Annotated in this window: 53 protein-coding genes, 1 tRNA gene, 1 rRNA gene and 1 pseudogene (1 of these 56 running past the window's edge); 22 read left to right on the top strand and 34 right to left on the bottom strand. The window is 63.7% G+C overall.

What is annotated here, in order from left to right; all coding sequences use genetic code 11:
- The first annotated feature begins 214 nt into the window (after positions 1–214).
- Positions 215–329: ribosomal RNA gene (gene rrf / locus LB516_RS23255) — 5S ribosomal RNA — on the top strand.
- A 243-nt stretch (positions 330–572) separates the two neighbouring features.
- Positions 573–649 (top strand) — tRNA-Met (locus LB516_RS23250).
- Positions 650–782: 133 nt separating this feature from the next.
- Here the strand turns inward: LB516_RS23250 and LB516_RS23245 are convergent.
- Positions 783–1,700 carry a LysR family transcriptional regulator gene (locus LB516_RS23245; protein ID WP_224720442.1) on the bottom strand — a complete coding sequence of 306 codons (918 nt, stop codon included), beginning with the start codon at positions 1,698–1,700 and terminating at the stop codon, positions 783–785.
- 140 nt (positions 1,701–1,840) lie between these two features.
- On the opposite strand from LB516_RS23245, the gene LB516_RS23240 reads away from it, so the two are divergent.
- Together LB516_RS23240 and LB516_RS23235 are read left to right on the top strand one after the other, a co-directional pair.
- The gene (locus LB516_RS23240; protein ID WP_224720441.1) at positions 1,841–2,479 is read left to right on the top strand and encodes a DsbA family protein; all 639 of its coding nucleotides are present in this window, start codon (positions 1,841–1,843) and stop codon (positions 2,477–2,479) included.
- A gap of 36 nt (positions 2,480–2,515) precedes the next feature.
- A complete protein-coding gene (locus tag LB516_RS23235; RefSeq protein WP_224720440.1) occupies positions 2,516–3,127 on the top strand; it encodes an NAD(P)-dependent oxidoreductase in 612 nt (203 codons plus the stop codon).
- Here the strand turns inward: LB516_RS23235 and LB516_RS23230 are convergent.
- Positions 3,111–4,583: an ROK family protein gene (locus tag LB516_RS23230; RefSeq protein WP_224720439.1), complete on the bottom strand. Its 1,473-nt coding sequence runs from the start codon at positions 4,581–4,583 to the stop codon at positions 3,111–3,113. The genes LB516_RS23235 and LB516_RS23230 overlap by 17 nt on opposite strands.
- A 35-nt stretch (positions 4,584–4,618) precedes the next feature.
- Entirely contained in the window at positions 4,619–5,527 is a 909-nt protein-coding gene (locus LB516_RS23225) for a tagatose-bisphosphate aldolase (RefSeq protein ID WP_224586723.1), read from the bottom strand.
- A gap of 276 nt (positions 5,528–5,803) precedes the next feature.
- On the opposite strand from LB516_RS23225, the gene LB516_RS23220 reads away from it, so the two are divergent.
- The 4 genes from LB516_RS23220 to LB516_RS23205 all read left to right on the top strand — a co-directional run bounded on the left by LB516_RS23220 (position 5,804) and on the right by LB516_RS23205 (position 10,028).
- Complete coding sequence (locus LB516_RS23220; protein WP_140661652.1) at positions 5,804–6,709, top strand: sugar-binding transcriptional regulator; 906 nt, start codon at positions 5,804–5,806, stop codon at positions 6,707–6,709.
- A 433-nt stretch (positions 6,710–7,142) separates the two neighbouring features.
- Positions 7,143–8,120 carry an ABC transporter substrate-binding protein gene (locus tag LB516_RS23215; RefSeq protein WP_224720438.1) on the top strand — a complete coding sequence of 326 codons (978 nt, stop codon included), beginning with the start codon at positions 7,143–7,145 and terminating at the stop codon, positions 8,118–8,120.
- 98 nt (positions 8,121–8,218) lie between these two features.
- Entirely contained in the window at positions 8,219–9,280 is a 1,062-nt protein-coding gene (locus LB516_RS23210) for an ABC transporter permease subunit (RefSeq protein WP_140713133.1), read from the top strand.
- Positions 9,273–10,028, top strand: a complete 756-nt coding sequence (locus tag LB516_RS23205; RefSeq protein ID WP_224595976.1) for an ATP-binding cassette domain-containing protein — start codon at positions 9,273–9,275, stop codon at positions 10,026–10,028. Before LB516_RS23210 ends, LB516_RS23205 begins: the two co-directional genes overlap by 8 nt.
- Before the next feature lie 36 nt (positions 10,029–10,064).
- Here the strand turns inward: LB516_RS23205 and LB516_RS23200 are convergent, their stop codons facing one another.
- The 5 genes from LB516_RS23200 to LB516_RS23180 all read right to left on the bottom strand — a co-directional run bounded on the left by LB516_RS23200 (position 10,065) and on the right by LB516_RS23180 (position 15,285).
- Complete coding sequence (locus LB516_RS23200) at positions 10,065–10,841, bottom strand: ATP-binding cassette domain-containing protein (protein WP_224720437.1); 777 nt, start codon at positions 10,839–10,841, stop codon at positions 10,065–10,067.
- Positions 10,838–11,719, bottom strand: a complete 882-nt coding sequence (locus LB516_RS23195; protein WP_181173956.1) for an ABC transporter ATP-binding protein — start codon at positions 11,717–11,719, stop codon at positions 10,838–10,840. Before LB516_RS23195 ends, LB516_RS23200 begins: the two co-directional genes overlap by 4 nt.
- Positions 11,716–12,546, bottom strand: coding sequence for an ABC transporter permease (locus LB516_RS23190; RefSeq protein WP_015315623.1), 831 nt, complete (start codon positions 12,544–12,546; stop codon positions 11,716–11,718). The genes LB516_RS23195 and LB516_RS23190 overlap by 4 nt, the downstream gene beginning before the upstream one ends.
- Positions 12,543–13,529 carry an ABC transporter permease gene (locus tag LB516_RS23185; protein ID WP_224529023.1) on the bottom strand — a complete coding sequence of 329 codons (987 nt, stop codon included), beginning with the start codon at positions 13,527–13,529 and terminating at the stop codon, positions 12,543–12,545. Before LB516_RS23185 ends, LB516_RS23190 begins: the two co-directional genes overlap by 4 nt.
- A gap of 145 nt (positions 13,530–13,674) precedes the next feature.
- Positions 13,675–15,285, bottom strand: coding sequence for an ABC transporter substrate-binding protein (locus tag LB516_RS23180; RefSeq protein ID WP_224644127.1), 1,611 nt, complete (start codon positions 15,283–15,285; stop codon positions 13,675–13,677).
- Positions 15,286–15,647: 362 nt separating this feature from the next.
- Here LB516_RS23180 and LB516_RS23175 point away from each other — a divergent pair, with 362 nt between their 5' ends.
- The gene (locus tag LB516_RS23175) at positions 15,648–16,838 is read left to right on the top strand and encodes a M24 family metallopeptidase (protein WP_224720436.1); all 1,191 of its coding nucleotides are present in this window, start codon (positions 15,648–15,650) and stop codon (positions 16,836–16,838) included.
- 67 nt (positions 16,839–16,905) lie between these two features.
- Here the strand turns inward: LB516_RS23175 and LB516_RS23170 are convergent, their stop codons facing one another.
- From LB516_RS23170 to LB516_RS23160, 3 genes are read right to left on the bottom strand one after another with little or no spacing between them, the layout of a single operon-like run.
- Entirely contained in the window at positions 16,906–17,322 is a 417-nt protein-coding gene (locus tag LB516_RS23170) for a cupin domain-containing protein (RefSeq protein ID WP_140661659.1), read from the bottom strand.
- A 5-nt stretch (positions 17,323–17,327) separates the two neighbouring features.
- Positions 17,328–18,185, bottom strand: coding sequence for a phosphoenolpyruvate hydrolase family protein (locus tag LB516_RS23165; protein WP_015315628.1), 858 nt, complete (start codon positions 18,183–18,185; stop codon positions 17,328–17,330).
- Between the two features lie 9 nt (positions 18,186–18,194).
- On the bottom strand, positions 18,195–19,391 hold the full coding sequence (locus LB516_RS23160; protein WP_140713148.1) for a Tm-1-like ATP-binding domain-containing protein: 1,197 nt from the start codon (positions 19,389–19,391) through the stop codon (positions 18,195–18,197).
- Between the two features lie 139 nt (positions 19,392–19,530).
- On the opposite strand from LB516_RS23160, the gene LB516_RS23155 reads away from it, so the two are divergent.
- From LB516_RS23155 to LB516_RS23115, 8 genes and pseudogenes are all read left to right on the top strand, one after another.
- Positions 19,531–20,211, top strand: a complete 681-nt coding sequence (locus LB516_RS23155) for a TetR/AcrR family transcriptional regulator (protein WP_140875042.1) — start codon at positions 19,531–19,533, stop codon at positions 20,209–20,211.
- A 360-nt stretch (positions 20,212–20,571) separates the two neighbouring features.
- The gene (locus LB516_RS23150) at positions 20,572–21,888 is read left to right on the top strand and encodes an ABC transporter substrate-binding protein (protein ID WP_015315631.1); all 1,317 of its coding nucleotides are present in this window, start codon (positions 20,572–20,574) and stop codon (positions 21,886–21,888) included.
- Positions 21,889–21,957: 69 nt separating this feature from the next.
- The gene (locus LB516_RS23145) at positions 21,958–22,863 is read left to right on the top strand and encodes a carbohydrate ABC transporter permease (protein WP_015315632.1); all 906 of its coding nucleotides are present in this window, start codon (positions 21,958–21,960) and stop codon (positions 22,861–22,863) included.
- Between the two features lies 1 nt (position 22,864).
- A complete protein-coding gene (locus tag LB516_RS23140; protein WP_140618971.1) occupies positions 22,865–23,824 on the top strand; it encodes a carbohydrate ABC transporter permease in 960 nt (319 codons plus the stop codon).
- Complete coding sequence (locus LB516_RS23135; protein WP_224720435.1) at positions 23,821–24,051, top strand: hypothetical protein; 231 nt, start codon at positions 23,821–23,823, stop codon at positions 24,049–24,051. The genes LB516_RS23140 and LB516_RS23135 overlap by 4 nt, the downstream gene beginning before the upstream one ends.
- Complete coding sequence (locus LB516_RS23130) at positions 24,048–25,151, top strand: ABC transporter ATP-binding protein (protein WP_140618969.1); 1,104 nt, start codon at positions 24,048–24,050, stop codon at positions 25,149–25,151. Before LB516_RS23135 ends, LB516_RS23130 begins: the two co-directional genes overlap by 4 nt.
- Complete coding sequence (locus LB516_RS23125) at positions 25,151–26,254, top strand: ABC transporter ATP-binding protein (protein WP_224720434.1); 1,104 nt, start codon at positions 25,151–25,153, stop codon at positions 26,252–26,254. The genes LB516_RS23130 and LB516_RS23125 overlap by 1 nt, the downstream gene beginning before the upstream one ends.
- Before the next feature lie 223 nt (positions 26,255–26,477).
- Positions 26,478–26,705: pseudogene (locus LB516_RS23115) on the top strand (MFS transporter); the annotation flags it as partial.
- 38 nt (positions 26,706–26,743) lie between these two features.
- Here the strand turns inward: LB516_RS23115 and LB516_RS23110 are convergent.
- Positions 26,744–27,091, bottom strand: a complete 348-nt coding sequence (locus LB516_RS23110; protein ID WP_224595995.1) for a GFA family protein — start codon at positions 27,089–27,091, stop codon at positions 26,744–26,746.
- A gap of 115 nt (positions 27,092–27,206) precedes the next feature.
- Here LB516_RS23110 and LB516_RS23105 point away from each other — a divergent pair, with 115 nt between their 5' ends.
- Positions 27,207–28,511, top strand: coding sequence for an amidase (locus tag LB516_RS23105; protein WP_224720433.1), 1,305 nt, complete (start codon positions 27,207–27,209; stop codon positions 28,509–28,511).
- Positions 28,512–28,526: 15 nt separating this feature from the next.
- On the opposite strand, the gene LB516_RS23100 is transcribed toward LB516_RS23105, so the two are convergent.
- The 5 genes from LB516_RS23100 to LB516_RS23080 are packed head-to-tail and all read right to left on the bottom strand — an operon-like array spanning position 28,527 to position 32,791.
- On the bottom strand, positions 28,527–28,916 hold the full coding sequence (locus LB516_RS23100) for a hypothetical protein (protein ID WP_224720432.1): 390 nt from the start codon (positions 28,914–28,916) through the stop codon (positions 28,527–28,529).
- Between the two features lie 40 nt (positions 28,917–28,956).
- On the bottom strand, positions 28,957–29,949 hold the full coding sequence (locus LB516_RS23095; protein ID WP_224720431.1) for a hydroxyacid dehydrogenase: 993 nt from the start codon (positions 29,947–29,949) through the stop codon (positions 28,957–28,959).
- A 2-nt stretch (positions 29,950–29,951) separates the two neighbouring features.
- Complete coding sequence (locus LB516_RS23090; protein WP_015315641.1) at positions 29,952–30,671, bottom strand: FadR/GntR family transcriptional regulator; 720 nt, start codon at positions 30,669–30,671, stop codon at positions 29,952–29,954.
- 2 nt (positions 30,672–30,673) lie between these two features.
- Positions 30,674–31,843 carry a mandelate racemase/muconate lactonizing enzyme family protein gene (locus LB516_RS23085; RefSeq protein ID WP_224720430.1) on the bottom strand — a complete coding sequence of 390 codons (1,170 nt, stop codon included), beginning with the start codon at positions 31,841–31,843 and terminating at the stop codon, positions 30,674–30,676.
- A 60-nt stretch (positions 31,844–31,903) separates the two neighbouring features.
- Positions 31,904–32,791 carry a sugar phosphate isomerase/epimerase family protein gene (locus tag LB516_RS23080; RefSeq protein ID WP_015315643.1) on the bottom strand — a complete coding sequence of 296 codons (888 nt, stop codon included), beginning with the start codon at positions 32,789–32,791 and terminating at the stop codon, positions 31,904–31,906.
- Positions 32,792–33,189: 398 nt separating this feature from the next.
- Between LB516_RS23080 and LB516_RS23075 the strand changes: the two genes are divergently transcribed.
- The 3 genes from LB516_RS23075 (at position 33,190) to LB516_RS23065 (ending at position 36,551) form a co-directional block, all read left to right on the top strand.
- Entirely contained in the window at positions 33,190–34,245 is a 1,056-nt protein-coding gene (locus LB516_RS23075; RefSeq protein WP_140721060.1) for a sugar phosphate isomerase/epimerase family protein, read from the top strand.
- 53 nt (positions 34,246–34,298) lie between these two features.
- The gene (locus LB516_RS23070; RefSeq protein ID WP_224720429.1) at positions 34,299–35,486 is read left to right on the top strand and encodes a Gfo/Idh/MocA family protein; all 1,188 of its coding nucleotides are present in this window, start codon (positions 34,299–34,301) and stop codon (positions 35,484–35,486) included.
- 213 nt (positions 35,487–35,699) lie between these two features.
- Positions 35,700–36,551, top strand: a complete 852-nt coding sequence (locus LB516_RS23065) for a sugar phosphate isomerase/epimerase family protein (protein ID WP_224720428.1) — start codon at positions 35,700–35,702, stop codon at positions 36,549–36,551.
- 295 nt (positions 36,552–36,846) lie between these two features.
- Here LB516_RS23065 and phnE (LB516_RS23060) read toward each other — a convergent pair whose 3' ends face one another.
- The 12 genes from phnE (LB516_RS23060) to phnG form a co-directional block, all read right to left on the bottom strand.
- Complete coding sequence (phnE, locus tag LB516_RS23060) at positions 36,847–38,214, bottom strand: phosphonate ABC transporter, permease protein PhnE (protein ID WP_224642523.1); 1,368 nt, start codon at positions 38,212–38,214, stop codon at positions 36,847–36,849.
- Positions 38,215–38,217: 3 nt separating this feature from the next.
- Complete coding sequence (phnE, locus tag LB516_RS23055; protein ID WP_224720427.1) at positions 38,218–39,174, bottom strand: phosphonate ABC transporter, permease protein PhnE; 957 nt, start codon at positions 39,172–39,174, stop codon at positions 38,218–38,220.
- Between the two features lie 59 nt (positions 39,175–39,233).
- Positions 39,234–40,142 carry a phosphonate ABC transporter substrate-binding protein gene (gene phnD, locus LB516_RS23050; protein WP_015315649.1) on the bottom strand — a complete coding sequence of 303 codons (909 nt, stop codon included), beginning with the start codon at positions 40,140–40,142 and terminating at the stop codon, positions 39,234–39,236.
- Between the two features lie 111 nt (positions 40,143–40,253).
- Positions 40,254–41,111: a phosphonate ABC transporter ATP-binding protein gene (phnC, locus tag LB516_RS23045; RefSeq protein ID WP_015315650.1), complete on the bottom strand. Its 858-nt coding sequence runs from the start codon at positions 41,109–41,111 to the stop codon at positions 40,254–40,256.
- Positions 41,112–41,241: 130 nt separating this feature from the next.
- Entirely contained in the window at positions 41,242–41,952 is a 711-nt protein-coding gene (locus LB516_RS23040) for a DUF1868 domain-containing protein (RefSeq protein ID WP_224720426.1), read from the bottom strand.
- A gap of 86 nt (positions 41,953–42,038) precedes the next feature.
- Complete coding sequence (locus LB516_RS23035; protein ID WP_224720425.1) at positions 42,039–42,677, bottom strand: DapH/DapD/GlmU-related protein; 639 nt, start codon at positions 42,675–42,677, stop codon at positions 42,039–42,041.
- Positions 42,674–43,381: a phosphonate C-P lyase system protein PhnL gene (phnL, locus tag LB516_RS23030; protein WP_015315653.1), complete on the bottom strand. Its 708-nt coding sequence runs from the start codon at positions 43,379–43,381 to the stop codon at positions 42,674–42,676. The genes LB516_RS23035 and phnL overlap by 4 nt, the downstream gene beginning before the upstream one ends.
- 319 nt (positions 43,382–43,700) lie before the next feature.
- A complete protein-coding gene (gene phnK, locus LB516_RS23025) occupies positions 43,701–44,477 on the bottom strand; it encodes a phosphonate C-P lyase system protein PhnK (protein WP_015315654.1) in 777 nt (258 codons plus the stop codon).
- Positions 44,474–45,385, bottom strand: coding sequence for an alpha-D-ribose 1-methylphosphonate 5-phosphate C-P-lyase PhnJ (locus LB516_RS23020; RefSeq protein ID WP_015315655.1), 912 nt, complete (start codon positions 45,383–45,385; stop codon positions 44,474–44,476). Before LB516_RS23020 ends, phnK begins: the two co-directional genes overlap by 4 nt.
- Entirely contained in the window at positions 45,382–46,494 is a 1,113-nt protein-coding gene (locus LB516_RS23015) for a carbon-phosphorus lyase complex subunit PhnI (RefSeq protein ID WP_140713169.1), read from the bottom strand. The genes LB516_RS23020 and LB516_RS23015 overlap by 4 nt, the downstream gene beginning before the upstream one ends.
- Position 46,495: 1 nt before the next feature.
- A complete protein-coding gene (gene phnH, locus LB516_RS23010; protein ID WP_224720424.1) occupies positions 46,496–47,107 on the bottom strand; it encodes a phosphonate C-P lyase system protein PhnH in 612 nt (203 codons plus the stop codon).
- On the bottom strand, positions 47,107–47,568 hold the full coding sequence (gene phnG / locus LB516_RS23005) for a phosphonate C-P lyase system protein PhnG (RefSeq protein WP_140787834.1): 462 nt from the start codon (positions 47,566–47,568) through the stop codon (positions 47,107–47,109). Before phnG ends, phnH begins: the two co-directional genes overlap by 1 nt.
- A gap of 110 nt (positions 47,569–47,678) precedes the next feature.
- Here phnG and phnF point away from each other — a divergent pair, with 110 nt between their 5' ends.
- Complete coding sequence (gene phnF / locus LB516_RS23000; protein ID WP_224720423.1) at positions 47,679–48,428, top strand: phosphonate metabolism transcriptional regulator PhnF; 750 nt, start codon at positions 47,679–47,681, stop codon at positions 48,426–48,428.
- Between the two features lie 2 nt (positions 48,429–48,430).
- Here phnF and LB516_RS22995 read toward each other — a convergent pair whose 3' ends face one another.
- The 5 genes from LB516_RS22995 to LB516_RS22975 all read right to left on the bottom strand — a co-directional run.
- Positions 48,431–49,447: a zinc-binding alcohol dehydrogenase family protein gene (locus tag LB516_RS22995; RefSeq protein WP_224642516.1), complete on the bottom strand. Its 1,017-nt coding sequence runs from the start codon at positions 49,445–49,447 to the stop codon at positions 48,431–48,433.
- A 64-nt stretch (positions 49,448–49,511) separates the two neighbouring features.
- Entirely contained in the window at positions 49,512–50,477 is a 966-nt protein-coding gene (locus LB516_RS22990) for an ABC transporter permease (RefSeq protein ID WP_015315661.1), read from the bottom strand.
- On the bottom strand, positions 50,474–52,027 hold the full coding sequence (locus LB516_RS22985; protein WP_140618932.1) for a sugar ABC transporter ATP-binding protein: 1,554 nt from the start codon (positions 52,025–52,027) through the stop codon (positions 50,474–50,476). The genes LB516_RS22990 and LB516_RS22985 overlap by 4 nt, the downstream gene beginning before the upstream one ends.
- Positions 52,028–52,177: 150 nt before the next feature.
- A complete protein-coding gene (locus tag LB516_RS22980; protein ID WP_015315663.1) occupies positions 52,178–53,170 on the bottom strand; it encodes an ABC transporter substrate-binding protein in 993 nt (330 codons plus the stop codon).
- Positions 53,171–53,500: 330 nt separating this feature from the next.
- Positions 53,501–53,849 carry the 3' end of an aldo/keto reductase gene (locus LB516_RS22975; RefSeq protein WP_224720422.1) on the bottom strand. It continues 650 nt past the right edge of the window, so only the last 349 of its 999 coding nucleotides appear in the window; its start codon lies off the right edge, out of view; its stop codon occupies positions 53,501–53,503.

Raw genomic sequence — 53,849 nt, 5'->3', positions numbered from 1 at the left:
GCGGCCCTTACGGGCCTATGCTCCGCGAGGGCGCCGGACGACCGGCGACGCGCAGTCGCGCTTGCGGGCTTTGCCCGAAGCAACCTGCAAAGCATCGCCTTGGCGCGGAAAGACGGGCAACGGCACGGTCGGATGGCGAGCAGGTATCCCCTACTCACCATTCCCTACTGCCTAATCCCTAACCCAGCTTCTCGAATAACGTGCGTTTTGCCGACCTGGTGGTTATGGCGGAGCGGCTGCACCCGATCCCATTCCGAACTCGGCCGTGAAACGCTCCAGCGCTGATGGTACTTCGTCTCAAGACGCGGGAGAGTAGGTCGCTGCCAGGTCTGCAAAACGCACGTTCAAACTCTCATCCAATCGGATGACCGTGAAATCTTCTCTGCACTTCGTTCGATGCATGTCGTTGCCCCAAACCGCTAACACTTTTGGGCAACATGCATAAAGGCCCGCCAAGGGATCCCGGGCCGCTCTAAGCGGCCCTTTCATTTGGTGGAGACAGAATACCGCAATCGCCAAATAAAACGGCGATCGCAAATACCGCAATCGCCACAAGGCGATCATGGTGGTGACGCGGGGTGGAGCAGCCCGGTAGCTCGTCAGGCTCATAACCTGAAGGTCACAGGTTCAAATCCTGTCCCCGCAACCAAACAAAACGGCCCGCCTGGCTCTATGCCGGCGGGCCGTTCGCGTTCCGATCTCATAATGCTGCGGATGTCTTGTTTTGGGTGCGGTAGAACCGCTTTATGTAAGCCATTACCGACCTTCTGCCGCGGTTACATTCACGCCACGGCACTGCCGCGCGATCGCTTTCTCTCGGCGGCGGCGAGCAGGTCCACGAACGCGCGCACCTTGGCGGGCCTGAACCTTGCCGGCGGAAAGACGGCGTGGATGCCGCCGGTGGGCAAGGCCCAGTCGGCAAAGACCGGCACCAGCCGCCCCTCGGCGATGTCGTCGCTGACGCTGTAGTCGGGAAACACACCCAGCCCTATGCCGGCAAGCACGCAGGCATGGGCAGCTGGGCTCTTGTCGCATGTGATGACCGGGTTGAGTTCGGTCAGCACCTTGTCGCCATCCCTGGAAAACAGCCATTGGCCGACGCAGCGAAGCTGGGCGTTTCCGACCCAGGCCAGCGACCGCGCCTGCCGCGGGCTCACGCCCTGCGGCAGGTTTGCGGCGAACGCAGGACTTGCCACCACGATCTGCCGTATCGTGCCCAGGCGCCGCGCCTGGTTGGAGGAATCAGCAAGCCAGCCGACGCGGATGCCGAGGTCGATCTGCTCGTCGACCAGATTGCTTACCGCGTCGTCGAAGATCACCTCGACGCGCATATGCGGATAAGTTCTCAGATAGGCGGCGATGACCCGTGCAACCACCTTCGTGCCGTAGTCGAGCGGCGCCGTCAGTCTCAACATTCCAGCCGGTTCGACGGCCGCGCGCGAAATCTCGCCATAGGCGGCCTCCGCTTCCCGCAGGATTATCATCGCACGATCATAGAAGAGGCGTCCCTCTTCGGTCGGCGCGACACGCCGCGTTGTTCGTCGCATGAGTGTCGCGCCCAACTCCTCCTCGAGCTTGCCGATCTGATGGCTGACCACGGCTTTGGCGACGCCAAGCCGGTCGGCCGCCGATGTGAAGGAGCCGGTCTCCATCACGGTGGTGAAGTAGACGAGTCGATTGAGGTTCAGCAGGTCAGCCACGGCGATCGCTTTGTATGAATTGGTCAGACAATCTATATTATTGGATGGCGTTTATCGCAAGATCGTTGTCTGCCACATAGGAGCAACAGATTTTGGCAATCCAGACCGCTGCACGCCGCGCCAAGGGATATCAGGCAATCATGAGCAATTCGGATGTGTTTTATCTTTTCGATCCGCTCTGCGGCTGGTGCTACGGCGCCGCCCCGATGCTGGACAAATTGGCTGCCAGCGGCGTGCGCGTCGAATTGCTGCCGACTGGTCAGTTTTCGGGAGCGGGCGCGAGGCCGATGGATGAAGGTTTTGCCGCTCACGCCTGGGCGAACGACCGGCGTATCGAGCGTCTGACCGGACAAGCGTTCACGCAGCCCTATCAGCACAATGTCCTCGGCATCCGTGGCACCTTGCTGGACTCGCATGCCGCGACCCTCGCCATCAGCGCCGCCGGCCTGGAAGACCCGAGCCGCCGGTTGACCGCGCTCAAGGCAATCCAACGTGCGCGCTATGTCGACGGTCGCGATATCGTAACTGTGGAAGGCGTGGCTGCCGTGCTCGCCGGCGCTGGCATGATGGATGCCGCCGCGATCCTGAAGAGCCCGACCGAAACCTTGCTGACGGCGCACCTCGACCTGGTCAATCGTGGCCGCGCGCTGTTCCAGCGCTTGCATGCCAACGGCGTGCCTTCGCTGGCGGTCATCCGCAACGAAGCGCCTCGGCTCATCGGTTCGAACGCGCTGTTCGGCAGCTTTGACAATCTTGTCGCCCATATAGCGGCGGCGTGACCCCCAACTGACCTCCAACAAGGACTGGAAAAGAACATGGCAAACGTCGCTCTCATCGGTGCATCCGGCGCTGTCGGCTCGCGCATACTCAAGGAACTCTCCGATCGTGGCCACACGGTCACCGGTATCGCCCGCAGCCCTGAAAAAATTGCCGCGCTGCCCGGCGTGACCGCCAAGAAGGGCGATGTCTTCGATAAGGAAGGCCTTGCCGAGTTGATCCGCGACCATGATGCGGTGATCAGCGCGGTGCATTTCATGGATAGCGACCCCGACACGCTGATCGCCGCGGTGCGTGCCTCGGGCGTGAAGCGCTATCTCGTCGTGGGCGGCGCGGGCAGTCTCGAAGTCGCGCCCCGCAAGCGTCTGGTCGATACCGCTGAATTTCCTGCGATCTACAAGGCCGAGGCACAGAAGGGCGCCGACTTCCTGGACAAGTTGAAGACAGTCAGCGACCTCGACTGGACGTTCCTGTCGCCGTCCGCGATGTTCGTCCCAGGTGAGCGCACCGGCAAGTTCCGCGTCGGCAAGGACACGCTTCTCGCCTCGGATAAGGGTAGCAGCATCTCGTTCGAGGACTATGCCATCGCCATGGTCGACGAAATCGAGAAGCCGACGCATGTCAGGCAGCGCTTCACCGTCGGTTATTGATTGAAAGGACCGACGCGTCGCCGGCCAGGGTCGCGCGGAGCCATGCGGCGATGGCCTCGAAGTCGATCGGCTGCGTCGTGTCGACGTCGAACAGCGGCCCGCGCCGCAGCGGTTCGGCGCGCCTGGCCAACTCGATCAATTCGGGGATATAGGCAGCGCCGGGATGACCCGGGAGGCGCTGACCGAGCCGGGCGCCGTAGCGTTCGGCCAGAACTTCGCCCGGCGCGTGGCACCAGATCTCGACCGTGTGTTCGACGCCGGCGTTGCGCAGATGATCCTCGAGCACTTGCCGCGGCTGGAAGCCGAACCAGGCATCGACGATGAAGGTGCTGCCGGCCGGGGCGTCGCCGACGAGCGACCAGATTGCCTGGTAGCTGGCGCGGCCCAGCGTGCGGTTGAATTCGCGGTCGCCGCCGCCGAGCACTTCGAGGAACGGGTTCTTGACCGTATCGAGCGCGAGCAGCGGCCATCCCAAGCGATCTGCGATGCCGCGTGACACCGTGCTCTTGCCGCTGGCCGGGATGCCGTTGACGAGCACGGCGCGTCTGGCGCGGCCGTGCTGAACGGAAAGCGATGTCGATGTCGGTGCCGAAAGCGCCTGGAGACCGGCGCCGATCACTCCGGCGTCGTCGCCGAGCTGCGCCGGCGCCACCGGGCATTGGTACCACGGCGCCAGCGCCGGCGCGTGGCCAAGCGCTCTGTGTGCCGCCCGGCCAAGACCGCCGCCAAGCAGGACGAGGTCGGGGTCGAACACGGCAACGGTGGTATCGATGGCCGCGCGCAGTGGCCTCGCCCAGGCTTCCAATATGCCTCGCGCCTGGATGTCGCCGGCGGCATCGCGGGCAAAGAGTTGGTCGACCGAAACCTCGGGACCAAGGTCAGCCCGCGCTATGTGACGGCCGAGCGCCGTACCCGAACTGGTGGTTTCGACACAGCCGCGCCGCCCGCAAGCGCAGAGTTCGCCGTTGACATCGACGGTGATGTGCCCCAGTTGCCCCGCTGTTGCCCGGCCGCGCATGATCCGTCGGTTCTGGACGACGGCGCCGCCAATGCCGGTGCCGATGGTGAACATGGCGATGTTGTCGTGGCCTTGGCCGGCGCCAAGCGCCATCTCGGCGGCCAGTGCCATGTTGCAGTCATTGTCGACGATGACAGGCTTGCCGGTCATGCTTTCCAGCCGCTGCGCGAGTGCGACCGAAGCGAGGTTGACATAGCCTCCCGACAGGACCGCGCCGCGCCGTGCGTCGACGCGGCCAGGGACGCCGACGCCGATGGCCGCCACATCAGGCGCATCGAGAAGGCGCACCATGTCGGCGATGCGGCCAAGCACCAGCTCCGGGTCAGGCGCGCTCTTTTCAGAAAGGCGTTCGAGGAATTCACCGGTGCACGAGATGCGGGCGGCACGCAAATTGGTGCCGCCGATATCGATCCCTATGGCCATCGACTTTTGTGGCATGACGTCCTGCACGTGACGGCGCTCAAACGTGGATATCAGGCGGCAGCCTTCCGCCGATAGTGCCCGATCACCGCCTGAATCTCTCGCAGCCGCGGCACCGCGATGGTCTTAAGCCTGTCGCGCTGAATGTCACGGTCGAGCGAGATGCAGTCCTTCCACAGTGAACGGCCGGCGATCACACCGGAGGCGCCGTTTTGCATGGCGATCTCGACCTGGCCGAGAAAGGTGGCGTGGTTGACGCCAGCCGAAAGCACGGCCCACGGCACTTCGCCGGCCATTTTTGTAATGTTGGCGCAGGCTTCCGGTGTTCCGGGGTAGGGAAGCTTCAGCACCTTCGCGCCGCATTCCAGCGAAATCCTCGTACCCTCCTCGACCAGCCAGGGCGTCTTGGCCGCATAGTCCTCGGGGCTTTCACCTTCAAGCTGATAGGTCAGGAATTCGACGACGAGCAGCAGGTCCTCTTTGCCGAAGTCGGTGATGCATTGGCGCAGGATGGCGATGTTGTGTTCGTTGGCTTCAGGCTTGTCGGCCCTGAGATACACCATGATCTTGCCGCCCGTGCCGCCGAGTTCGCGCACGCGCCTCGCGTCAATGCCGGGGACCAGCCGCGACAGGCGATAGCCCTCCGGCGAAACGTCGAAACCGGACGCGTCGAGGCCGATGAGCAGCGCGGTGTCACGGTTCAGTACGCCGTCGTCGACAACTCTCGGCACCGCGCAGAGCGGGTCGAGCAGCACGCAGGACGCCGCACTTGCGAGGTAGCGCGTGATGTCGGCCTTGGTGTCGCCGAGCATGTCGTTGGTGATTCTGGCCTGGTCCTCGGGGTCCGACGCCAACAAGGTGCGCATGCCGCCGCGCTGATCGCAAGCGATGGCCACCATGGCTCCGTCCTTGCCGCATATCTGCTGGTAGCCGCGCAGTTCCGCGGTGGTCATCCTGGTCATGGTTTTCTTCTGTCCGATGTTGGCGCGCCGAGGCGCTGATCCCGTGGTAACAAATGGTCAGTTTGCCCGCCTGCCGGCAGGAAGAGTTTGCCGCCTGATACATCGCCGGCTGCTGGGATAAGCAGCCCAACCGGCGTTTGGCCTGGTATGCCTCAAGTTGCGAGTTCACCGGATTTGCGCGATAACTCGCATCGGCGTATACGTGTGTAACACGTTTCTGAAAGGAATTGCAAGCTGTCTGGTCCCTCCGCCCAGGACGCGACCGCATCGCGCACCATGCTGCACACGGTTGCCAAGTTGCACTATGTGGAGGAGATGTCGCAGGTCGATATAGCGCGGCAGCTCGGTGTCTCCACCGCGACGATTTCGCGCCTGCTGCAGCGGGCGCGGGCCGAAGGGATCGTGCGCATCGAGGTGATCGACCTGGCGACGCCGGAGGATATTACCAGGCAACTTGTCGACGGATTGAAATTGCGGGACGCCGCCGTTGTCGAAACGCCGGCAGCGGGTGCGCTGACGGCGCTTTCCGCCCCGCTTGGCGCTTTGCTCAGGCAGGCGCAACTGGTGGCCGGCTCCGTGGTCGCCATCGGCTGGGGACGCGCCGTGCGCGAGGTCATTCGAGCCGGCCTGCCGCGCATGCCGGGCGTGCTGACTGTGGCCGCGACTGGCGGCATGCAGCAGCACGCGGCGCATTTCCAGGTCAATGAATTCGTGCGGCTCGCCGCCGAAGAGTTTGGCGGGACACCGCACTTTATCCATGCGCCCTATCTGCCGTCCAGCGAGCTGCGTGACGTCTTCCTTGGAGACGCCACCATCCGCGATGCCGTCGCGCTGTGGGACAGGACCGACGTTGCGATCGTCGGCATTGGCCTGCCGCACGCCATCAACCCACCCGAGGCGAGTGCCGCCACGCCGACCGAGCAGGCGCTGGTCCATGCGGCTGGCGACGTCCTTCGCCATTATTTCGATGCGGAAGGCGCCCTGATCGCCTGGGAAGGGGAGAGCCGGATGATCGCCATGTCGCCGGCGCAGCTTCGCGCCGTGCCCCTGGTGATCGGCGTCGCAGCCTCGCCGGAGAAGGCGACGGCCATCATCGGCGCCGTTCGTTCCGGGCTCATCAACACGCTGGTGACGGATACCAAGACGGCTCAGGCCATCCTCGCGGTTCTTGCAACGCGATAGCGGCAGATATGCGGACTGATGCGGCGCTGTCGGTGCGGAGAGAAGCCGCTGCGAAATCGATTGTGTCGCCGGGGAAGTCGGGACGATAGTTCGCCCGGGGCTCGGAGGAGCAGTCAGAAGGCGTCTGGAAAGCCGGCGTTGCAGTCGCGGAAAAACCGAGTTGCAATTTATTTCTGCAAAGTGTTACAAATTGCCGATCCGTCGTGCAGGATGCCGGGCGCGATGGTTCCCTGACCTCGCGGAGGCGAGGAAAGTGAGCACGGGATTGTGCGGTCGGCTCGGCCGGCTGATATTTAGACTGGAGGGCGCTTGGGAGGAGCTGCCCGCGAAAGGCAAACAGGCGTTCCGGCCGTCGGCATCCTGCCTCTGAGCGGATAACGGCCATTCCAATGTCACCGAAAACGGCAGAACTGCCAACAATGAGGAGGATGTCATGAAGAAGATCGTTGCCGCGCTCGCGGCGCTTGCCGTCAGCGCAACGGTGCTGATGGCGCCCGCGCAGGCGCAGGACAAAAAATACACCATTGCGCTCATTCCGGGCCTCACGACCGATGGCTTTTACATCACCATGCGCAAGGGTGCCCAAGCGGCCGCCGACGCGCTCGGCGTGAACCTGGTCTTCCAGGGCGCTCCGGACTTCAACCCGGTCACCCAGGTGCCGGTGCTCGACGCGGTCATCGCCAAGAAGCCGGATGCGATCCTGATCGCGCCGACCGACAAGGTCCAGCTGGTCGAGCCGCTGCGCAAGGCCAACGACGCCGGCATTCCGGTCATAACAGTCGATACTTTCATCGGCAGCGGCGTCTACCAGACGGGTGCTGGCGATGCCGATTTCCCGCTGGCCTACATTGCTTCCGACAATGTTCTGGGCGGCGAGATCGCCGCGCGTGCGCTTGCCACCGCCGTCGGCGACAAGGGCAAGGTCTATGTGTCGAACGTCAAGCCCGGCATCTCGACCACCGACCAGCGCGAAGAAGGCTTCAAGAAGGAAATGGCCAAGCATACGGGCATCACCGTGCTGGAGACCCAATTCAATGACGACGACGCCAACAAGGCGGCCTCGCAGCTGCAGGCCGTCTTCGCGCGCAATCCCGATCTGGTCGGCGTGTTCGGCGCCAATCTGTTCTCCGCGCTGGGTGCGGCCAACGGCGTCAAGCAGGCCGGGCAGAGCGGCACCGTCAGGGTCGTTGCCTTCGATGCACCGACCAGCATCGTCGACAACATCAACACCGGCCTGGTGGACGTGGCGATCGCCCAGCATCCCGCCGAGATCGGCTACTTCGGCGTCGTCTCGGCCTATGCCCACCTGACCGGCCATTCAATCCCGGTTACGATCGGCACCGGCTTCACGATCATGGACAAGTCCAACATCGCCGACCCGAACATCTCGAAGTACCTCTACTCCGAGTAGGTCAAGACGAGCTTGGCTCCTCCCGGTCCGCCGGGGGGAGCTCGTGCCGGCTCCCAAAGGCGGGGCCTGTTTGAACGCAGCCGCGCCGCGGAGTATTCATGACCTCGACATCACCAGCCCAGTCGGCCGAGAAGCATGTCGCCCCCCAGGCCGATCATGGCGATCCGGCCAGGACCCTGATCGGGCGCATCGCCGAAGGGCGCGCCTGGTTGTTCCTCGCCGGTCTGATCATCTGTTTCGAGGTATGGTCGAGGTTCGCCTTCGGCGCGACGTTCGTGCTCAACCCGTTCAACCTGCAATCCATCGCGATCTTTGCCATAGCGCCGCTGCTGCTTGCGACCGGACAGACCTTCGTCATCATTTCGGGCGGCATCGATCTGTCGCTGGGGTTCATCATGGGGCTTGCCGCCGTCGTTGCCGCGCATGCCACCAATATGGCGGGCGCCGCCATTCCCTTGCCGCTGGCCATGCTGGCGGGCATCCTCGCCGCGGTGATCGTCGCCGGCTTGCCCGGCATCATCAATGGCCTGCTGATCTCGCGCCTCAGGGTGCCGCCGTTCATCGGCACGCTCGGCATGTTCGGCGTCGCGCGCGGCGTTGCCTTCCTGCTTGCCGGCGGCACGACGGTGCCGGTTCAGAATTCCTGGTTCGCGCTGCTCGGCAATGGCAAGTTCTACGGCGTGCCCTATCTGGTCATGATCGCTGCCGTGTTCGTCATCGTGATGCATTATCTGCTTAGCCAGACACGGTTCGGCCAGCACAATTATGCCATCGGCGCCAATGTGCAGGCGGCGCGGCGCGCCGGCATCGATATCCGGGGCCATATATTGCGGCTCTATGTGCTGTCGGCGATGTGCGCCGGCCTTGGCGGGGCGCTCTACGCGGCGCGCTTCACGGCCGGTGCGGCACAAGCCGGCGAGCCGCTGCTGCTCGACAGCGTCGCGGCGGTCGTCATCGGCGGCGCCAGCCTGTTCGGTGGCTCCGGCACGATCCTGGGCACGGTCGCCGGCGCGCTGGTGATCGCGGTCATCCAGTACGGGCTGGTCTTCGTCAATGTCGAGCCGTTCTGGCAGTTCATCGCCGTCGGCGTCGTCATCATCATTTCCGTGCTCATAGACCAGGCGCAGCGCCGGTTCAGTGGAGGCCGCCAGGATGAATAGCACCGACCAAAACACCCCCTTGCTCGAGGTCCGCAACCTGTCCAAGCATTTCGGCGCCGTGCGCGCGCTCAACGATTTCTCCATGGCCGTGCGGCCAGGCGAAGTGGTGGCGCTGGCCGGCGATAATGGCGCAGGCAAGACGACGCTGATCAAGGCGATCTCGGGCGTGTTCCAGCCGACAGGCGGCGAAATAATGCTCGGTGGCCAGCCGGTGGCATTCGCGACGCCGCAGGAGGCGCGCGAAAAAGGCATCGAGACGATCTACCAGGATCTGGCTCTCGCCGACAATCTGTCGATCGGCGCCAACATTTTCCTTGGCCGCGAACCGATGCGCAAGGCTTTCGGCTTCCTGCCGGTGCTCGACCGCAAGGCCATGGCCGAGGCGGCCAGGGAGACGATGAAGCGGCTGGATTTCCACGTCAGCCGGATGAACGCCCCGGTCAGCAATTTCTCCGGCGGCCAGCGCCAGGCCGTCGCCATCGGCCGCGCCGTCTACTGGGATGCGCAGATCCTCATCATGGACGAACCGACCGCGGCACTTGGCGTGCCGGAACAGCGCAAGGTGATCTCGCTCATCCACCAGCTCAAGGCGCAAGGACGCGGCGTGATCTTCATCTCGCACAATCTGCAGGATATCTTCGCGGTCTCGGACCGCATCGTCGTGCTGCGCCGCGGCGTCCAGGCCGGCGAGCGCAAGATTTCCGAGACCAACCATGACGAGGTCGTCAGGTTGATGGTTGGAGGGTAGGCCGTCCTGTCGGTGTGATCTTGTTCGAAGAGCGGATCATGGTCTGTTTCTGTTCAATCTGGGCGCAGCCGCCACCAGTGCCTTGCCGATGGCCGATCGCGGCGCGTCGATGACGGTTCGGGCATCGCCGCTCTCGGCAATCCGCCCGGCATCGAGAAGGATGACGCGGTGGGCGACCGCCCGGACGACGCCAAGATCATGCGAAATGAAGAGATAGGCGATCCGTTCCTCGCGCTGCAGGTCCAGCAGGAGATCGAGGATCTGGCCGCGCACCGAGACATCGAGCGCCGACACCGCTTCGTCAAGCACGATCAGCGACGGCTTGGTGGCGATGGCGCGGGCAATCGCCACACGCTGCCGCTGACCGCCGGAGATTTCATGGATTGCGCGGGGCGCGAGATCGGCCGCCAGGCCGACCCGCTCCAGCAAGGCGGCGATGCGGCGCGGGCGCTCCGTGCGCGGGGCGACGCCATGAATGCGCAAGGGGTCATCGAGGACGCGCGCCACCGTGGCGCGCGGGTTGAAGGCGGCCAGCGGATCCTGGAACACCATTTGCAGTCGCGCGCGACGGGCTCGAAGCGCCGAGCCGCCCAGAGCCAGGAAATCACCGCCTTCGAATTCAATGCGTCCGCCATCCGGCTCGATCAGGCGCAGCACCAATCGCGCGATAGTCGACTTGCCGCTGCCGGAAGGGCCTGCCAGCGCCAGCGTTTCGCCGGGCTCGATATGAAAGGAGATATCATCCACCGCAGCAAGGGTCTTGCCGCCGCGACTATAGCGTTTGGTGAGATTGGATACTCTCAGCAGGCTCATGCATTCAGCCTGCTTCGGTGCAGCAGCGGCTCGGCGTCGAGGCCGATATGGGCGTCGAGCAGCGCGCGAGTGTAAGCTTGCGTCGGGGCTTCGACAATCTGCTCGGTCTTGCCAAACTCCACCAACTGGCCGTGGCGGAACACGGCGATGCGTTCGGCAAGCTCGGCGGCGAGCGCAATGTCATGGCTGATGAACAGCAGCGTCATGCCGTCCTCGGCCACAAGCCGCCGAATCAAAGCGACGATCTCGGCCTGCACGATGGTGTCGAGCGCACTGGTCGCCTCGTCGGCGATCAGCAGTTTCGGCCCGGCGGCAATCGCGGCGGCAATCGCCACGCGCTGCTTCTGGCCGCCGGAAAGCTGATGCGGGAAGGCGTGCAGGGCGGAGTCGGGGTCGGGCAAGCGGACGCGTTCGAGAAGGGTTTTGGCTTTGGCATATGCCTGGGCCCATGTGAGGCCGAGATGCGTGCGCGCGACTTCGGCGATTTGTTTGCCGACTGCCATTACCGGATCGAGGCTGGCGGACGGATCCTGGAAGACGAAGCCGATGTCGCGGCCGCCAAGGGAGGCTTGATTGTGACGGTTGAGAGATAGGCGATCCTTCCCACCCCCCTCTATCCTGCCGGAGGGGGGTGCCTTGGCCCCCAACGTTGGCGGTGATCGCATGAACCAGTCGATACTCCCCTCAATCCTGGCGCTCGCCGGCAACAATCCCGCGATCGCCAGCGCCAGCGTGCTCTTGCCCGAACCGCTTTCACCGATGATGGCCAGCCGTTCGCCTGGCTGGATATCGAGAATAATATTCTTCAGCGCGGCGACCTCGCTGCCATCACGGCGGTAGGTCACCGTCAGATCTCGGATCGACGCCAGTACCGTCACGACAGGCCCCTCCGCACGGCCGTCGTCTCGACGATGCCTTCGCCGGCGAGATAGACGCCGAGCACCGTCAGCACCAGCGCAATGCCCGGGACGATCGAGAGGAACGGCGCGGTGCGCAAGACAGCGCGACCTTCCGCGATCATGCCACCCCAGGTGACCCGGTTGGGGTCGCCAAGACCAAGGAAAGACAGGGCTGCTTCGGTGAGGATCGCGGCGGCGACGATCACCGACGACATCGCCAAGATCGGCGGCAAGGCATTGGGCAGCACCTCGCGAAAGGCGATTTCCAGGGGATGCATGCCAATGACACGGGCACTGGCGACATAGTCGCGTTCGCGAATGGAGAGGACTTCCGCGCGGGCGACCCGCGCCGGCCCCGTCCAGGTGCCGAGCGCTATTGCGACGACGACGACGCCGAGCGAGGGCCCAACCACGCTGACGAAGGCCAGTGCCAGCAGGAAGCCCGGCACGGTCTGGAAAGCATCGGTGACGCGCATCAGCACCTCGTCGATCAGGCCGCCGGCGAAGCCGGCCAGCGTGCCGATCACCGCGCCGAAAGCGAGTGCCGCGGCCGCCGCGGCCAGACCGACGGCCAGCGAGGTACGGGCGCCATGAAACAGCTCGGCCAACACGTCCCGGCCGAGCCGGTCGGTGCCGAGCGGCAGCGACCAGTCCTGGAAAGGCGGCAGCAACGCCGCGCCAGCAATGGCTTGCGGGTCGCCGGGAAACAGCAGCGAGGCCGACAGCGCCATGGCAAAAAGCGCCGCCAGGATGATGGCACCGGCGGCCGCCTCGGGCGTGCGCAGAAAGCGGCGCAGACGGCTCATGCACCGGCCCCGCTGGCGCCGACGCGCGGGTCAAGGAACGCGTAGGCGATGTCGACGACAAGATTGATGACGATGACCAGGACGGCGCTGGTAAGAATGATGCCGAGCAGCAGCGGCGTGTCGCGCGCGGCGACCGCTTCCTGCGCCAGCCGACCAAGGCCGGGCACGGCAAAGACGCTCTCGATGACGACACTGCCGCCCAGCATCTGCGCCGACTGCAGGCCGAGCATGGTGACCAGCGGCAGCAATGCGTTGCGGGCGACATGAGCGAGCACGATGCGGCGGCGCGACAAGCCCCTGGCGCGGGCGGCCAGCACAAAATCCTGGCGCCAGGCCTCGGCCATGCCGGCGCGCATCATGCGCAGATAGAGCGCCAGATAGATGAAACCGAGCGCGCAAACCGGCAGCACCAGATGGGTGGCGATATCCGCGGCGCGGTCGAGACCGGTCTTGTCCGAGGCCAGCGTCTCGACGCCGCCGATCGGCAGCCAGCGCAGGTCGACGGCGAAGATCACGATCAGCACCAGGCCGAGCCAGAAGCCGGGCACCGCGTAGAGAGCCAGCGACGTGACGGAGAGAAAACGGTCGCGGAAGCTGCCTGGCCGGGCGCCGGCATAGATGCCGAGCGCCGAGCCGAGGCCGAAGGAGAGCGTAGTGGCGCTGACCATCAGGATGAGCGTGGTCGGCACGCGCTCGAGGATGACGTCGCGGATCGGTCGGGAAAAAGTGACGGACTGGCCGAGATCGAGATGCAGCAGTGCCCAGAGGTAGTTGGCGAGCCGCGTCAGCTCCGACTGATCGAGACCCCAGCGGTGGCGCAACAGCTCGATCATGCCGGCGTCGCCGCCGGTCGAGACGATGTAGGCGTCGACCGCATCGCCGGGCGCTGCTTCGAGCAGCACGAAGGTGCCGATGACGACGATCAAAAGCACGACGATGCTGCCGACGAGGCGACGGCGCAGAAGGACGAGGGCGCGATTCATGCGGACCTCGAATGTGCGATAAGGGACATAAGGAAATGTCGAGCCCAGGCGCGCCCCTCTGTCCTGCCGGACATCTCCCCCTCGAGGGGGGAGATTGGCTGCTGCCGATGGCTTTTCCTCGCGAACTCTCATCCGCGCAAGTCTGTCACGATTCCAGATACGTGTCCGCCCAGTTCGACACCGCCCAGCGCGGGTTGTTGGCGATGTTACCGACCTTGTCACTGGCGACGCTGATAAAACTCCATTCGGCGACGTTGATCAGCGGCAGGTCGGCCGCGACCTGCTTCTGGAACTCCTTGTAGAGGTCGGTGCGCGCCGTGGTGTCGAGCGTTTCGGAGGCCTTGGTGATCAGGGCGTCGAGCGCGTCATTCTTGTAGCCGCCCTGATTGGAAAACGGCACGCCATCGGGAATGCCGCTCTGCACCAGGATGGTGGTCGAGATCGCCGGGTCGCCGCGGAAAACCGGCGGACCGACCGCAAGGTCGAAGGCGTGGTCGGTATAGACCGCCTTGATGTGGGCGGCCGAGTCGTTGTTGACCAGCTGCGCGTCGATGCCTATTGCCGCGAGCGCCTGGCGCAGGTAGTCGCCGAACTGTTTCGTCTCATTGAAATAGGGGGCAGGCAAGAGCCTGAGCGAGAAGCGGTTGCCGTCGGCGCCTTTCTTATAACCAGCTTCGTCGAGCAGCGCGTTGGCCTTGGCGACGTCGAAGGCATAGATCGGCACGTCGGCGGTGTAGAATTGCGGATCGTTCTTCGGCACCGGGCCGGTGGCCGTGGCGGCGTAGCCGAGGAACACTGTCTTGACGACGAAGTCCTTGTCGATGGCGTGCGCGATGGCCTGGCGCACCTTGAGGTCGGCCAATTCCTTGCGGCGATGGTTGATCTCGACCACGAGCTGGTAGGTTAGGCCCTCATAGCCCTTGGTGATGACCTTCAGGCCGGGAACCTTGGAGATGCGGTCGAGATCGGCCAGCGGCACGGCCGAGAAAGCCGCGAGTTGGATTTCCTCGGCCTCCAGCGCGGCGGCGGCCGAGGTACGGTCGGGCAGGACCTGATAGATGATCTCGTCAAGATAGGGCTCGTCCTTGCCCCAGTAGTCGGCGTTCTTCGTCAGCCGGTAGTACTGGCCGGCCTTATACTCGCCGAACTTGAACGGACCCGTACCGATCGGTGCGTTGTTGGCGGGGTTGTCCTCGATCTTGCCGACTTCGTAGATGTGCTTCGGCACCACGCTCGACAGCGCCGGCAAGGCGTTGCGGATCAGCTGGAACGGCGTCGGCTTGGCGAATTTGAACACGGCGGTCAGATCGTCTGGCGTGTCGACCGTGCTGAGGTCCTTGAACACGGTGCGGCCGAGATTCTGCAGCGGCTTCCATATCTGCAGCGCCGAGAAGGCGACGTCGGCCGAGGTGAACGGCTTGCCGTCATGCCATTTGACTCCTTCGCGCAGCTTGAAGGTCGCCGAGAGACCGTCGGCGGCACCTTCCCAGCTCACCGCCAGCCGAGGCGCGAGCCCGTCCTTGCCGTCGAAGGAGGCTTCGGCCAGCGTCTCGACGATCTTGCTGGAGATGAAGAAAACGCCGTTGGAGGCGACGATCGCCGGGTTGAGATTGCGCGGCTCGGAATCGGCGGCAAGCACGAGCCGTCCGCCTTTCTTTGGCGTCTGCGTCCAGCCCAGGGCCGGCATGGCGGTGGTGGCCAGCAGCATTGCCGACCCGGTAAGCATGGTGCGTCTGGAAATGGTGAAACCTGACATGATCGAACTCCGTCCTCTTCTCCACCCGACCGGGCGCGGCCTCGAACGCCGGCGCGCATCGGCATCCTTGCGGCGGGGATTATGGGCCTTGCCGAGGGTTTCGCCAGAGACGGAATTGGCGCAACCTTGCTTGGCTTTGAAATTTCCGTCCGCTGGACCAGTTTAGCACAAGTCCAGTCAATTCGGTTGGCTGGTAGGACCAGGTTTCCGGATATGTGAAATGACGCTTTGGTGACCGCCCTGGCGCTGTGTTCGTAAACATTCTGGCTGGACCAGAGCGAGAAAAATGGTGCAGATTTGACCGCGAGCCGGCGGATCGGGTGCGAAACAGCGCCGATCCCGGGCAATTCTGGGAGAGAGTGATGAACATTGCGCCGGGCAAGAGTGCCGTCAGCGATATCCCGTTCGAGCAGGCCAGAGTCGACCGGCTGATGGAGGAGGCCGGCATCGACGTGCTGCTCGCAACCTCCAAGCACAACACGCAATATCTGCTGGGCGGCTACAAGTTCATCTTCTTCGCCGCCATGGATGCGATCGGTCACAGCCGCTATTTGCCGATCGTGGTCTACGAGAAGGGCGGGCCGGATCATGCTGCCTATATCGGCAACCGCATGGAAGGCGGCGAGCACCAGAACCACCCGTTCTGGACGCCGACGCTGCATGCGGCCTGCTGGGGCACCCTCGACGCCGCCAATCTTGCCGTCGAGCATGTCAGGAAGATCGGCAAGGGCGATGCCCGCATCGGTATCGAGCCCGGTTTCCTGCCGTCGGACGCCTATGCGCTGATCCGCAAGGCATTGCCCGACGCGAAGCTGATCGATGCGACCGACATGCTGGAACGCATGCGTGCCATCAAGACCGACGCGGAGTTGGAGAAGCTGCGCACGGCCTCCGAGCTGATCACCGATTCCATGCTGGCGACCATCGCCTGGGCGCGCGAGGGCACGACCAAGGCCGAGATGATCGAGCAGATCAGGCGCGAAGAGACCAATCGCGGTGCGCATTTCGAATATTGCCTGCTCACGCTGGGCTCCAGCCACAATCGCGCCACCTCCCCGCAAGCGTGGAAGAAGGGCGAGGTGCTGTCGATCGATTCCGGCGGCAATTATCACGGTTATATTGGCGATCTCTGCAGGATGGGCATTCTGGGCGAACCCGATGCCGAGCTCGAGGATCTGCTGGCCGAGGTCGAGACGGTGCAGCAGGCGGCCTTCTCGAAGGTGAAGGCGGGCACGCTTGGCGGCGACATGATTTCTCATGCGGAGAGTGTGCTGAAGGCATCCAAGGTGGCGTCCTATACGGATTTCTTCGCCCACGGCATGGGCCTGATCACGCATGAAGCGCCGTTCCTGATGACCAACCATCCAGTGACTTATGAAGGCACCTATGCGGCCAAACCGCTGGAGAAAAACATGGTGCTGTCGGTGGAGACCACCATGCTTCACCCGACGCGCGGCTTCATCAAGCTGGAGGATACGCTGGCGGTGACCGAGAGCGGGTACGTGATGTTTGGCGATCGGGGCCGGGGATGGAATAGGGGTGGGACGGCCTAATTTTGGAGGCCGGCGCTGCCCCTCATCCGCCCTTCGGGGCGGCGCCGCCTCTAGTAGAATAGATTGATCAACTGCCCGGCGGGATCAGCCTGAAATCCGGCAGTTCGCGCAGACCCAGTTCCGGCCCGGCCGGCGAATAGACGACGAACAGCTGCATGGGCCCGTCGCCGGTGTTGAGCGTCGAATGAAACCGACTCTCCGGCACGTAGATGGTGCAGCCGGGGCCGACTTTCTCCACCACCGGATTGCCCTTCTCATCCTCGACCATCTGCTCGCCATGGCCCGAGATGACGAAGATAATCTCTTCCGCACCCGGATGGTTGTGGCGGGTATGGCCCTTGCCTGAGGGCAGGTCGACGACGCCGCCGGAAAAGCGGGTCGCGCCGTTCACTTCAGGTGCCACCGTCAAAGACAGTTTTCCCCAGTCGAAGCCGAAGGCGCTGACGTCCTTCGGGTAGACAAACACCTTGCTCCTGTCGGTCATCTCTCTCATCCCTTCTTGTTCTTTGCGGCGGCGCCGAGCGTCACCGCCTTGAAATCCGCCGTCTGCCCGGCGATCGCGGCTTCCGCCGGCAGCCGTTCCATCGAGCTCGCGCCATAAAAGCCGTGCAGGCCCTTGGCGTGGGAGAGGATGTAGCGGGCGTCGTCGGGCATCGAGATCGGGCCGCCATGGCAAAGCAGGATGACATCGTTGCGCACCGAGCGCGCCGCCTCGGCAATGGCGTCGATGGCAATGACGCAGTCGTCGAGCGACTTGGCCGAGGTGGCGCCGATCGAGCCGCCGGTGGTCACGCCCATATGGGCGACGACGACATCGGCGCCCGCCTTGGTCATGGCGCGTGCTTCTTCGGGGTTGAAGACATAGGGCGTGGTCAGGAGGTCGAGCTTGTGTGCCTCGGCGATCATGTCCACCTCTAGGCCGAAGCCCATGCCGGTCTCTTCGAAACTCTGCCGCATCTGGCCGTCGAACAGGCCGATGGTGGGAAAGTTCTGAACGCCGGAAAAGCCCATCGTCTTCAGTTCCGCCAGCAGCAGCGGCATGATGACGAAGGGATCGGTGCCGTTGACGCCGGCCAGTACCGGCGTCTTCTTGACCACCGGCAGCACCTCATAGGCCATCTCCTTGACGATCTCGTTGGCGTTGCCATAGGCGAGCAGGCCGGCGGCCGAGCCGCGGCCAGCCATGCGGTAGCGGCCGGAATTGTAGATGATGATGAGGTCGATGCCGCCGGCCTCCTCGGCCTTGGCCGACAGGCCGGTGCCGGCGCCGCCACCGACGATCGGCACGCCTTTGTCGATCATTCCCCGGAACTTCTTCAGTATGTCCTTGCGCGGTATGGCTGGCATGCCTGGGTCTCACTGTCTGGCGATGTCGAGAAAGGCCGCGACCGCCGCCTTGGCAAAATCCGGATCGTTGATGTGCAGCGGCAGGCGGGTGACGCGGCGCGTCGCACCCGGCCTGATGGTGCGCTCGACGGCTTCGAACAGAGCTGCGTCGGCTTCCGGATCGAAGAAGGCGCCGCCTTCGATGTCGAGCGCGGAAACGCCTTTTTCCGGGATCAGGAAGTGCAGCGGGCCTTCGCAATGGGCGAGCCTTGTGCCGATCCATTCGCCGATCGCGCGGCATTCCCGCGCTGTCGTGCGCATCAGCGTGACGTTCGGATTGTGCTCGTAGAACAGCCGGCCACGATAATGCTCCGGAATGGTCGATGGCGCCCAGAAATTGACCATGTCGAGCGCGCCGACCGAGCCGACATAGGGTAGCTTGGTGCGGGCAATGGCACCGAAACGATCCTGGGTCGCCGGCAGCACGCCGCCGAACAGCAGGTCGCAGACCTCGGTCGTGGTGATGTCGATGACACCCGACAGCAGGCCGCTGTCGGCCAGCTTCTCCATGCTGCGGCCGCCGGTGCCAGTGGCATGGAAGACCATGCAATCATAAGTCGAGCGGAGGTGTTCAGCGATTGCCGTCACGCAAGGCGTGGTGACGCCGAACATGGTGAGGCCGATCGAGGCCTTGCCGTCCGCCGCAGGCGCCGGATTGACCGCCATGCCCGCTATCGCCTGGGCGGCGTTGTGCAGCACGACACGAGACAGCCGGTTGAGGCCGGCCATGTCGGTCACCGATGGCATCATGATGATGTCGGACACGTCCACATAGGGGGCGGTGTCGCCCGAGGCCAGCGTGGAGACCATGAGCTTGGGCAGACCGAGCGGCAGCGCGCGCATGCCCGCTGTGATGATCGAGGTGCCCCCGCCGCCACCAATGCCGATGATGCCCGATATGTCGTCGCGGGACTGGACAAAGCGCGTGAAGGCCCCAGCCATTGCCGCAACCGATCTGCCGCGGTCGTCGATGCCGAGCACCGCACCGCGGCCATCGGGATGATGGGCGGCGACCTCTTCAGCCGAGACGTCGACCGGCACGGTCGCGCCTCGCGTGCCGACATCGACACGGCAGACGACGGCACCCGTCGCGGCGATCGCATCGGCCAGGAATGCGAGTTCCTCGCCCTTGGTGTCGGCGGTGCCCACCACATGGATGCGCTTCATCCGTGCGTCCCTCTGCTGGTTGGTTCGAAGGTGATGATGCTCATCAGATGAAAGCTTTGTGCGCCGTAGAGCGTCAACGTGGCCACTCCAGGAAAAGGGCTGCCATTGCAAATTTTTGAGACGCGCGTATCGTATTGGCATGGATGTCTCACGTCAACAACCCGCAACGGACGACAATGCCGGGGAGAGAGCAGAGCGCGGACCGCGGGCGCGGACAAAGCGGCTGATGCTGGAGACGGCCACGCGGCTGATGCAGGCGGGGGCGACGCCTTCGGTCAGCGAGGTGGCGGAGGCAGCCGAGGTCTCCCGGGCCACGGCCTACCGTTACTTCCCCAGCCAGGCAGCCCTGGTGCAGGCCGTCGTCGACGAGGGGCTGGGGCCAATCTTGACCTGGAAGTCCACCGCCGCCGATGCCGAGCGCCGCGTCACCGAACTGTTCGATACGGCCATGCCCCGCATCGAGGCTTTCGAGGCGACGTTCAAGGCTGCGTTGAAGCTGTCGCTCGATCAATGGGCGCGGCGCCAGGCGGGCACGCTGGGCGGAGAGCCGGCCTTCACGCGCGGCCATCGCGTCGAATTGCTGAAGGAGGCGCTGACGCCGCTCAAGGGCCGCTTGCCGCCGCGCGACTTCAAGCGGCTGGCGCAGGCTCTGTCGCTGATCTTCGGCGTGGAGGTGCTGATCGTGCTCAAGGATATATGGGGGCTGGACAGCCGCCGGATGATGTCGGTGGCGCAATGGGCGGCGAGTGCGCTGGTGCGCACGGCAATCGCGGAGTCGGCTTATGGTGGTGATGAGTCCGCTTCAGGAGCGGCGAAATAGCCCCAATCTGGTTCGACCAGATTTGCCTGCATACCGCTGATCCTAGCCCAAAATGCGATCATGGGGCAAGGTCAATGTATATCATTGAGTAGGAAAATCATGGGAAAACAGGCAGATAAAGCTTTAATTCGACAGTAACGGCCCATGCCGGCTTTCAAGAAAGGGCTTGACGTCGCCGCAGGATTGGTAATACCAGATTAAGGAAGATAAGCGGATCGAAAGTGAGGGCTGCGATCCATTTCCGGACAGAGCGAGGAGGCTCCGAATTCGGAAAAGCGCGACCACGGGAGGAACTACCAGGGCCGGCTCCGTCGCTGGCTCGTACGACAAGGTAGAATGCGCACAAGGGAGGAAATCATTATGCGCAAGTTAGTGACCAGCATGCTTGCTGGTATCGGCTTAACGCTTGCCTGCGGAACGTCCGTCTACGCGCAGGAAAAGTCGCTCACCATCTTCTGGGCGGAATGGGATCCGGCCAATTACCTGCAGGAACTCGGCAACGAGTACGAGAAGGAAACCGGCGTCAAGATCACGGTGGAGACCACGCCCTGGTCCGACTTCCAGACCAAGGCATTTACCGAGTTCAACGCCCATGGCGACGCCTATGACCTGGTCGTCGGCGACTCGCAGTGGCTCGGCGCCGGCTCCACCGGCGGCCACTACGTCGACCTGACCGACTTCTTCAAGAAGCATGATCTCGGCAACGTCATGGCACCGGCGACGGTGAAATATTATGCCGAGTATCCCGGCAACAGCGGCAAATACTGGGCGATCCCGCTTGAGGGCGACGCCGTCGGCTGGTCCTATCGCAAGGATTGGTTCGAGGATCCCAAGGAAAAGGAAGCCTTCAAGGCCAAATACGGCTACGACCTCGACGTGCCGAAGGATTTCAAGGCGCTGCGCGACATCGCCGAGTTCTTCCACCGGCCGGATCAGAAGAGATACGGCATCGCCATCTACACCGACAATTCCTACGACGCGATGGCGATGGGCTTTGAGAACGCGCTGTTCTCCTATGGCGGTGAGCTGGGCGATTACACGACCTACAAGGTCGACGGTCACATCAACTCCGACAAGGCGGTGGCCGCGCTCGATGCTTACAAGGAGCTCTACAAGTTCACGCCTCCGGGCTGGGCCAAATCGTTCTTCGTCGAGGACAACCAGGCAATCACGGAAAACCTGGCCGCGATGAGCATGAACTTCTTCGCGTTCTTCCCCTCGCTGATCAACGAAGCGTCGAACCCGAATGCCAAGAACACCGGCTTCTTCGCCAACCCTCCCGGCCCAAATGGCGACCAGTTCGCCGCACTCGGCGGGCAAGGCATCTCCGTCATCTCGTACTCGAAGAAGCAGGACGAGGCGATGAAGTTCCTCGAATGGTTCATCAAGGACGAGACCCAGAAGAAGTGGGCTGCCCTTGGCGGCTATACCTGCAGCCAGGCGGTGCTCAAGTCTCCTGAGTTCCAGAACGCCACGCCCTACAACAAGGCCTTCTACGAGACCATGTTCAAGGTGAAGGATTTCTGGGCAGTGCCGGAATACGCAGAGCTGCTGCAGCAGCTCAACCAGCGCGTCTACCCCTACATGATCGGCGGCAGCGGCACTGCCAAGGAAACGCTGGACGCATTGGCTGGAGACTGGAACGCGACCTTCAAGAAATACGGCCGCGTCCAATAATCCTTCATGTCCCGCGGAGGGGGCGGTGTCGCCTCCTCCGTTTCTTTTTCTTGAACCGGGAGCAGGGTCTTGGCGACCACGATGATCACCACCCTCGACAGATCCTCGCGCGCCGCGGCACGCGGCCTAAGCGATATCTCCATCCGCAATCTCTTCATCATCCCGACGGTTCTGTTCCTGATCGTCTTCAACATTTTTCCGCTGATCTATTCGCTCGGCTATTCCTTCACCGACTTCCGCGCGTCGACCAATGCGCCGGCGAATTTCGTCGGGCTGCAGAATTATCGCGACCTGCTCAACGACCCCTATGTCTGGTCGAACTTCGCCATCACGGCGAAATACGTGATTGTCTCGGTCGTCGGACAGCTGCTTGTCGGCTTCGGCGTGGCGATGCTGCTCAACCGGGACATTCCGCTCAAGGGTCTTATCACCACGCTGCTGCTGCTGCCGATGATGCTGTCGATGGCGGTGGTCGGGCTGTTCTGGAAACTGCTTTACGACCCGTCATGGGGGGTTATCAACTATGCGCTCGGGCTCGGCAATTTCGAGTGGCTGGCCGACCCCAAGATGGCGCTCTACGCTGTTGCGTTGACCGACATCTGGATGTGGTCGCCCTTCGTCATGCTGCTGTCGCTGGCCGGGCTGTCGGCGGTGCCGAAGCATCTCTATGAGGCCGCCGCGATCGACCGCGCCGGGCCGTTCTACACGTTCTTCCGCATCACCCTGCCGCTGGTCGCGCCGATCCTGATGATCGCCGTCATCTTCCGCACCATGGAAGCCTTCAAGACCTTCGATCTCGCCTACATCCTGACCAGCCAACCGACGGCGGAGCTGATCTCCATCCGGCTCTACAAGATGGCGTTCCAGGAATGGCAGACCGGGCGCTCCTGCGCGATGGCCTACATCGTGCTGATCATGGTGCTGGCGATCACCAACATCTACGTCAAATATCTCAACAAGGTGAAGGAGCGCTGAGATGGCCGCCGTCCGCACTTCTTCCGAAATCACCTTCAACCGCGTCGCCATAGTCGCCGTGCTGCTGGTGACGATCATCTTTCTGGCGCCGATCTACTGGATCGCCTCGACGGCGTTCAAGCCGCGCAATCTTGCCACTACGATTCCGCCGACCGTTGTCTTCCAGCCGGAGATATCGCCGTTCGTGAAGCTGTTCACCAAGCGCTCTCAATTGCGCAGTCCGCCGTCGCCGGAAGAGTACGCGGCGGCCCCATGGTGGGAGCGCGTCGTCTTCGACGGTGGCGAAAAGATCGTGCGCGACGGCAAGGGCCAGGTGCAGTGGTCGGGCTATCCGAGCCGCTTCCTGAACTCGCTGATCATCGCCATCACCTCGACGGTGCTGGCCGTCGGCATGGGCACGTTCACCGCGTATGGCTTCTCGCGCTTCAGGGTAAAGGGGGAGGCGGACCTGCTCTTCTTCATCCTGTCGACACGTATGCTGCCACCGGTGGTGGTCGCGATCCCGATGTTCCTGATGTACCGCGCGGTCGGCCTCAACGATACCCACGTCGGGCTGATCATTCTCTACACCGCCTTCAACCTGTCCTTCTCGGTGTGGCTGATGAAGGGTTTCATGGATGAAATCCCGAAGGAATATGAGGAGGCGGCACTGGTGGACGGCTATACACGCATGGAAGCCTTCTTCAAGATCGTGCTGCCGGAGGCCGCCACCGGTATCGCCGCCACCGCCGTCTTCTGCTTCATCACGGCGTGGAACGAATACGCCTTCGCGCTGATCATGACCAACCGCCGCGCCCAGACGGCGCCGCCGTTCATCCCGAGCCAGGTCGGCTCGGGCCTGCCGGACTGGACGGTGATAGCCGCCGGCACCTTCCTGTTCCTGCTGCCGGTCGCCATCTTCACCTTCCTGCTCCGCAACCATCTGCTGCGCGGCATGTCCTTCGGAGCGATCCGCAAATGAGCTTTCGCGCCATCAATCAGAAATATCTGGAACCGGGTTCGCAGATACTCATGGTGCTCGGCATCGTGGCCCTCTGCCAGCCCTGGAACATGACCCTGCACACCTACGGCCTGACCATCATCCTGATCGGGCTGATCGGCTTCAACATTACCTCGAAGATCGCACCCGAGGAACAGGCCGTCACCGGTCATGCCGGGGACGCGCGAAATCCGGGAGCACAGCATTGACCCAGATCGAGCTTCGCGGCGTCCAGAAATTCTTCGGTGCCGTCCAGGTCATCAAGGACCTCAACCTCAAGATCGCGGACAATGAGTTCATCGTGCTGCTCGGCCAGTCCGGTTGCGGCAAGACAACGACGTTGCGCGCCATCGCCGGACTGGAAACCATCGACGAGGGCGACATCCTCATCGACGGCAAGCCGGTCCAGCATCTGAAGGCAGCCGACCGCGACATCGCCATGGTGTTCCAGTCATTCTCGCTCTACCCGCATATGAGCGTCTACGAGAACATCGCCTTTCCGTTGCGCGCCACGCGCAAGAGCAAAAGCGAGATCGACCAGGAAGTGCGCTCGGTCGCCAAGACGCTGCAGATAACGGATCTGCTGGCCAAGAAGCCGTCGGCGCTTTCGGGCGGCGACATGCAGCGCGTTGCCATCGGCCGTGCGCTGGTGCGGCGGCCGAAGGCGATGCTGATGGATGAGCCGATCGGCGCGCTCGACGCCAAATTGCGCGAGGAGATGCGAGCCGAGATCAAGCGGCTGCATATCAAGCAGGGCTCGACCACCATCTATGTCACGCACGACCAGATCGAGGCGATGAGCCTCGCGGATCGCATCGTCATCATGCATGAGGGCGTGCTGCAGCAGGTGGGAACGCCCGACGAGGTCTATTCGCGGCCGGCCAATCTGTTCGTGGCCCAATTCGTCGGCAGTCCGGTGATGAATGTCGCCGACGCGGCGGTTGCCGAAACAACGTCATCGGCCTCGGTCACCGTTGGTGGCGCGGCTTCCGGCTTCGAGTTTCCGCGGGCGCTGCTGTCGAAACTCAACGGCCACGCCAGCGGCCAACTCGCACTTGGCATCCGGCCGGAAGGCGTCCTCATTCGTCGTGACGCGGCCGATGGCTTCATGGCCGTCGAGACGCAGATCGTCGAACCGCTCGGCTCCTTCGACATCGTCGACCTCAAGGTTGGCTCGAAAATGCTGCGGGCCCGCACCAAGAGCGGCTTCGTTGCCGGACCGGGCGAGAAGGTGTTTGCCCGAATCGATCCGACCCAGGCGCATTTCTTCGACAAGGCAAGCGGCAAGTCGCTTGAGGTGAGGCTCTGATGGCCCATATCCAGCTCAAGAACATCTCCAAGACTTTCGGCAATCACACGGCCTTGACCGGGCTCGACCTCGACATCGCCGATGGCGAATTCTTTGTCCTGCTCGGCGAGACGGGCGCCGGCAAGACGACGACGCTGCGGCTGATTGCCGGTCTGGAGAAGCCGAGCGAGGGGCAGGTCTTCATCGACGGCGTCGACGTCGCCGACTGGGGCGCGGCCGAGCGCGACGTGGCGCTGGTGCTGCAGCAATATTCGCTCTACCCGCGCTACACGGTTCGCGAAAACCTCGAATTTCCGCTGAAGCCGAAGATCCGCCGGCTGCCGGATGCCGAGATCAAGGACCGCGTCGACCGCGCCGCCCGCACGCTGCGGATCGAGCACCTGCTCGACCGCAAGACCGACCGCCTGTCCGGCGGCGAGATGCAGCGCGTCTCCATCGGCCGTGCCATCGTGCGCAAGCCGGGCGTGTTCTTGATGGACGAGCCGCTGTCGGCGCTCGACGCCAAATTGCGCGAGGCGCTCCGCACCGAATTGAAGAACCTGCAGATACAGCTTGGCGCCACCTTCCTGTTCGTGACCCACGACCAGATCGAGGCGATGTCGATGGGCGACAAGGTCGGCGTGCTCAACCATGGCCGCATCATCCAGACCGGCACGCCGCACGAGATCTACAACAATCCGCGCGACACCTATGTGGCGAGCTTCGTCGGCTCGCCGCCGATGAACCTCATCGACGGCAGGCTGGTTAACGGCCGCGCGGTGATGGCGCCATTGAATTTCGAACTGCCCTTCGCGGGGGCGGCCAAGATTTTTACGGGGGCTGGGGCGAGTGCGGCGACCGACGGTCGCCCGCTCGTCTTCGGCATTCGTCCGGAGGATGTCTATCTGGAAAGCGGCGCACCGGTCGAGGCGCGTGTCCACGACGTCGAGAACCATGGCGTGGAAAAGATCCTGACGCTGCGGGTCGGCGATACAACGCTTCGCGCCACGGTGCCGGCCAGGACCGATGTCGCGATCGAGCAACCGGTGCGCTTTGCCTGGAATCCCGACAAGGTGGTGCTGTTCGACAAGGGCAGTGGTGTCAGCCTGCGGCACGCATCATAGGGCGCGGCTATTTCGGCAGGTAGGTCTCGTAAGGCGTGTCGTTGATCAGCAGGATCACGCATTCCGTCTCCGAGAGGCAGGCGTCGTCATGCATCTCATTGGCTTTCTGCGTCCAATAGGATCCAGACGGCAGTTCGACCTTGGTCGCTTCACCGCCAGTTGCCGGGGACTTTCAGCAAGGTTCCGGCAGCGCCTTTGGCCCTTTCGCCCGACAGTGATCCCAAGCGTGCCGGTAGAGCTGCAGAGCTGGCTGGTGCGGGCAGCGCCCGACCAGGCTGAAAGCGCCGGTGGCCTGATGGTGGCGACCTTCCAGGGAGCGATTGCGATGGGCGCCGTCTCCGGCGGGCTGCTGGTCGACCATGCCGGTGTCGGCAGCGCGTTTGCCTATTGCGGCGCCGCGACGCTGCTGGCGGCCATCGCGGTGTTCCTGCGCGGCCCAAAGGCCGAATAGTCTCTCGCAACAGCCACCTATAGGGGATGATGGGAAGCTTAGACGGCCCGCCCGTCGAACGCGAAGACCGACAAGGTGGACGGGTCGAGACCGGTGACGCAATTGATGTTGATGTAGGCGCTGCGTTCACCGCCTTCGCTGGTGTCCTCGGCAAAAGGATGGATGCCGCAGGTTCGACAGAAGCGGTGCGCTATCTTCGTTTCGCCGAATGTGTAGCGGCCGAGGTCATCGCCCCAGGCGACGAGCGTAAGCTTGTCGTGCGGCACGGCCCATAGCAGCGCACCCTTGCGGGCGCAGATCGAGCAATTGCAGCGCACGACGCCCTCAAGTTCACCCTCCACCTCGAACGCAACCTTGCCGCAATGGCAGCTGCCTTTGTACAGCATCAGTATCTTCCTGTCGCTGGCAGGTGCAAAGGCACGCTGGCCGGGTTATCCCTTCGGCAGTCCCAACGGCTGCTTGCCTTAAAGACGTTCCATCCTGGCGGAGTCCGACACCAACATGCAACCAATCCGCGACCGCCTCGAAATCATCCTGTCACGTCTTGCCAACCGTGCGGCGGACGAGAAGGTCTTTACGAAGCTCTATGCCGAAGCGGCGCGGGTCGCGGCTGACGCCAGCGATGCCCGCAAAAGAGTGGGCGTGACACTCGGCCCGCTCGACGGCACCATTGTCTCGATAAAGGACCTGTTCGATGTCGCCGGCGAGCCGACCACGGCCGGGTCGCTGATGCGCAAGACCGCCGCGCCGGCACAGCGCGACGCCGCCATCGTCAGCCGGCTTCGGCAAGCCGGTGCGGTCGTCATCGGCAAGACCAACATGACCGAGTTCGCCTTCACCGCGATCGGCGACAACATGCATTACGGCACGCCAGGCAACGCCGTTGATGCCAGCCGCATTCCAGGCGGGTCGTCCTCGGGCGCCGGCGTGTCCGTGGGCGAGGGGACGAGCGACATCTCGATCGGCTCCGACACCGGCGGCTCGATCCGCATTCCGGCGGCGCTCAACGGCGTCGTCGGTTTCAAGCCGACTGCACGGCGCGTCCCGCTCTCTGGCACCTTTCCGCTTTCGGGCACTTTGGACTCGGTCGGACCGCTTGCCCGAACCGTCTCGATATGCGCCGCCGCCGACGCGGTGATGGCCGGCGAAGCGCCGAAGGAGTTGGTGGCCATTCCACTCGCCGGGCTTCGCATCGGCATTCCGCGCGGCGTTCTTTTCGGCGACACGGAAGGCGAGGTTGGATCCGCCTTCGAGTATTGTCTTGGCAAGATCGAACAGGCTGGCGCACACATTACGGATCTGTCGATCGACGACATGATCGCGGATCTACGCGCGGCCACCAGGCGCGGATCGATCGCGGCGATGGAGGGCGCGGAAGTGCATGCCGACTGGCTGGCGACAGGCGCATCCGTGCCGGTCGACCCGCATGTCAGCGGGCCATTGTCGCGGGCGGCGCTGCTGCCGACGCCGGTCTATATCAGGGCGCTCCGCCGCCGTACCACGCTGGCCGCCGCCATGGATGAGCGGCTGGCATCGGTTGACGTGCTGGCGCTGCCAGCCACACCGGTGACGGCGCCGGCCATCGCTTCCATGGCCGAGGATGCCGAGTTGCGTGACCGCACCGAAGGCCTGCTGCTGCGCAACACCCAGGTTGCCAACCAGTTCGACCTTTGCGCGATCTCGTTGCCGATAACGGGGCCATCGCTGCCAATGGGGCTGATGCTCGTGGCGCGCAATGGCCATGACCGGCATCTGCTGCGGATCGCCGTGTCGGTAGAGAGGCTGCTGGGGGTTGATCGGCAGTGAGTCGCGGATGACGGATCAGTGCGATGAACAGTGCTTGCGTTCGCCGTCCTTGGCGGTGCGCACGATGCGGGTCGCGACCAGCCAAGGCAGGCTGTATTTCTTCCCGGTGAAGGTCTGGATGCGGTGCTCGATCGAGCCCCTGACCACGATCTTTCCGCTATAAAGCACGTCGGACTGGGCCGTTATCGCCTTGTCGGCCTGCGGCAATCCGCTGGTGTCGATAGACACGCCCTTGATGATGGCGCCGGTGGCAAGGTCGAGCGCGCTGTTCGACGGGCAGGGCGCCTTGAAGCAGCGTAGTCCGTTGTCGCAATAGACATAGCTGCTCTCGGCCGCTGCGAATGCCGGCAAGGTGCAGATGGACGAAGTTGCGACAATCAGAACTGCAAGGCGAAGACCGGACATGGCTCGCAACGTCGCGGAGAATTGGGGCGAAACCGCGATGCTATATCTGCGCCGGAAAGCGACGCCGGTAGTGATCGACCACTTCTGGATTGCGCAGATTGACCGGCAGTTTGCCCGCCAGCACCAGCAAGGCTTCGCCGGCCGCGCCGACGCCCATGCGCATCATCGATTCCTCGGTAATCCCCGCCATATGCGGGGTGACGATGACGTTGTCGAAGCCGAAATAGGGATGGTTTGGCGGCAGCGGCTGCGTCGAGAAAACGTCGAGCGCGGCGCCGCCGATGCGACGCCCCCGTAAGGCCTCGATCAGCGCGTCGTCATCGACGACCGGCCCGCGCGACACGTTGATCAGCAGTGCGTTGGGTTTCATGCGGGCGATGCGTTCGCGGCTGATCAGGCCGCGCGTTTCCGGCGTCAGCGGACAGCAGAGCACGATGATGTCGCTCTGCTCGACCAGCGCGTCGATCGACAGGAAGCCGACCTTTTCCGGCGCCGGCTGCATGCTGCGTGTCGTTGCCACCACTTTGAGATCGAAGCCGTGTGCGGCGATGTGGCCGACCGCCTGCCCGACGGCGCCGAGACCAACAATGCCGATGGTCTTGCCGGCGAGTTCGATGTTGGCATTGGCGTGCTCGCGTCCGGCCAGCCAGCCCTTGGCGCGCAGGTCGTGGTCGACCCGGCGGAACTGCCGCAGCAGTGCAAGCGCGGTGAACATGACATGCTCGGCCACCGAGCGGGCATTGACCGCCGGCACGTTGGCCACGAGCACGCCGGCTGCCGCGGCCGCTTTCATCGGGATCATGTCGAGACCGGCGCCATGGCGGATCGCGGCCCTCAGCTTCCATGCACCCTCGAACAGCGCCGGCGGCAGCGGCGCCCGCACGATGACGATGTCGGCATCCTTGGCCTCCCCCGCCAATGTGCCGGGGTCGAGCGCCGAAGCGATGACCAGCTGGCCGGCGCCGGCCAGCTTGGCCGTGGCGCGCGGGTGCAGCGGATGCGTCGACAGGATCTTTGGCACGGTCTGGGTCACGGTCAGGCCTTTTCGAGTGCCGCGCCCGCGGGCGAAGCCGCCATGCCGCCCTCGATCAGGCCCTTCCAGTAGCTTTCCGCGCCTTGCAGATGGGCGCTCATGAGCGCCTGGGCGAGATTGCCGTCGCGGCGCAGCAGCGCCTCGTAGATCTGCACGTGCTCGGCATGCGAGCGCACGCTGCGTTCAGGATCGTTGAAATAGATCGGCAGGCGCTGCTCGCCCATCAGATAGTAGACGCTGCAGATGTTGTGGAAGACGCTGTTCTTGGTGGCGCGCACGATCTCGAGGTGAAACTCGCGGTCCTCCTTGGCCAAACCTTCGCCAGCGGCGATGCGGTCTTCCGAGGCTTTGAGGATTTCGCGCAGGCGCTCGAAATTCTCCTCGGTGGCGCGCGAGCAGGCAAGCTCGGCGGCCTTGATCTCATGGATCTTGCGCAACTCGACCGTCTCATAGATCTGCAAGGGATCGAGCGGCAGGCCGGCACGTGCGAACAGCGCCAGCGCCTCGACGCTGGCCTGCTTGGTGTCGATGTAGATGCCCGACTTGGCGCGGCGCTCGACGATGCGCATGGCCTCGAGGATGGCGAGCGCTTCGCGGATCTGGCCGCGGCTGACGCCGAAATGCTCCGCCAGCTCGCGTTCCGACGGCGTGCGGCCGCTCTCCTTGTCCGAGTGGGAGAACAGATAGGCGGCGAGTTCGGCGAGAAGGTTCTTTTCTTTCATCGTCAATTGCGTTGCGCGTGCGCCTCCAGGAATCGCTCCGAAACGGTGAATCCCAATCCGGGCTTTTCCGGGATCGCTATCATACCGTCCTTGGCTTCGACAGTCTCTTCGACGAGATCGTGGATCATCGGGTTGGCGCCGAGCGAATACTCGACGGTGAAACTCGAAGGCGACGCGGCGCAGACATGCAGCCCGGCGAAGAAGCAGGGCGCGCCGGCCCACAGATGCGGCGCAAAGCGCAAATTGAAGGCGCTGGCGATGGTGCCGATCTTCATCGCCTCGCTGATGCCGCCACAGAAGGCCGGGTCCGGCTGGAAGATGTCGGCGGCCCTGAGAACGGCGAGATCGCGGAAAGCATAGCGTGTCGCCTCGCTTTCGCCGGTGGCGATCGGAACGGCGCCGGAGGCGCGCACTTCGGCCATGCCTGGCTTGTCGTCGGCGATGACAGGCTCCTCGAACCAGGCGAGATCGAGGTCGTTGACGAGATGGATAAAGCGTTTGGCTTCCGCCACCGTGTAGGTGCCATGGGCGTCGACCATCAGCTCGACGTCGGGGCCGAGTGCCTGGCGCGCGGCGCGCACGCGGGCGGCGGAAACGTGCGCCGCGCCGTCCATGGCGCCGACCCGCATCTTCAGCGCCTTGAAGCCGCCTTTGGCGATATAGGATTTCAGCTGTTCCCCGATGGCATCGGCGGAGGCCCAGCCGCCCGAGGCATAGGCCTGCATGCGATCGACCTTGCGGCCGCCGAGAAGCCGCCAGACCGGCTGGCCCAGCGACTTGCCCAGTATGTCCCAGAGCGCGATGTCGACCGCGCTGATGGCGGCGACGCTCATGCCACGCCGCGCCAGTTGTGGCATGGCGTGGCCGGCGCGGGCGGCGCTCTCATGGCGCACGCCGTTGTAGAGCATCTCCCAGATGACGCCGATGTCGGCCGGATCGCGGCCGATCAACTGCGGCCCGACCTCGTGATTCAGCATGTGAACGAGTGCGCCGTAGCTGCCGGCACTGCCGGCTGCGTTCTTGCCTTCGCCCCAGCCGACCAGCCCGTCATCGGTTTCGACGCGCAGGATGGCGGCGTCGAAGGTCGTCACCTGGCCGAAGTCGCTGCGATGCTGCTTCGCGGCTTCGATCGGCACGCGGACCCACCAGGCCTGGACTGTCTTGATGCGCATGTTTTTCCCCAGCCCTGCCGCCGGTCGGGGCGGAAGGGCAAATTTCCCAGCGGCAGTCGACTATTTGATCAGCGGCAGCAGTGTTTCGGCGGTGATGCGCATCTGGTCGGTGTAGAATTTCTCGGTCAGCACGCTGGAGCCATGGTCCTGGATGAACTTCAGCTGCTCGGGCGAGATATCGACCGGATGGCGCTCGACCATGTCGGGATAGGGTGCTGCCGGCGTACGGTCGACCGGGGCGACGAACTCGTTGGTCAGTGCGCCGTCGTAGCCGACTTCCTTCAAGGTGGCGACGATCCTTGGCCAGTCGATCTGGCCGAGGCCGGCGGCAAAGCGGTTGTTGTCGGCGACATGGAAGTCGAACAGGCGCTTTCCGACCTGGCGGATAGCGTCATGGACGTTAAATTCCTCCATGTGGATGTGGTAGGCGTCGAGGCAGACGCCGCATTCGGGGCTGACCGCGTCAGCCAGCGCCAGCGCCTGGGCGCCGCGGTTGAACAGATAGGTTTCGAAGCGGTTGAGCGGTTCGACGGCGATCTTGACCCCGACCTTCTTGGCGTGGGTGAAACATTCGCGGGTCGCGTCGACCACCCACTTCCATTCCTCTTCCTCGGTACCGTCCGGGACCACCTTGCCGACGGTCGCCGGAACCAGCGTGATGATCTCGCCGTCGAGTTCGCCGACCATCGTCAGCACGTCCTTGACGTATTGCACGGAGCGCTCGCGCTGGCCCTGGTCCCTGGCGGCGAGGTTGCGTTCACCCAGCATCAAGGTCACCGCGCCCCAGCAGCGAATGCCATGCTCCTTCAGCAGCGCCCGCGTCTCCTTGGTCTTGTACTGCGCGGGCTCGCCGGAAATCTCGATCGACTCATAGCCGAATTTCTTGATGCGCTTCAGCGTCGTCTCAAGCGGTTCCGCGCGCATCCAGTTGTGCGTCGAAAGATGCATGGTCTGTCCTTCCCAGATTCGTCCGTATGGTTTGCCTGCGACATGCATCGCCGGAAGACGACGCAAGGGTTCTTCCCCAAGGCATCCCCAGCCTTTTACTGCAAACTGGTTAGACCAATTGGGTCTGAAATGAGGTCTACAGCAAATTCCTTGAGACGGCAACAACTGTGGCGACGCAACTTTCAGGCTGGATTAGTTTGTTGATTACATTGCGATATGTGCCGTTATTTTGGGCTCTCGGAGTGCCTTTTCGGCGCATTCCAAGGCTTGACCAGATTGCCTTATTTGGTCATACCAGAATGGCGGTGTCGGCGAGCGTCCGACGCGATAAGACCAAAGTGACTGGCCCTGCTTTCATCAGGCGCTATGCTTGGTCGTGACAAACGAGGAGGATGCCGATGCCGACGACAATGAAGGGCCCTGGACTGTTTCTGGCGCAGTTCGCGGGCGATGCCGCACCGTTCAATTCGCTGACGTCGATCACCAAATGGGCCGCCGGTCTCGGCTACAAGGGCGTGCAGATCCCGACCTGGGACGCGCGCCTGTTCGACCTCAAGAAGGCGGCGTCTTCCAAGGCGTATTGCGATGAGGTGAAGGGCATCTGCACTGACGCCGGGGTCGAGATCACCGAACTGTCGACGCATCTGCAGGGGCAATTGGTGGCGGTGCATCCGGCCTATGACGCGCAGATGGATGGGTTCGCGCCGCCGTCGGTGCACAACAACCCAAAGGCGAGACAGGAATGGGCTGTCGAACAGATGAAGTTCGGTGCCAAGGCATCACGCAATCTCGGGCTGAATGTCTCGGTGTCGTTCACCGGCTCGCTGGCTTTCCCTTACCTCTATCCCTTTCCGCAGCGGCCCGCCGGACTGATCGAGGAAGCCTTCGGCGAACTCGGCAAACGCTGGAAGCCGATCCTCGACGCCTATGAAGACAATGGTGTCGATGTCGGCTACGAAATCCATCCTTCGGAGGACGTGTTCGACGGGGCGACCTTCGAGATGTTCCTCGACGCGGTCGGCGGCCACAAGCGCTGCAACATCAACTACGACCCTTCGCATTTCCTGCTGCAGCAACTCGATTATCTCGAATTCATCGACATCTATCACGAGCGGATCAAGGCGTTCCACGTCAAGGACGCCGAGTTCAATCCGACTGGACGGCAGGGCGTGTACTCTGGTTACCAAAGCTGGACGAACCGCGCCGGCCGCTTCCGTTCGCTCGGCGACGGGCAAGTGGATTTCGGCGGCATCTTCTCCAAGCTGACGCAGTACAATTACGATTCCTGGGCGGTGCTGGAGTGGGAATGCTGCCTGAAGCATCCGGAGGATGGTGCGGCCGAGGGGGCGCCCTTCATCCAGCACCACATCATCCGGGTGACGGAGAAGGCATTCGACGATTTCGCCGCCGGCACCACGGACAAGAAGCTGCTGCGCGCCATGATGGGATTTTGACACGGCTTTCCCTCTCCCTCGGGGGAGGGGTATCTCACACGAGGGAGAAAAACATGGTTGGTGCATCGAAGTCGGAAACGGGAGGCGGCCCGATCCGTTACGGTATGGTCGGCGGCGGGCAGGGCGCATTCATCGGCGCGGTGCACCGGATCGCTGCGCGCATGGACAATGATTTCGTGCTGGTCGCCGGCGCCCTGTCGGCCGATCCGGCGCGTGCGAAAGCCTCGGCCGCCGAACTCGGGCTCGATCCCTCGCGCAGCTATGCGTCCTACGCCGAAATGGCCAAGGCCGAGGCGAAGCGCTCGGATGGCATCGAGGCGGTGGCCATCGTCACTCCCAACAACGTGCATGTGCCGGCGGCCAAGGCCTTCCTGGAAGCAGGCATCCACGTGATCTGCGACAAGCCGCTGGCAACGACCCTGGCCGAGGCGAAAAGGCTTGCGGCGATCGTTGAAAAGACCGGCAAGGTGTTCGTGCTCACCCACAACTACACCGCTTATCCGATGGTGCGGCAGGCGCGCGAAATGGTCGCCAAGGGCGTGCTCGGCGACATCCGCATCGTGCAGTCGGAATATCCGCAGGACTGGCTGACCGAGGACCTCGCCGCCACCGGCCAGAAGCAGGCGGCTTGGCGTTCAGACCCCAAGCAGGCGGGCGCCGGCGGCGCGCTCGGCGATATCGGCACCCATGCCTACAATCTCGCCCGCTTCGTCTCCGGGCTCGAACTCGACGCCCTGTCGGCCGATCTCGACGCCTTCGTGCCGGGCAGGCTGCTCGACGACAATGTCAACGTCATGCTGCGTTTCAAGCCGACGGGGAAAACGCATCCGGCCAAGGGCATGATCTGGGCGAGCCAGGTGGCGCCCGGGCATGAGAACGGCTTGAAGCTGCGCATCTACGGTTCGAAGGGCGGGCTGGAATGGGTGCAGGCCGATCCCAACTATCTCTGGTACACGCCCTTCGGCCAGCCGAAACAGTTGATCACCCGCAACGGCGCCGGTGCGCTGCCGGTGGCGGGCCGTGTCAGCCGCGTTCCGTCAGGCCATCCCGAGGGTTACCTCGAAGGCTTCGCCAACATCTACCAGGAGGCCGCACGGGCCATCCGCGCGGCACGCAAGAAGGGTGGCAAGCCAGCAAAGGATGTCGTCTTCCCGACCATCCAAGACGGCGTCGAGGGCATGGCCTTCATCGAGGCCTGCGTGAAGTCGTCGAAGAAGAACGGGGCCTGGACCAAGCTGTAAGAGGCGCCGAGTAACGAGGGCCCTCACCCGGATAGCCAATCGAATTGCGAAAGGCAATTCGGGGCAATCCGGCCTCTCCCCGAGGGGGAGAGGAGGCGTTGGCGCCTATCTCTTCTCCCTCTCGGGGAGAAGGTGGCCGCGAAGCGGCCGGATGAGGGGAGTGGCGAAAACCGGCGGTGCAATCAGCCGGCCGCCAGCAAAGGGAGGGCGTCGATGAAGATCGGCATGTGCATGTTCTTGTGGACGACGGCGGTATCGAAGAAGCACGAGCCGCTGCTTCGAGACATCAAGGCAACCGGCTTCGACGGTGTCGAAATCCCGATCTTCGCCGGCACGCCGGACGACTACAGGAAACTGGGCGAATTGCTCGACCGTATCGGGCTGGAGCGGACCGCTGTGTCAGCCATGGGCGATCCGGCGATGAACCTGATTTCGGCCGATGCGGCAACACGCAAGGCCGGTGTCGACTACATGAAATGGGCCATCGATTGCGCCGATGCGCTTGGCGCCCGCACGCTGAGCGGACCGCTGCATTCGACGCTCGGCGCCTTTTCCGGGTCAGGGCCGACCGCGGCCGAGAAGAAGCGCTCCGTCGCCTCGCAGCGCGCCATAGGCGACCATGCCGGCAAGAGGAACGTCACCATCGGGCTGGAGGCGCTCAACCGCTTCGAGTGCTATCTCTTCAACACGATGGCCGACCTGTCGGAACATATCGACGCCATCGACCGGCCGCAGATCAAGGCGATGTACGACACTTTCCACGCCAATATCGAGGAGGCCGATCCCATCGGCGCCTATACGAAACACCGCCGGAACGTCGTGCATATACACATATCGGAGAACGATCGCGGCGTGCCGGGGCGCGGCAACATTCCGTGGAAAGAGACCTTTTCCGCCATTCGCAAGAGCGGCTATGACGACTGGCTGACGATCGAAGCGTTCGGTCGCTCGCTGAAGGATCTGGCGGCGGCGACCAAGGTGTGGCGGGATTTTTCCGAGACGCCGGAAGCCGTCTATCGCGATGGGTACAGGCATATCAGGGACGGGTGGAGGAAGGCGGCTTAGGCGCCTACGTCTGGTCCATTTTCTATTTGTGTTCGCGTCGCTTGCCAGGTGGTTCCCCCACTCCGTCTCGGCTTCGCCGAGCCACCTCTCCCCCCTCCGGAGGGAGAGGAAGGGGCTTGGTGGCGCCGGGACACGAAGAGAAGCCTCGGCCTTCGGGGACAAGCGCGGATCGGACAGTCTGGTGCCTTTCCTCTACCCCGTCGACCGGGGGAGAGGTGTCGAGCGAAGCTCGACGGAGTGGGGGTCGACCCCTCGGCGCCGGGCGAGACGATGCTTGCGCTTCTGCGTCACAACACTAACCCTCCCTGGCCTGCAACCTGTTGTAATCGTGGATCGTCCGGCTCAGCCGGCGGCGCAGGAAGTTGGAGATGTTGTCGAAGATAAAGACGACGGCCAATGTCAGCAGCACCATGTAGAACACGTTGGCCCAGTTGGAATTGGTGCGCATCGCTTCCCACAGTTTCAGGCCGATGCCGCCGGCGCCGACGGCGCCGATGATGGTGGCGCCGCGGGTGTTGGATTCCCACTGGTAGAGTGTCTGGCTGATGAAGACCGGGATCACTTCGGGCATCACGCCGTAGCGCTGCACCAGGATGCCGTTGGCGCCGGTCGAGAGCACGCCTTCGCGCGGCTTGTCGTCGATGTTCTCCAGGCCTTCCGAATAGACTTTGCCGAGGGTGCCGATCTCGGTGAAGAAAATCGCTGCACTTCCCGCCAGCGGGCCGGGGCCGAAGGCGCGGGTGAAGAACAGCGCCCAGATCAGCATATCGACCGAGCGCATGAAGTCGAAGAAGCGCTTGAGCACCTGGCTGAGCACGCCGCTCGGCGTGATGTTGCGCGCCGCGAAGAAGGCAAGGGGGAAGGCGACGATGCCGCCGAGCAGCGTGCCGAGGAACGCCATGACGATGGTCTGCAGGAGCTTCGTCCAGACGTCGCCATGCTGCCACTGGGCGTTGTTCCAGATGTTGTCGCCGGCAAGAGCAAGGTTGGTGGTACCTGGTTTCAGCTCTGGTCCCGAGACGATCAGCGAGATCACTTCCCGCGCTGATTTGCCGAAGAAGGGCGAGCGCGTGTCGAAGACGAAGTTCGCCCAGCCGAGGAAGCGCTTGCGCACCTTGACGCGGTCGACAGTGACGCGCACCTCGCCAGCGAAGCCCATCTTGGCCACCACCTCGTCGTCATGGGCGGTGATCCAGTCCGGTACCGTACCCGAGACCACCGGCTTGCCGCTGGTCAGCGCCACTGGCACCGTCTGTCCATGCGCGGCAATCGTCGCATGGGTTTTGTCGAAGGTGACGGATTTTGCTGGACCGTCGATCAGCACAGTGAAGGTGCCGTCTGGATTCCTGACCACCCAGTCGGGATTCGGGTTATCGCCCAGGGCGGAAAAGCGCGGGTATTTGGGCGTGATCTCCGGCTGGTCGAGACGAAATTCCGGCTGCAGATCGTAGCTGATCCATTGCGTCAGGAAGAGCGGCAGGCGCTCCCAGTGCGATTCCCGCAGCACCTGCGGCAGGTTGAAGAACCACAAGGCATAGATCAGATACAGGAGAGTCCCGACGAACAGGAGCAGCGGACCAAAGCGCTTGTATGCCGGGCGCCGGAACACCTGCGGGTGGCGCGCCTCGATCGACAGAATCTCCTCGGCGGTCATGGTCGCCATGATTTACGCCCCCATCATAAAGGCTTGTTCGCCGACCAGCTTGCGACGAAGCCAGGCGGAAAACTGGTCGATGATGAAGATGGTTGTGAACAGCAGCAGCACCAGTGCCAGCGTCTTGGCGCCGAAGCCGCGCGAGATCGAGAGCTTCAGCTCTTCGCCGATGCCGCCGCCGCCAACGGCGCCGATGATGGTCGAGACGCGGACGTTGATCTCCACGCGCAGCAGCGTGTACGACATGAAGTTGGGCAACACCTGCGGCAGGCCGGCAAAGCGAACCCGCTCGAACCAGTTGGCGCCGACTGCGCGCAGGCCTTCCTCGGCTCGCATGTCGATGTTCTCGTTGATCTCGTAGAACAGCTTGCCGAGTGCGCCGATGGAATGCAGGCCGATGGCGATGATGGCGGCGATCGGACCGGTCGAGACGATGGCCGCGAACAGCCCGGCGATGACGATCTCCGGAAAGGCACGCAGCAATTCCATGAAGCGCTTGACCACCAGCCTCAGTGCCGGATGAGGCGTCAGGTTGCGCGCCGCGATGAAGGAAAAGGGCACGGCGAAGACAAAGCCGATGAAGGTCGAGACCAGCGCCACGTTCACGGTGGTCAGCATCAGCTCGAAATATTCTGGGATGTAGAAACCGTCCCAGACGTAGACGCGGCCGAGCGGGAAGTTGAATTCCTGGGTCCCGGTATCATGCGGCGAGGCAATGTCGAACAGCGCCCGCCAGACGTCGTTCCAGTCCTTGGGGACCAGCCAGCTCAGGAAATCCAGAATATGCGGCAGCCGGTCGAAGAAGTGCCCGGCGTTGGCTTCATCGGCGAACCACATGCTGGAAAGCATCGCGGCAAGCAGCAGGCCGACGCCCAGCACGGTATAGAACCGTCGCAGCGACGTCTGGCGTCGCCAGGCATCGGCCATCTCGTGGGTGGCGCCGGAGGGGGCTGTCACGGAAAGGGTCATGATCGGAGATGCAAAAAGGGCGGTACTTGATGAGGTACCGCCCTGTTGCAATTTCGCCGTTAGCCGCCGATGGCTGCCTTACGGGCTTCGACGATGACGCTGTAGAAGTCCGGCTTCACCGGAACGTAGCCGGTGAAATCGCCGCCTTCGACGCCTTCGAAGCAAGCCTTGTCCTTCTTGGGCAGGTCGGTGAAGAAGGCCGCCAGCTTGGCGGTCATGTCATCGCCGATCGCGGTGCGCACGACAAGCGGGCCGTTCGGGATCAGGCCCGAGCGCCAGACTTCGACGAAGTCGTTAGGGTCGACGGCGCCCTTGGCGACTTCCTTGTGGAAGGTGCCGGAGGTGTAGCCGTTCTTGAAGTCGCCGATGCCCGAGGAATCGTCGACCGCGACATCTACCTTACCGTCACGCACGGCCAGAACGTTGTTTTCGTGGCCGCCATTGAACTGGGTCGAAGCGAAGTAGGTCTCGTTCGAGGCGCCGGTGGTCTTCGGAATCTGGGTCAGCGGGATCAGATAGCCGGAGGTCGAATCCGGATCGGCATAGCCGAGCTTCTTGCCCTTGGCTGACTTGATGTCCGTGATCCCCGACGTCTTCAGCGCCAGGCCGATCGAATAGTAGCCGGTGGAGCCGTCCGTCTGCTTGGTGGTGAGGATCGGGGTAACCGCCTTCGGATCCTTGAGATAGACGCTGGCGTAGCCGGAAGCGCCGAGTTCGGCGAAGTCGAGCGTGCCGCCGAGCAGGCCCTGGATGACGCCGTCATAGTCGGCGGCCGGGAACAGCGAAACCTTCTCGAAGCCGAATTCGGCCTTCAGGTGATCGGCCAGGCACTGGTAGTTGCGCAGCCGGTCGGTTTCGTTTTCACCGCCGAGAATGCCGACGCGAAATTCCTTCATGTCGGCGGCGTGGGCCATGCTGGTGGCCATGGCGAGCACCGAAACGGCACCGAAAACCATCTTCCTGAACATTGATATCTCTCCTGTAAGTTCCGGCCCCGCGCCGGCAGCGTTCTTGATCTTGACAAGTGCCCTTGACGCGGGCGGACGATCCAGGCTGCTCGCTATTGGCCCTTACTGGGCTCAGTATCCCGGGAATGCGGGCTCGAGCGGTCCGGCGGATGCGGCGATCTTCTGCTTGAAGGCAACACTGGTGGAGGTGATGACCTCCGATATCTCGCCGCCATTGCTGTCGGCGCCATAGACAAGACGCACGGCTTGGCGGTCGAGCTCTTCGGGCGGCCCGTCGAAGACGACCTTGCCGGCGGCCATGCCGATGATGCGGTTGCAATAGGTGCGGGCGGTATCGAGCGTATGCAGATTGGTGACAACGGTGATGCCTTCGCGCAGATTGATGTCCTGCAGAGAATCCATCACCACCTTGGCGTTGAGCGGGTCGAGCGAGGCGATCGGCTCGTCGGCGAGGATCACCCTGGGCTGCTGCATCATGGCGCGGGCGATGGCGACGCGCTGCTGCTGGCCGCCCGACAGCGTGCCGGCGGGCTGAAGTGCGGTGCGGGCGATGTCGAGCCGCTCGAGCGCGGCGACCGCCTCGGCGCACTCGGCGCGCGAAAACATGCCGAGAAGATTGGACAGGGTCGAACGGTGGTTCAGTTTGCCGAGCAGCACGTTGGTCAGCACGTCGAGGCGCGGCACCAGGTTGAACTGCTGGAAGATCATGGCGCAGTCGCGCTGCCAGCGGCGCAGCGGCGACCCGCGCAGCCTGGAAACCTCTGCGCCGTCAAAAAAAATCGACCCCTGGCTGGGGTCGACAAGACGGTTGATCATGCGAAGAAGAGTGGACTTGCCTGCACCCGAACGACCGATGACGCCGACCATCTGCCCTTGCGGGATCGAGATGTTGACGTCGCTAACTGCGGTGTTCTTGCCAAATCGTCGGCTGACGCCGCGGATTTCGAGCGTGGCAGAGTTTGCTGACATGGGCTGGTTCCAGTCCGGTCCATATTGATCGTCAGGCACTCGCCTAACGCAACCACATGAACCTGCCGTGTCGCGATGATGTCAGTTTTGTTACGCTCCACAGGCGCGGCGACTGGCGCCTTGCGGGCGATCAGCCGAGCAGCAGCAATTCCTCGAAATGCTTCATGTCGCGGAACGCGCAGAAGGCGGGAGCCTTGATCTCGATCACCGGCGCCTGGCGCGCGAAAAGCGCCAGGCAACCGTCAAACAGCGCCTGCCACGCGGCGGCCCTATCATCATCAAAGCGCTGGATCTGATAGGCGAAGGTGATGTGGAAGACGTAGGTGTCGTGATCGGGATGCCGGTAGCCAAACGGCACCGCGAGCGCATCGCGCCATGCACGCATGATGCGCGCATCCTCGTCGGTCGCGCCGGCAACGGTGAGGCCGGTCGGCAGGATCTCGACAACCTTGATGTTGAAAGGACCGAAGCCCTGGAACTCCTTCAGGCGCTCCAGATAGAGGCGGGTCATGGCGTCGATGCTGGTGTCGAGCGGCACGTCCGGCGGCCAGAAGGGCAGGCGACGGCGATATTCGATTATGCCCTGGAAAAGGGTCATGTGCAGGCTGGAAACGGGCGTGAAGGCGAGGAGGTCGGCATCAGGCATTGCCAGCATCTTCTCGCGGACAGCCAACACCACCGCTTCCGAAGGCGAGCCGCTGACCAGATGGCTGACGACGGTGTTGCCCGGCTCGAGGAGGAAGTTGCCTGACGAGTCGTAGCGCGTGCCGAGATGCGCCGGCAACGCCGGATTGGAGCCGGCAAAGAATCCGGCGAGCGAGGGTCTGAGGGTGTCGAGCATGGCGATCTCCTTGAAGGAGATCGCGTCCTGTCCGAGTCCTGTGTCAAGGATATGAACAAGCCGGCGATATGACGATGATGCGAGGGCTATGCCTCTTTGCCCGATGCACGTTCTTCGTATTTCTCCAAAAACGCTTCGGCCGTCAGCTCCCGAAAATCATCGAGCGCGGCGCGCAGCCTTGCGTGATCCCAATCCCACCAGGCAAGCGTTTGGTAGCGCTCGGCGGTGCGGCGGTCGAAGCGCTCGCGGATCGGTTTTGCCGGTACGCCGGCGACGATCGTGTAGGGCGCGACGTCCTTCGAGACGACCGCGCCGGCGCCAACGGCGGCGCCGTCGCCGACGGTGACGCCGGGCAGGACGGTCGAGCCGTGGCCGAGCCAGGTGTCGTGGCCGATGCTGACGCGCTTGGCGCGGCGCTCGGCGAAGAATTCGCTCTCATGCTCGGCATCGTCCCAATAGTCGGAGGCGCGGTAGGTGAAGTGGTGCAGCGTCGGCCGCCAGGTCGGGTGGTTGGTGGCATTGAGGCGGACGCTGGCGGCGATGTTGGCAAACTTGCCGATCGTCGCGCACCAGATCGCGCAGTCCTGCATCATGTAGGAATAGTCGCCGAGCTCGCTTTCCGAAACCCGGCTGCGGTCGGCGATCTCGGTCCAGCGGCCGAGTGTCGAGTTGTGGACCTCCGCCGTCGGGTGAACCAGCGGCGTCTCCGATAGCTTCCTGGTCATGCGGCGATTTTTCCCGGAGCGAAGGCGGTGACGTCGATGATGCGGTCGGCCACCGCCTCGCGCACATCGTGATCGTGGAAGATGCCGAGCAGGGCGACGCCCGCCGCCTTCTTGGCGGCGATGAGTTCGATCACCACGTCGCGGTTCGTCGCATCGAGCGATGCGGTCGGCTCGTCGAGCAGCAGGATGGGGTGCTCAGTGATGAAGCCGCGCGCGATGTTGACACGCTGCTGCTCGCCGCCCGAGAAGGTTGCCGGTGGCAGCATCCAGAGTTTTTCCGGCAGGTTGAGCTGGGCCAGCAACGCGCGTGCCTTGGCTCGGGCTGCCTCGCGCTCCTCGCCGCGTTCAACCAGTGGCTCGGCGACGACGTCGAGAGCCGAGACGCGCGGCACGGTGCGCAGGAACTGGCTGACATAGCCGATCGTTTGCCGGCGTACGGCAAGCACGGTGCGCGGGCTGGCATGGGCGAGGTCGATCAGTCCGTCCTCGTGCCTGACGATGATTTGGCCTTCGTCGACGGCGTAGTTGCCGTAGAGCATCTTCAGGATCGAGCTCTTGCCGGCGCCGGACGGACCACCGAGCACGGTGCATTCGCCCGCCTTGATCGAGAACGAGACACCCGCGACGACAGGGAGTTTGATGCCGTCGCGCAGATGCATGGTGAAGCTTTTGGCAACGTCGGAAACAACGAGTGGGGTCGGCATCAGAAGGTTCTCCGATTGTGATCGGTCGGCGGGAGGATGCGGCTCTTTCTCCCCGTCACTATACGGGGAGAAATGTCCGGCAGGACAATGAGGGGCAGCGCCGAGGTCCGGCTGAGCAGTTGCTTTGCGCAGGGCGAAGGTGTCGGGACGACAGATGCGTCCGCAACGCACGTTCCCGCCAGGTCAGCGCCGCCCCTCATCGCCCTGCCGGGCACTTCTCCCCGTATAGTGACGGGGAGAAGGGGCTGTGTCGGGCGGTTTCGCCAATCGCCAACGTTGAAAAATTCGCTTGGCAGCGGGTGGTGGCCTGGCGCCATCATCACACCTGCAAAATCGAGGATACGAGCAATTGCGTGTAGGGCGCGCGCGGGTCGTCGAGGACGCGGTCGGTGAGGCCGCTTTCGACGACGCGGCCATCCTTCATCACCATCATGCGCTGCGACAGAAGCCGCGCCACCGCGAGGTCGTGGGTGACGACGATCGCGGCAAGGCCGAGATCGGTGACAAGGCCGCGCAACAGGTCGAGCAGGCGGGCCTGCACCGAGACGTCGAGGCCACCTGTAGGCTCATCCATGAACACCAGCCTTGGCCCGGTGACGAGATTGCGGGCGATCTGCAGCCGCTGACGCATGCCGCCGGAAAAGGCGCGCGGTTCGTCGTCGATGCGGTCTTCCTCGATCTCGACGCGCGACAGCCAGTCGACCGCGGTGGCGCGGATCTTGCCGTAGTGGCGGTCGCCGACCGCCATCAGCCGTTCGCCGACATTGGCGCCGGCCGAGACCGTCATGCGCAGGCCGTCGGCTGGGTTCTGATGGACAAAGCCCCAGTCGGTGCGCATCAGGAAGCGGCGCTCGGCCTCGCTCATGCGGTAGAGCTCGCGGAACTGGCCGTCGCGCATGCGGTAGCTGGCGGTGCCGGAGGAAGGCAGCAGCCGCGTCGACAGGCAGTTGAGCAGCGTCGTCTTGCCGGAGCCGGACTCGCCGACGACCGCCAGAACCTCGCCCGGCCACAGGTCGAAGGAGACATTGTCGCAGCCGACCCGCGAGCCATAGAACTTGGAGAGCGCCGAGACGCGCAGCAGCGGTTCGTCGGTCATTGCGCCGGCTCCATGTTTCCTGCGGCAAGGTCGGTTTCGGGGGCGAGGTGGCCGCGATGGCCGTCGGCGCGCCGCTTCTCGCAATAATCGGTGTCGGAGCAGACGAACATGTGGCCGCCATGGTCGTCGAGGATGACCTCGTCGAGATAGACATTCTCGGCCGCGCATAGCGCGCAGGGCTGATCGAAAGTCTGCACCTCGAACGGATGATCCTCGAAGTCGAGGCTCACCACATCGGTGAAGGGCGGCACGGCGTAGATGCGCTTTTCGCGGCCGGCGCCGAACAGCTGCAGGGCCGGCGAGCGGTGCATCTTGGGATTGTCGAATTTCGGTGTCGGCGACGGGTCCATCACATAGCGGCCCTCGATCTTGACCGGATAGGCATAGGTGGTGGCGATGCGGCCGTGCTTGGCGATATCCTCATAGAGCTTCACATGCATGAGGCCGTATTCCTCCAGCGCATGCATTTTCCGCGTTTCGGTCTCGCGCGGCTCGAGGAAGCGCAGCGGTTCGGGGATCGGCACCTGGTAGACCAGCACCTGGCCCGCCGTGAGCGGATGTTCGGGGATGCGGTGGCGGGTCTGGATGATGGTGGCGGTGGCGGTGTCGGTCGTCACCGCGACGTTAGCGACTTTCTTGAAGAAAGCGCGGATCGACACGGCATTGGTGGTGTCGTCGGCGCCCTGGTCGATGACCTTCAGCACATCGTCGGGGCCGATGATCGACGCGGTGACCTGGACGCCGCCAGTGCCCCAGCCATAGGGCATCGGCATTTCGCGCGAGGCGAACGGCACCTGGTAGCCCGGAATGGCGATCCCCTTGAGGATCGCGCGGCGGATCATCCGCTTGGTCTGCTCGTCGAGATAGGCGAAGTTGTAGGTGGCGATGTCGGTCGGTTGCGCAGTCATTCCGCTGCCTCCTTTTTTTCTTCCGCCTTCGCTGGATTTTCGCGTGCTTCGTACTCGGCGCGCATGCGACGTACGAGATCGAGTTCGGCCTGGAAGTCGACGTAGTGCGGCAGCTTCAGGTGCTCGACGAAGCCGGTGGCCTGGACATTGTCGGAGTGCGAGATGACGAACTCCTCGTCCTGGGCGGCGGCGACGATATCCTCGCCGAGCTCCGCGGCGCGCAGGGCCCGGTCGCAGAGTGCCATGGCCATCGCCTTGCGTTCGCTCTGGCCGAAGACGAGGCCGTAGCCGCGGGTGAATTGCGGCGGCGCCTTGGCCGAGCCCTTGAACTGGTTGACCATCTGGCATTCGGTGACGCGCACCGTGCCGAGCGGCACGGCGAAGGGCAGTTCGGGAACGTCGAGTTCCAGTTCGACCTCGCCGATGCGGATTTCGCCGACGAAGGGATGGTTGCGGGCATAGCCGCGCTGGGTGGAATAGCCGAGCGCCAGCAGAAAACCCTCGTCGCCGCGCGACAGTGCCTGCAGGCGGATGTCGCGCGCCATCGGGAATTCCAGCGGCTCGCGGGTGATGTCGCCGGGCACATGGTCCTGCGGCATCTGGCCATCGGGCTCGATCAGGCCTTCACGGGCGAGGATCGCCGAGACGCGCGGCATTGGCTGCGCTTCCGTCTCGCGCTGCAAGGGATCGGCGACATCGGCCCCAGCGGCAAGTTCAGGATCGAGCAACCGATGCGTGTAGTCGAAGGTCGGACCGAGCAACTGGCCGCCTGGCAGATCCTTGTAGGTCGCCGAGACGCGCCGTTCGACCAGCATGCAGCCGGTGTCGATCGGCTTGCTGTAGCCGAAGCGCGGCAGCGTTGTGCGGTAGGCGCGCACCAGGAAGATCGCCTCGATCATGTCGCCGCGTGCCTGGACGATGGCGAGTGCGGCCAGTTCACGGTCATAGAGCGAGCCTTCGCTCATCACCCTGTCGACGCCGAGCGCCAGCTGTTCGACGATCTGGTCGAGGCGAAGTGCGGGCACCGAGCGGTCGCCGCGCCGGCGATCGGCGAGCAGGCTGTGGGCGTTGGCAATGGCGGCCTCGCCGCCTTTTACCGCGACATACATCTTACACCTCCATCGTCTTGATGCGCGTCGTGCGCGGCAGGCAGGCTATGCCGTCCGATGTGGCGAGGATGATGTCGACGCCGCGCGGAAAGCGCCTGATATTCTGCTTCCACTGCTCGACGAAATGGCGCGGCATCTGTACCGGCGCGATCGTGGCGCTGGTTTCGATGCCCGGGCCTTCCAGCAAGAGCGGGGTCCCTGAAGTGAGATCGCCGACCTGCAGGATCAGCGTCGTCGATCGGTCGGGATAATCCTGCGTGCCCTGCGAAAAACCGTCGAGCGCCATCATCTCGGCCGGCGTGGCAACAAACGCGAAATGCGCGTCGGCCGGCGTGTTGGCCAGCGGCGCGCCTGTGTGGAAACCAAGCCAGGACCCGATCGCGGCGGAGGCATGCAGGGCAGGGTCGAGCCAGAGCGGCGTGTCGTTGTCGCATAGCGCCAGTGCTACGGCGCCCGACGTCGCCGAGAGCGGAGCCGGCGGGCGGGCCAGGGGTGGCAAGGGGTGGACACTGCCCGGCCGCGCCATGGCATCCATGACGGCCCGAAACACGGTCTGAGCGTTGAAGACCGGATCGGCGAAACCGCCCTCGATCGATTGCGCAGCGATATCCATCAATCTTCTCCGCGAACCATGGTGAAGAAATCCACCTTCGTTGCCGCCGTCTCGGCGCGGCGTTTTTCCTGGGCAGCGGTGAGAGCCGAGCGTAAAGGCGTAATGAGCCTGGTCTCGACCTCGGTGCGGCGGGCAGGGTCCTGCCAGAGCGCGTCGGCTATTGCTCCCAGCTTCGCCTTCTGCTTGTCGCGGCCAAGCGCGTAACAATGGCCGACCTGCCCGGATGGCAGCCGGACAGTAGCACGCGTGACGGTCGCCTCGCCGACATTGAAGGGCGCGCCGCCGCCGCCGATGCGGCCACGAAGCGTGACAAGGCCCGTCTCGGGACCGCGCAGAAGTTCGGCTTGCGAAGGCAGGCCGGACTCGTTCCAGAGCCGGACGATGTCGTCGCCGCTCGATTGCGCCAGCGTCGCCATGGCGGCCTTGCGCTCGGCCTGGTCGCGGCCTTCCTGTCCTCGCATCGCCAACTTCCTCTCAGCTAAATTTGTCTATTGATATAGACAACTATACAAATATACATGTTACCTAACGCGAGTCCATGACGGGTGCGTGACAGGCCGGGGGGCAAAACATGATCGGGCATGATGTGGCCGACAGCATCGAGCGGCGCAGCGGCGTCTCACTGTGGCGCCAGATCGCCGACAGGATCCTGCAATCCATCGCCGCCGGCGATTTCGCCGAAAACGCCGCGCTGCCGCCCGAAGTCGCGCTGGCCGAGCGCTACGGCGTCAACCGTCACACCGTACGCAGCGCCATATCGGCCCTCGTGCAGGAGGGCGTGCTGCGGGCCGAGCAGGGACGCGGCACCTTCGTCCTGTCACGCAAGCGGCTGTCCTATCCGATTGGCGCGCGGACACGCTTTTCGGCCGGCCTGCAGGGGCAGACGTCGGAACGGCACATCGTGCTGCTCGCTTCGTCGGTCGAGCCCGCCAGCCAGCGCGTGGCCGAAGGCCTTGGCCTTGCCAGGGGTGCCGAGGTGATCCGGTTGGAAACACGCGGCGAGGCTGACGGACGGCCAGTGTCGCGCGCCGCTGGATGGTTCGATGCCCGGCGCTTTGCCGGCATCGACAAGGCGATGGCGCAAACCGGTTCTATCACCGCCTCGCTCGCACGTTTCGGTATCGACGATTATCTCAGGCAATCGACCGTGCTCTCGGCACGCCATGCGGACGCCGCCGATCTCACCGATCTCGATCTGCAGCCGGGCGCCATCGTGCTGGTCACGGTTGCGGTCAACGTCACGCCTGACGGCCAGCCAATCCAGTTTTCGGAGTCGCGTTTTCCGGCCGAGCGGGTGGAGTTGAAGCTGTCGGCGCTGTAGGGCTATCCGATCTCGATCACGGCCTTGATCAGGCCCGACTTTTCATGCGCCCAGCGTGCGAGATCTCCTGGCGTATCGGCCAGCGTGGTGCGGTGGGTGACAAGCTTGGCCAACGGCACGGCACCGTTGCGGATCGAGGCCGCGACATGGTCGAAGTCGGCGCGCAACGCATTGCGGCTGCCGATCAATGTCATTTCTCGCTTGTGGAACTCGGGATCGGAAAAAACAATATCGTCCTTGACGACGCTGACCAGCACCAGCGCTCCGCCATGCGCGACGTGGGCAAAGGCAGATTGAACCGATCGCGTGTTGCCGGTGGCGTCGAAGACTACGTCGAAGCCTTCGCCGTCGGTCGCATCACGCACCAGATCGGACACGGGTCCTTGCGAGCCGTCGAGAATCGAAAAGCCGAGTTCACTCGCCGCGAAGACCAGTCTTTCGGTGCTCATATCGAGAAGTGTCACATCCAACCCGGCAATGCGGGCGAAGATGGCGGTGCCGAGCCCGATCGGGCCGGCGCCGATGACCAGGGTGCGGGCGCCAGGCTCGGCCCGGGCGCGCCGGACGGCATGCGCCCCGATGGCCAGGAATTCGACGGCGGCGGTGTCGGCGAGCGACAGGCCGTTGGTGGGATAGAGATTCTTAGCCGGCACCAGGATCTGTTCGCACATCGCGCCGTCGCGGTGCACGCCGAGCACTTCGATCCTGACACAGCAATTGGGCTTGCCGTGCCGGCAGGCGATGCATTTGCCGCAGGAAAGGTAGGGGTTGATGATCACCGGTTCGCCAAGGGCGAGGTCGACGCCTTCGCCCCGCTCGATCACTGTGCCGGAGACTTCGTGGCCCATGATGCGGGGATAGGCGAGGAAAGGGTGCTTGCCCTCGAAGATATGGTAGTCGGTGCCGCAGATGCCAACATGGCTGACCGCCACCAGAGCCCAGCCGGGAGGTGGGGCGCCGGGAGCCGGGTGGTCTTCGACAGCAAGGTCGCCGGGCGAGCGGCAGACGACGGCTTTCATGCTTTGATCCAGTCTGTTCAAGAAATCGCCGGCCCGCGCCAGGCCGGCGATCGATTGGAATGCGTCATTTGCCGCGGCGGCGCAGTCCGTCGAAGTAGACGATGATGATGATCAGCGCGCCGGTGATGATGCGCTGCCAGAACGAGTTGACGTTGAGCAGGTTGGCGCCGTTGTTGATGGTGGCCAGGATGAAGGCGCCAAGCAGCGGCCCGTGCACCGAGCCGACCGCGCCGAACAGCGAGGTGCCGCCGATGACCGAAGAGGCGATCGCCTGCAGTTCCCAGCCCTCGGCCTGGGTCGGGTTGCCGATGCCGATGCGGGCGGCGAGCAGCACGCCGACGAAGGCCGCGCACAGGCCGGACAGCGTGTAAGCCATGTAGATGGTGCGCTGGACATTGACGCCGGACAGGCGCGAGGCCTCGGCGTTGGAGCCGACCGAAAAGAGGTAGCGGCCCCAACGGCTGTGATGCAGGAAGACATAGGCGGGCACACCCACCAGGATCACCATCCAGAACAAATTGGGGATGCCGATAAAGGAATTGCGCGAGAAGGCGGTAAAGCTGTCGCTGTTGATGTTGATCGAGTTGCCGTTGGTCATCAAAAGGCCGATGCCGCGCAGCGAGGTCAGCGTCGCCAGCGTGATGATGAACGGCGGCAAGCCCATCTTGACGATGCCGAAGCCATGGAAAAGGCCGATGGCGACACCGACGAGCAAGGTGATCAGGATGGCGACCGCGATCGGAACGCCGGCATTGATCAGCATGGCGACGACGACGGTGGCGAAGCCGACCACCGCGCCGACCGACAGATCGATGCCGCCGGTAATGATGACGAAGGTCTGGCCGACCGCCATGATGGCGATCATCGAGCCCTGCCGCAGAAGATTGGCGATGTTGTTGCCCGAGGCGAAGCTTGGCGTCGCCAGGGACAGGACGATCCAGAGCAGCACCAGCAGCGCCAGCAGCGTCAGCCCGAACAGGACGTTGTAGTTGCGCTTCGGTTTTTCGGCGGGGATCGCCTCGATGCTCATGTCTGTCCTCCCAGTTTTTCTTGTTTCTCGGCGAGCGCCTGCGTGAGAATGTCCTCGTGACTGGCGGTGTGGAACCCGTGCGTGGCCACCAGCTTGCCGCGCCGGAACACGTGCAGCGTGTCGGCCAGTTCGTAGACCTCCGGCAAATAGGACGAGATCAGGATGATGCCGGCGCCCTTCGACAACAGCTCGCCGAACAGGCGATAGATCTCCGCCTTGGTGCCGACATCGACGCCGACCGTCGGTTCGTCGAAGATGAACAGCTTGGCGCCGTGCGCCAGCCATTTGCCGATGACGATCTTCTGCTGGTTGCCGCCCGAAAGGCTCGACGCCAGCGCCCCGCGCGTCGGCGTCTTGATCCTCAGGCCGGCGATCTGACGGTCGGCCTCGGCCTTCTCTTTCGCGTTCGAGATCAACAGATTGCTGGAGATGCGCTTGTAGATCGGCAAATTGAGGTTGAGGCCAACCGGCAAATTGAGGCAAAGGCCTTGGTCGCGGCGGCTTTCCGGCGCCAGTGCCATGCCGAGCTTGATGGCGTCGTGCTCGGAGTTGATCTGGACGTCCTTGCCTTCCCACAGGATCTGGCCGGCCGACTTCTTGTGACGTCCATAGAGCGAGGTGACGAACTCGCTGCGGCCGGCGCCGATCAGTCCGTAGAGGCCGACGATCTCACCGGCACGCACCGTCATCGAGATGTTCTCGAAGCCTTTGCCCGACAGGTTCCTTGTTTCGACGATCGGAGCGCCCGGCGTGAAATGCTCCTTGTGATAGACCTGTTCGATAGAGCGGTTGATCATCATCTTGACCAGCTCGGCATCATTGGTCTCGGCGATATTGCGTGTGCCGACCAGCGTGCCGTCGCGCAGCACGGAAACCCGGTCGGCGAGTTCGAAGACCTCCTCCATGCGATGGCTGATGTAGATGATCGTCACGCCTTCACCCTTCAGGCGCCGGATCAGCGTGAAAAGCTGGTCGGCCTCCTTGCGGGTGAGGTAGGCCGTGGGTTCGTCGAAGATCAGGAATTTGGTGCCGCGCACCGTGGCGCGGGCAGCGGCGATCAGCTGTTGCTGGCCGATGGTGAGATCACCCAGCACGACATGCGCCGGCAGGTCGAAGCCGAGATCGTCGATGATCGTCTGCGCTTCCCTGACCATGGCGCGCTGCTGCAGGATGCCGAAACGGGAATTTTCCTCGCCAAGGAACATGTTGGCGGCGACCGTCAGGTGACGGCACAGCACGACTTCCTGGTGCACGGCATTGATGCCGAGCGCCATCGCTTCATGCGGCGTCGCCAAGGCAGCCGGCTGGCCTTCCCAGAGGACCTCGCCAGAGGTGCGCGGCATGACGCCGGTCAGGAGTTTGATGAGGGTCGATTTGCCGGCGCCGTTCTCGCCGACGATGGCGTGGATTTCGCCTGACTTGAAGGCGAGATTGACCGGCTTCAGCGCGTGGGTGCCGGGGTAGCGTTTTTCCAGCCCGCGCAGTTCGAGGATGGTCCTGCCGGGTTCCAGCACGGGGGCCGGATGCAGTTCCTGCGCCGTCGGCGTCATGACAATCCTCCCAGATTGGCCTCGCGGTTGGCATTCGGCGAGGCTGCGGTCGTCTTTCAGGCGAAGGCCAAACGGGCTGATCGCCAAGCCGCTTTGGCGGCGGATGCTTCCGGGGCCTCTGGCCCCGGAAGCGGTTTGAACGCCGGCTGCTTAGAGCTTGGGATTGAGCAGCGCGTCGATCTTGGGGTCCTTCATATTGGCCTTGGTCACCAGATTGGCGCCGGTGTCGACATTGGCCTCGACCTTCTCGCCCTTCGAGGCGGCGAGCGCGGTCTTGATGCCGTCATAGCCCATCCGGTAGGGATCCTGGACGACGAGGGCGGAAATGACGCCGTCGTTGAGGAACTTGATCAGCTTCTCGTCGCTGTCGAAGCCGACCAGCGCCAGCTTGCCGCCAAGGTTGTTCTCGGCGACGGCCTGTCCGACGCCCTGCGCCATGATCAGGTTGGAGGCGAAGATGCCCTTGAGGTTCGGATTGGCGGTGATCAGGTCGGTGGCGATGTTGAGGCCGGTGGTGGCCTGGCCGTCGGCGTATTTGTCGGCGACCAGTTTCAGGCCGGGATATTTTGCCTTGAGCTGCTCGGTGAAGCCCTGCTTGCGCTGTTCGAGCGAGCCGGCGCCGGGAGCGTTGGTGATCAGGGCGACGTCGCCCTCGATCTTGCCGCCATTGGCGGCGCCGATGGCGGCGGCAAGGCCGTCCGCGGCGACGCGTCCGCCCTGCACGTTGTCGGTGGTCAGGAACGAGGTGAAGGCCTTGGAGTCGGCGCCGGAGTCGATGCCGATGACCTTGACCTTGGCGGCCGCTTCATCGATCGGCTTGCCCAGCGCCTTGAACTCGGTGGGCGCGATCACGATCGCGGCCGGGTTGCTGGCGACGGCGTTCTCGAGGATCGAGACCTGGCCATTGACGTCGGTCTCGGCCTGAGCGCCGAGTTCCGGCACGTTGATGCCGAGATCCTTGCCGGCCTTGCGGGCGCCGGCCAGAACGATCTGCCAGTAGAAGGACGTGGTGTCCTTGACGATGATCGGGATGGTCACATCCGCCGCCGAAACCGGTGCGGTATGCATGACCCCGGTGAGCATCGATGCTGCCGCCAGTGCCATGACGGCGCGGCGGTTGAGAATGCTGGTCACGAATTTCATAGGATCCTCCCTAAGTCGCCCGGTGAACGTTAACGGAAGCTCCGTCCGGATAGGCGTGGCCCAAACAGAACTTTATCAATAAAAAACAGTTGCACCGTTTTGATAGTGCATCGATCCAGCCGATGCAAGCGGTGTTTCAGCCAGTTCTTCCAGACAATGACTCCCCTAGCGGCGGCTTCCCCCTTGTCGCGGTCAGGCGCTCCCGTTTCCGTTCTGTGAAGGTATGGAATATTAATTCCATAGATCAGTCAACATGGAATGTTCATTCTTCTCTGGATCGCGACATCGTGAAGGCGGGTCGCGCGCCCGTGCACATCGCGACGATGCGCTTCAATGCAGTTCCTGCACCACCGTGTAGGGACGATACCTGGCATAGTCCGTCTCCGGCACGTCGATATCGAGCAGTTCGAGGTTGCGCGTCAGGTTTGCCAATCTTGCGGTACCGGTCAGCACAGTGGCGACCGCGGGTTCGTGCAAAGGAAACTGGAACGCGGCGGCAGGCAGCGGGTAGCCACTTTCAGCGGCGATCTTCTCCATGGCGTCGACACGGTCGAGAACATCGCGGCTGGCGGGCTGGTAGTCGAAATGCGCCCCTTGCACCGGCCCGGTCGCCAATATGCCTGAGTTGAAAACCCCGCCAATGACAAGCGAGGTCCGTTGCGCCCGGCACAGCGGCAGC

The organism is Mesorhizobium sp. CO1-1-7 (assembly GCF_020164885.1).
In the GTDB taxonomy this organism is placed as follows: domain Bacteria; phylum Pseudomonadota; class Alphaproteobacteria; order Rhizobiales; family Rhizobiaceae; genus Mesorhizobium; species Mesorhizobium australicum.
This window is presented reverse-complemented; position numbering and strand designations above follow the sequence as displayed.

What these genes read in the sequence shown, in the direction of transcription:
- LB516_RS23240 (WP_224720441.1), top strand. Translation starts at nt 1,841, where the DNA reads ATGAGCAATTCGGATGTGTTTTATCTTTTCGATCCGCTCTGCGGCTGG.
- LB516_RS23235 (WP_224720440.1), top strand. Translation starts at nt 2,516, where the DNA reads ATGGCAAACGTCGCTCTCATCGGTGCATCCGGCGCTGTCGGCTCGCGC.
- LB516_RS23230 (WP_224720439.1), bottom strand. Translation starts at nt 4,583, where the DNA reads ATGCCACAAAAGTCGATGGCCATAGGGATCGATATCGGCGGCACCAAT.
- LB516_RS23225 (WP_224586723.1), bottom strand. Translation starts at nt 5,527, where the DNA reads ATGACCAGGATGACCACCGCGGAACTGCGCGGCTACCAGCAGATATGC.
- LB516_RS23220 (WP_140661652.1), top strand. Translation starts at nt 5,804, where the DNA reads ATGCTGCACACGGTTGCCAAGTTGCACTATGTGGAGGAGATGTCGCAG.
- LB516_RS23215 (WP_224720438.1), top strand. Translation starts at nt 7,143, where the DNA reads ATGAAGAAGATCGTTGCCGCGCTCGCGGCGCTTGCCGTCAGCGCAACG.
- LB516_RS23210 (WP_140713133.1), top strand. Translation starts at nt 8,219, where the DNA reads ATGACCTCGACATCACCAGCCCAGTCGGCCGAGAAGCATGTCGCCCCC.
- LB516_RS23205 (WP_224595976.1), top strand. Translation starts at nt 9,273, where the DNA reads ATGAATAGCACCGACCAAAACACCCCCTTGCTCGAGGTCCGCAACCTG.
- LB516_RS23200 (WP_224720437.1), bottom strand. Translation starts at nt 10,841, where the DNA reads ATGAGCCTGCTGAGAGTATCCAATCTCACCAAACGCTATAGTCGCGGC.
- LB516_RS23190 (WP_015315623.1), bottom strand. Translation starts at nt 12,546, where the DNA reads ATGAGCCGTCTGCGCCGCTTTCTGCGCACGCCCGAGGCGGCCGCCGGT.
- LB516_RS23185 (WP_224529023.1), bottom strand. Translation starts at nt 13,529, where the DNA reads ATGAATCGCGCCCTCGTCCTTCTGCGCCGTCGCCTCGTCGGCAGCATC.
- LB516_RS23180 (WP_224644127.1), bottom strand. Translation starts at nt 15,285, where the DNA reads ATGTCAGGTTTCACCATTTCCAGACGCACCATGCTTACCGGGTCGGCA.
- LB516_RS23175 (WP_224720436.1), top strand. Translation starts at nt 15,648, where the DNA reads ATGAACATTGCGCCGGGCAAGAGTGCCGTCAGCGATATCCCGTTCGAG.
- LB516_RS23170 (WP_140661659.1), bottom strand. Translation starts at nt 17,322, where the DNA reads ATGACCGACAGGAGCAAGGTGTTTGTCTACCCGAAGGACGTCAGCGCC.
- LB516_RS23165 (WP_015315628.1), bottom strand. Translation starts at nt 18,185, where the DNA reads ATGCCAGCCATACCGCGCAAGGACATACTGAAGAAGTTCCGGGGAATG.
- LB516_RS23160 (WP_140713148.1), bottom strand. Translation starts at nt 19,391, where the DNA reads ATGAAGCGCATCCATGTGGTGGGCACCGCCGACACCAAGGGCGAGGAA.
- LB516_RS23155 (WP_140875042.1), top strand. Translation starts at nt 19,531, where the DNA reads ATGGATGTCTCACGTCAACAACCCGCAACGGACGACAATGCCGGGGAG.
- LB516_RS23150 (WP_015315631.1), top strand. Translation starts at nt 20,572, where the DNA reads ATGCGCAAGTTAGTGACCAGCATGCTTGCTGGTATCGGCTTAACGCTT.
- LB516_RS23140 (WP_140618971.1), top strand. Translation starts at nt 22,865, where the DNA reads ATGGCCGCCGTCCGCACTTCTTCCGAAATCACCTTCAACCGCGTCGCC.
- LB516_RS23135 (WP_224720435.1), top strand. Translation starts at nt 23,821, where the DNA reads ATGAGCTTTCGCGCCATCAATCAGAAATATCTGGAACCGGGTTCGCAG.
- LB516_RS23125 (WP_224720434.1), top strand. Translation starts at nt 25,151, where the DNA reads ATGGCCCATATCCAGCTCAAGAACATCTCCAAGACTTTCGGCAATCAC.
- LB516_RS23110 (WP_224595995.1), bottom strand. Translation starts at nt 27,091, where the DNA reads ATGCTGTACAAAGGCAGCTGCCATTGCGGCAAGGTTGCGTTCGAGGTG.
- LB516_RS23105 (WP_224720433.1), top strand. Translation starts at nt 27,207, where the DNA reads ATGCAACCAATCCGCGACCGCCTCGAAATCATCCTGTCACGTCTTGCC.
- LB516_RS23100 (WP_224720432.1), bottom strand. Translation starts at nt 28,916, where the DNA reads ATGTCCGGTCTTCGCCTTGCAGTTCTGATTGTCGCAACTTCGTCCATC.
- LB516_RS23090 (WP_015315641.1), bottom strand. Translation starts at nt 30,671, where the DNA reads ATGAAAGAAAAGAACCTTCTCGCCGAACTCGCCGCCTATCTGTTCTCC.
- LB516_RS23085 (WP_224720430.1), bottom strand. Translation starts at nt 31,843, where the DNA reads ATGCGCATCAAGACAGTCCAGGCCTGGTGGGTCCGCGTGCCGATCGAA.
- LB516_RS23080 (WP_015315643.1), bottom strand. Translation starts at nt 32,791, where the DNA reads ATGCATCTTTCGACGCACAACTGGATGCGCGCGGAACCGCTTGAGACG.
- LB516_RS23075 (WP_140721060.1), top strand. Translation starts at nt 33,190, where the DNA reads ATGCCGACGACAATGAAGGGCCCTGGACTGTTTCTGGCGCAGTTCGCG.
- LB516_RS23070 (WP_224720429.1), top strand. Translation starts at nt 34,299, where the DNA reads ATGGTTGGTGCATCGAAGTCGGAAACGGGAGGCGGCCCGATCCGTTAC.
- LB516_RS23065 (WP_224720428.1), top strand. Translation starts at nt 35,700, where the DNA reads ATGAAGATCGGCATGTGCATGTTCTTGTGGACGACGGCGGTATCGAAG.
- phnE (WP_224642523.1), bottom strand. Translation starts at nt 38,214, where the DNA reads ATGGCGACCATGACCGCCGAGGAGATTCTGTCGATCGAGGCGCGCCAC.
- phnE (WP_224720427.1), bottom strand. Translation starts at nt 39,174, where the DNA reads ATGACCCTTTCCGTGACAGCCCCCTCCGGCGCCACCCACGAGATGGCC.
- phnD (WP_015315649.1), bottom strand. Translation starts at nt 40,142, where the DNA reads ATGTTCAGGAAGATGGTTTTCGGTGCCGTTTCGGTGCTCGCCATGGCC.
- phnC (WP_015315650.1), bottom strand. Translation starts at nt 41,111, where the DNA reads ATGTCAGCAAACTCTGCCACGCTCGAAATCCGCGGCGTCAGCCGACGA.
- LB516_RS23040 (WP_224720426.1), bottom strand. Translation starts at nt 41,952, where the DNA reads ATGCTCGACACCCTCAGACCCTCGCTCGCCGGATTCTTTGCCGGCTCC.
- LB516_RS23035 (WP_224720425.1), bottom strand. Translation starts at nt 42,677, where the DNA reads ATGACCAGGAAGCTATCGGAGACGCCGCTGGTTCACCCGACGGCGGAG.
- phnL (WP_015315653.1), bottom strand. Translation starts at nt 43,381, where the DNA reads ATGCCGACCCCACTCGTTGTTTCCGACGTTGCCAAAAGCTTCACCATG.
- phnK (WP_015315654.1), bottom strand. Translation starts at nt 44,477, where the DNA reads ATGACCGACGAACCGCTGCTGCGCGTCTCGGCGCTCTCCAAGTTCTAT.
- LB516_RS23020 (WP_015315655.1), bottom strand. Translation starts at nt 45,385, where the DNA reads ATGACTGCGCAACCGACCGACATCGCCACCTACAACTTCGCCTATCTC.
- LB516_RS23015 (WP_140713169.1), bottom strand. Translation starts at nt 46,494, where the DNA reads ATGTATGTCGCGGTAAAAGGCGGCGAGGCCGCCATTGCCAACGCCCAC.
- phnH (WP_224720424.1), bottom strand. Translation starts at nt 47,107, where the DNA reads ATGGATATCGCTGCGCAATCGATCGAGGGCGGTTTCGCCGATCCGGTC.
- phnG (WP_140787834.1), bottom strand. Translation starts at nt 47,568, where the DNA reads ATGCGAGGACAGGAAGGCCGCGACCAGGCCGAGCGCAAGGCCGCCATG.
- phnF (WP_224720423.1), top strand. Translation starts at nt 47,679, where the DNA reads ATGATCGGGCATGATGTGGCCGACAGCATCGAGCGGCGCAGCGGCGTC.
- LB516_RS22995 (WP_224642516.1), bottom strand. Translation starts at nt 49,447, where the DNA reads ATGAAAGCCGTCGTCTGCCGCTCGCCCGGCGACCTTGCTGTCGAAGAC.
- LB516_RS22990 (WP_015315661.1), bottom strand. Translation starts at nt 50,477, where the DNA reads ATGAGCATCGAGGCGATCCCCGCCGAAAAACCGAAGCGCAACTACAAC.
- LB516_RS22985 (WP_140618932.1), bottom strand. Translation starts at nt 52,027, where the DNA reads ATGACGCCGACGGCGCAGGAACTGCATCCGGCCCCCGTGCTGGAACCC.
- LB516_RS22980 (WP_015315663.1), bottom strand. Translation starts at nt 53,170, where the DNA reads ATGAAATTCGTGACCAGCATTCTCAACCGCCGCGCCGTCATGGCACTG.